The 57,671-nt window shown below is 44.5% G+C and carries 47 protein-coding genes and 1 pseudogene (1 of these 48 running past the window's edge); 25 read left to right on the forward strand and 23 right to left on the reverse strand.

Translation table 11 applies throughout. The features are described 5' to 3' along the window. Positions 1-906: 906 nt before the first annotated feature. From CIK93_RS06570 to CIK93_RS06580, 3 genes are all read right to left on the reverse strand, one after another. Positions 907-1,440, reverse strand: coding sequence for a very short patch repair endonuclease (locus CIK93_RS06570; RefSeq protein ID WP_094446944.1), 534 nt, complete (start codon positions 1,438-1,440; stop codon positions 907-909). A 500-nt stretch (positions 1,441-1,940) separates the two neighbouring features. Beyond that, entirely contained in the window at positions 1,941-3,686 is a 1,746-nt protein-coding gene (dcm, locus tag CIK93_RS06575) for a DNA (cytosine-5-)-methyltransferase (protein ID WP_094446945.1), read from the reverse strand. 2 nt (positions 3,687-3,688) lie between these two features. After that, positions 3,689-5,284 carry a MutH/Sau3AI family endonuclease gene (locus tag CIK93_RS06580; RefSeq protein ID WP_094446946.1) on the reverse strand — a complete coding sequence of 532 codons (1,596 nt, stop codon included), beginning with the start codon at positions 5,282-5,284 and terminating at the stop codon, positions 3,689-3,691. A 605-nt stretch (positions 5,285-5,889) separates the two neighbouring features. On the opposite strand from CIK93_RS06580, the gene CIK93_RS06585 reads away from it, so the two are divergent. The 9 genes from CIK93_RS06585 (at position 5,890) to CIK93_RS06615 (ending at position 12,671) form a co-directional block, all read left to right on the forward strand. Then, positions 5,890-6,318: a hypothetical protein gene (locus CIK93_RS06585; RefSeq protein ID WP_094446947.1), complete on the forward strand. Its 429-nt coding sequence runs from the start codon at positions 5,890-5,892 to the stop codon at positions 6,316-6,318. A 130-nt stretch (positions 6,319-6,448) separates the two neighbouring features. Continuing rightward, positions 6,449-7,672, forward strand: coding sequence for a hypothetical protein (locus CIK93_RS06590; RefSeq protein WP_094446948.1), 1,224 nt, complete (start codon positions 6,449-6,451; stop codon positions 7,670-7,672). Between the two features lie 44 nt (positions 7,673-7,716). Next, on the forward strand, positions 7,717-8,127 hold the full coding sequence (locus CIK93_RS06595) for a hypothetical protein (protein WP_094446949.1): 411 nt from the start codon (positions 7,717-7,719) through the stop codon (positions 8,125-8,127). A gap of 51 nt (positions 8,128-8,178) precedes the next feature. Continuing rightward, positions 8,179-8,343 (forward strand): hypothetical protein, encoded by a 165-nt coding sequence (locus tag CIK93_RS13640; RefSeq protein WP_158215485.1) that lies wholly within the window; start codon positions 8,179-8,181, stop codon positions 8,341-8,343. Positions 8,344-8,829: 486 nt separating this feature from the next. Then, positions 8,830-10,020, forward strand: a complete 1,191-nt coding sequence (locus CIK93_RS06600) for a hypothetical protein (RefSeq protein WP_094446950.1) — start codon at positions 8,830-8,832, stop codon at positions 10,018-10,020. A gap of 462 nt (positions 10,021-10,482) precedes the next feature. Further along, positions 10,483-11,028, forward strand: coding sequence for a hypothetical protein (locus CIK93_RS06605; RefSeq protein WP_216820890.1), 546 nt, complete (start codon positions 10,483-10,485; stop codon positions 11,026-11,028). Positions 11,029-11,192: 164 nt separating this feature from the next. Then, entirely contained in the window at positions 11,193-11,615 is a 423-nt protein-coding gene (locus CIK93_RS06610; RefSeq protein ID WP_094446951.1) for a hypothetical protein, read from the forward strand. A 254-nt stretch (positions 11,616-11,869) separates the two neighbouring features. Next, positions 11,870-11,980 (forward strand): smalltalk protein, encoded by a 111-nt coding sequence (locus CIK93_RS13645; protein WP_158214686.1) that lies wholly within the window; start codon positions 11,870-11,872, stop codon positions 11,978-11,980. 193 nt (positions 11,981-12,173) lie between these two features. After that, positions 12,174-12,671, forward strand: coding sequence for a hypothetical protein (locus CIK93_RS06615; protein ID WP_094446952.1), 498 nt, complete (start codon positions 12,174-12,176; stop codon positions 12,669-12,671). Between the two features lie 154 nt (positions 12,672-12,825). On the opposite strand, the gene CIK93_RS06620 is transcribed toward CIK93_RS06615, so the two are convergent. The 5 genes from CIK93_RS06620 to CIK93_RS06640 form a co-directional block, all read right to left on the reverse strand. Further along, positions 12,826-13,863, reverse strand: coding sequence for a low specificity L-threonine aldolase (locus CIK93_RS06620; protein ID WP_094446953.1), 1,038 nt, complete (start codon positions 13,861-13,863; stop codon positions 12,826-12,828). 318 nt (positions 13,864-14,181) lie between these two features. Further along, positions 14,182-14,652, reverse strand: coding sequence for a 23S rRNA (pseudouridine(1915)-N(3))-methyltransferase RlmH (rlmH, locus tag CIK93_RS06625; protein ID WP_094389939.1), 471 nt, complete (start codon positions 14,650-14,652; stop codon positions 14,182-14,184). 26 nt (positions 14,653-14,678) lie between these two features. After that, on the reverse strand, positions 14,679-16,175 hold the full coding sequence (locus CIK93_RS06630; protein ID WP_094446954.1) for a DUF5687 family protein: 1,497 nt from the start codon (positions 16,173-16,175) through the stop codon (positions 14,679-14,681). After that, positions 16,172-16,771, reverse strand: coding sequence for a LolA-like putative outer membrane lipoprotein chaperone (locus CIK93_RS06635; RefSeq protein WP_254046754.1), 600 nt, complete (start codon positions 16,769-16,771; stop codon positions 16,172-16,174). Before CIK93_RS06635 ends, CIK93_RS06630 begins: the two co-directional genes overlap by 4 nt. 58 nt (positions 16,772-16,829) lie before the next feature. Continuing rightward, positions 16,830-19,283: a DNA translocase FtsK gene (locus CIK93_RS06640; RefSeq protein WP_094446955.1), complete on the reverse strand. Its 2,454-nt coding sequence runs from the start codon at positions 19,281-19,283 to the stop codon at positions 16,830-16,832. 117 nt (positions 19,284-19,400) lie between these two features. On the opposite strand from CIK93_RS06640, the gene CIK93_RS06645 reads away from it, so the two are divergent. From CIK93_RS06645 to dinB, 6 genes are all read left to right on the forward strand, one after another. Then, a complete protein-coding gene (locus CIK93_RS06645) occupies positions 19,401-20,054 on the forward strand; it encodes a 3'-5' exonuclease (RefSeq protein ID WP_094389942.1) in 654 nt (217 codons plus the stop codon). Further along, a complete protein-coding gene (locus CIK93_RS06650) occupies positions 20,023-21,201 on the forward strand; it encodes a class I SAM-dependent rRNA methyltransferase (protein ID WP_094389943.1) in 1,179 nt (392 codons plus the stop codon). Before CIK93_RS06645 ends, CIK93_RS06650 begins: the two co-directional genes overlap by 32 nt. Before the next feature lie 29 nt (positions 21,202-21,230). Then, positions 21,231-22,544, forward strand: coding sequence for a tRNA lysidine(34) synthetase TilS (tilS, locus tag CIK93_RS06655; RefSeq protein ID WP_094446956.1), 1,314 nt, complete (start codon positions 21,231-21,233; stop codon positions 22,542-22,544). A gap of 71 nt (positions 22,545-22,615) precedes the next feature. Beyond that, complete coding sequence (locus CIK93_RS06660; protein WP_094439001.1) at positions 22,616-22,828, forward strand: DUF4250 domain-containing protein; 213 nt, start codon at positions 22,616-22,618, stop codon at positions 22,826-22,828. A gap of 17 nt (positions 22,829-22,845) precedes the next feature. Next, complete coding sequence (locus CIK93_RS06665; protein WP_254046755.1) at positions 22,846-23,100, forward strand: hypothetical protein; 255 nt, start codon at positions 22,846-22,848, stop codon at positions 23,098-23,100. Positions 23,101-23,164: 64 nt separating this feature from the next. Further along, positions 23,165-24,256 carry a DNA polymerase IV gene (dinB, locus tag CIK93_RS06670; protein ID WP_094389947.1) on the forward strand — a complete coding sequence of 364 codons (1,092 nt, stop codon included), beginning with the start codon at positions 23,165-23,167 and terminating at the stop codon, positions 24,254-24,256. A gap of 9 nt (positions 24,257-24,265) precedes the next feature. On the opposite strand, the gene CIK93_RS13895 is transcribed toward dinB, so the two are convergent. The 4 genes and pseudogenes from CIK93_RS13895 to kdsB all read right to left on the reverse strand — a co-directional run bounded on the left by CIK93_RS13895 (position 24,266) and on the right by kdsB (position 27,566). Next, a complete protein-coding gene (locus CIK93_RS13895) occupies positions 24,266-25,690 on the reverse strand; it encodes a GH25 family lysozyme (RefSeq protein WP_254046756.1) in 1,425 nt (474 codons plus the stop codon). A 30-nt stretch (positions 25,691-25,720) separates the two neighbouring features. Next, complete coding sequence (gene nudC, locus CIK93_RS06680; RefSeq protein WP_094446958.1) at positions 25,721-26,488, reverse strand: NAD(+) diphosphatase; 768 nt, start codon at positions 26,486-26,488, stop codon at positions 25,721-25,723. Positions 26,489-26,491: 3 nt separating this feature from the next. Continuing rightward, a pseudogene (locus CIK93_RS06685) lies at positions 26,492-26,743 on the reverse strand (bifunctional metallophosphatase/5'-nucleotidase); the annotation flags it as partial. A gap of 76 nt (positions 26,744-26,819) precedes the next feature. Next, positions 26,820-27,566, reverse strand: coding sequence for a 3-deoxy-manno-octulosonate cytidylyltransferase (kdsB, locus tag CIK93_RS06690; protein ID WP_094446959.1), 747 nt, complete (start codon positions 27,564-27,566; stop codon positions 26,820-26,822). A 142-nt stretch (positions 27,567-27,708) separates the two neighbouring features. Here kdsB and CIK93_RS06695 point away from each other — a divergent pair, with 142 nt between their 5' ends. The 4 genes from CIK93_RS06695 to CIK93_RS06710 are packed head-to-tail and all read left to right on the forward strand — an operon-like array spanning position 27,709 to position 32,067. Further along, positions 27,709-28,839, forward strand: coding sequence for a phosphatidylinositol-4-phosphate 5-kinase (locus CIK93_RS06695; protein WP_094389950.1), 1,131 nt, complete (start codon positions 27,709-27,711; stop codon positions 28,837-28,839). 27 nt (positions 28,840-28,866) lie between these two features. Beyond that, a complete protein-coding gene (locus tag CIK93_RS06700) occupies positions 28,867-29,313 on the forward strand; it encodes a YhcH/YjgK/YiaL family protein (RefSeq protein WP_094389951.1) in 447 nt (148 codons plus the stop codon). A 7-nt stretch (positions 29,314-29,320) separates the two neighbouring features. Further along, complete coding sequence (locus CIK93_RS06705; protein ID WP_094436748.1) at positions 29,321-31,414, forward strand: alpha amylase C-terminal domain-containing protein; 2,094 nt, start codon at positions 29,321-29,323, stop codon at positions 31,412-31,414. Between the two features lie 38 nt (positions 31,415-31,452). Beyond that, complete coding sequence (locus tag CIK93_RS06710; RefSeq protein ID WP_094446960.1) at positions 31,453-32,067, forward strand: DUF6057 family protein; 615 nt, start codon at positions 31,453-31,455, stop codon at positions 32,065-32,067. Between the two features lie 296 nt (positions 32,068-32,363). Here CIK93_RS06710 and CIK93_RS06715 read toward each other — a convergent pair whose 3' ends face one another. The 6 genes from CIK93_RS06715 to CIK93_RS06740 all read right to left on the reverse strand — a co-directional run bounded on the left by CIK93_RS06715 (position 32,364) and on the right by CIK93_RS06740 (position 43,628). After that, on the reverse strand, positions 32,364-33,701 hold the full coding sequence (locus tag CIK93_RS06715; protein ID WP_094389954.1) for an NADP-specific glutamate dehydrogenase: 1,338 nt from the start codon (positions 33,699-33,701) through the stop codon (positions 32,364-32,366). 264 nt (positions 33,702-33,965) lie between these two features. After that, the gene (locus CIK93_RS06720) at positions 33,966-36,485 is read right to left on the reverse strand and encodes an ATP-dependent Clp protease ATP-binding subunit (protein ID WP_094446961.1); all 2,520 of its coding nucleotides are present in this window, start codon (positions 36,483-36,485) and stop codon (positions 33,966-33,968) included. Between the two features lie 124 nt (positions 36,486-36,609). Further along, positions 36,610-37,308 carry an ABC transporter ATP-binding protein gene (locus tag CIK93_RS06725; protein WP_094389956.1) on the reverse strand — a complete coding sequence of 233 codons (699 nt, stop codon included), beginning with the start codon at positions 37,306-37,308 and terminating at the stop codon, positions 36,610-36,612. Positions 37,309-37,428: 120 nt separating this feature from the next. Further along, on the reverse strand, positions 37,429-40,821 hold the full coding sequence (secA, locus tag CIK93_RS06730) for a preprotein translocase subunit SecA (protein WP_094446962.1): 3,393 nt from the start codon (positions 40,819-40,821) through the stop codon (positions 37,429-37,431). 117 nt (positions 40,822-40,938) lie between these two features. Next, positions 40,939-42,318 carry an alkaline phosphatase family protein gene (locus CIK93_RS06735; protein ID WP_094446963.1) on the reverse strand — a complete coding sequence of 460 codons (1,380 nt, stop codon included), beginning with the start codon at positions 42,316-42,318 and terminating at the stop codon, positions 40,939-40,941. Beyond that, positions 42,315-43,628, reverse strand: coding sequence for a DUF4105 domain-containing protein (locus tag CIK93_RS06740; protein ID WP_094389959.1), 1,314 nt, complete (start codon positions 43,626-43,628; stop codon positions 42,315-42,317). Before CIK93_RS06740 ends, CIK93_RS06735 begins: the two co-directional genes overlap by 4 nt. Before the next feature lie 100 nt (positions 43,629-43,728). On the opposite strand from CIK93_RS06740, the gene CIK93_RS06745 reads away from it, so the two are divergent. The 4 genes from CIK93_RS06745 to CIK93_RS06760 all read left to right on the forward strand — a co-directional run bounded on the left by CIK93_RS06745 (position 43,729) and on the right by CIK93_RS06760 (position 49,386). Next, positions 43,729-45,024, forward strand: a complete 1,296-nt coding sequence (locus CIK93_RS06745) for a hypothetical protein (protein WP_094389960.1) — start codon at positions 43,729-43,731, stop codon at positions 45,022-45,024. Positions 45,025-45,113: 89 nt separating this feature from the next. Beyond that, positions 45,114-45,773 (forward strand): LPS export ABC transporter periplasmic protein LptC, encoded by a 660-nt coding sequence (lptC, locus tag CIK93_RS06750; protein ID WP_094389961.1) that lies wholly within the window; start codon positions 45,114-45,116, stop codon positions 45,771-45,773. Beyond that, positions 45,770-47,047, forward strand: a complete 1,278-nt coding sequence (locus tag CIK93_RS06755) for a hemolysin family protein (protein WP_094389962.1) — start codon at positions 45,770-45,772, stop codon at positions 47,045-47,047. The genes lptC and CIK93_RS06755 overlap by 4 nt, the downstream gene beginning before the upstream one ends. Positions 47,048-47,244: 197 nt before the next feature. Further along, positions 47,245-49,386 (forward strand): peptidylprolyl isomerase, encoded by a 2,142-nt coding sequence (locus tag CIK93_RS06760; protein ID WP_094446964.1) that lies wholly within the window; start codon positions 47,245-47,247, stop codon positions 49,384-49,386. A 126-nt stretch (positions 49,387-49,512) separates the two neighbouring features. Here the strand turns inward: CIK93_RS06760 and CIK93_RS06765 are convergent, their stop codons facing one another. Beyond that, positions 49,513-50,541, reverse strand: coding sequence for an asparaginase (locus CIK93_RS06765; RefSeq protein WP_094446965.1), 1,029 nt, complete (start codon positions 50,539-50,541; stop codon positions 49,513-49,515). A 204-nt stretch (positions 50,542-50,745) separates the two neighbouring features. On the opposite strand from CIK93_RS06765, the gene CIK93_RS06770 reads away from it, so the two are divergent. Further along, positions 50,746-51,786 carry an AraC family transcriptional regulator gene (locus CIK93_RS06770; RefSeq protein ID WP_094389965.1) on the forward strand — a complete coding sequence of 347 codons (1,041 nt, stop codon included), beginning with the start codon at positions 50,746-50,748 and terminating at the stop codon, positions 51,784-51,786. Between the two features lie 171 nt (positions 51,787-51,957). Continuing rightward, positions 51,958-53,121: a hypothetical protein gene (locus CIK93_RS06775; RefSeq protein WP_094446966.1), complete on the forward strand. Its 1,164-nt coding sequence runs from the start codon at positions 51,958-51,960 to the stop codon at positions 53,119-53,121. Positions 53,122-53,374: 253 nt separating this feature from the next. On the opposite strand, the gene CIK93_RS06780 is transcribed toward CIK93_RS06775, so the two are convergent. The 4 genes in view from CIK93_RS06780 to CIK93_RS06795 are tightly spaced (at most 48 nt apart) and all read right to left on the reverse strand, a layout consistent with a single transcriptional unit that may run on beyond the window. Beyond that, positions 53,375-54,046: a hypothetical protein gene (locus tag CIK93_RS06780; RefSeq protein WP_094436768.1), complete on the reverse strand. Its 672-nt coding sequence runs from the start codon at positions 54,044-54,046 to the stop codon at positions 53,375-53,377. Next, on the reverse strand, positions 54,021-54,866 hold the full coding sequence (locus tag CIK93_RS06785; RefSeq protein WP_094436770.1) for a metallophosphoesterase: 846 nt from the start codon (positions 54,864-54,866) through the stop codon (positions 54,021-54,023). Before CIK93_RS06785 ends, CIK93_RS06780 begins: the two co-directional genes overlap by 26 nt. A gap of 43 nt (positions 54,867-54,909) precedes the next feature. Then, positions 54,910-55,677, reverse strand: a complete 768-nt coding sequence (locus tag CIK93_RS06790) for a LytTR family DNA-binding domain-containing protein (protein WP_094439034.1) — start codon at positions 55,675-55,677, stop codon at positions 54,910-54,912. A gap of 48 nt (positions 55,678-55,725) precedes the next feature. Next, positions 55,726-57,671 carry the 3' portion of a tetratricopeptide repeat protein gene (locus CIK93_RS06795; RefSeq protein ID WP_094446967.1) on the reverse strand. Its footprint extends 70 nt past the window's final position, so only the last 1,946 of its 2,016 coding nucleotides appear in the window; its start codon lies beyond the right edge, outside the window; it ends in the stop codon at positions 55,726-55,728.

The following is a 57,671-nucleotide window of genomic DNA, read 5'->3' on the forward strand; positions in this document are numbered from 1 at the left end:
CAACTTCAATCCCGTTATCGCAAGATACTATATGCGACTCGTAGAACGTGGAAAGAAGAAGCAGGTTGCACTGAATAATGTAAAGAACAAACTCATACGTTTGGTCACTGCTATGGTCCGAAATCGCCAAATTTTCTCACCAGAATATAAAATATCAGCATAAATTAAAAATAATGGTCAAAATATTTGGATTTTAACATAGAAAGCGGATTTTTTTATCCACGGAACACACGGAGAACACGGAGGTTATAGGTTATGGGTTAGAGGTTAAAGGTTAAAGGTTATAGATTTTTTTTAAGATTTTCGTTAAGATGTCGAGCCGTAGGCGATCCCCAATTAAATCCTCCCCAGAAGCAACGTACTGTTGCGCATTTTCAGTTGAGATTTTTTGTTAAAGATTTTATTTGCTGCCTCCCTGAATTTCAGATTATTTCTTGCGAAGCAACATCTTAAACAAGATTTCCCCTAAAGATTTCTTGCGAAGCAACCCCCAAAAAATCCACGGAACACACGGAGAACACGGATTCTAGTTAAAGATTCTTGTAAAGATTCTAGTTAAGATTTACCATAGGTTATTTTTGTCGTGACTCAGCATAGTGAAAGCGCGCTCTCACTCTGTCTTCGCTACTCCAAAAATTCGAGCCGTAGGCGATCCCCAATTAAATCCTCCCCAGAAGCAACGTACTGTTGCGCATTTTCAGTTGAGATTTTCTTAAAGATTATTATTTCTGGCCATAGGCCATATTTCGTTAAAGATTTCCTCCAAAGATTTCTTGCCGTAGGCAACTAAAAAATCCACGGAACACACGGAGGACACGGAGAAAGATTATCGTAGGATGACAAACCTCAAACTTCAGCCTTCAGCCCTCAGACTTCAGACCTCACCCCCGTTTGACATTATTTGATTCATTTGGGAGATTCTTCTGCCGCCATAGGACATACCGTATCCTCTTCTTCCAGTATAGGATAATAGTGAGTTTTGGCACCATGGTCCTGCAACCAGATATGGTTGAGCGTAAAAGCGATGGAGTCAAGAGTCACTTCACGCTTTTGCGGCTTCAGTTCACATTCCCATACCGTTATGCAATGCCATCCCATTTTAGCCAACGTCTGCTGCTCCTCCTTGTCGCGCACCTTGTTCCTGCGAATCTTCTCCACCCAGAAGTCGCGGTTTGTCTTAGGAATCTTACAGCACTTAGAATTCTCCAGTTGTATCATATCCACGTCATGCCCATGCCAGAAGCAGCCATTCACGAAGATGCAGGTGCGGTATTTCCTCAATACCAAGTCAGGATGCCCAGGCAGCCTTTTGTAGTTCAGCCTATATCTGAATCCCCGTTTCCACAGCCCATGTCGCACGATCATTTCCGGCTTCGTGTCCTTCGAACGAATAGCCGCCATGTTTTTGTGCCGTTGTTCTTTAGTCAAATGGTCAGACATAGGATATGAGTCTCTTACGATGCAAAATTACTTTCTATATTCCTTCAGTATTTGGTGAAATGTCGCACAGGAATCACGGAAATCACAGATTTTTTTATCCACGGAACACACGGACTACACGGATTCTAGTTAAAGATTCTTGTAAAGATTCTAGTTAAGATTTACCATAGGTTATTTTTGTCGTGACTCAGCATAGTGAAAGCGAGCTTTCACTCTGTCTTCGCTACTCCAAAAATTCGAGCCGTAGGCGATCCATAATAAAACCCTTCCCAAAAGCGAGGAACTCGAGCGCATTTTGGTATGGGATTTACGTTAAAGATTCTCGTGGCGTGAGAAAGAATCTGTCCCCGTGTCATTTTGGACATATATAATGTTCTGTAACAGGGAAAGAATCTCCATCTTCCGTTTGAAACGGAAGTTCAGAAATTATCTTTTTGTATTCATCAACAAGACGCAATCTTTTTGATTTATTGCTCATTACAAGTTATGGTCATTATAGATTAAACAAAATCTCCCATTACACGACCTAACAATGTATCTCTGTAAGTTCGAAATATATTGAGGTCAATATGAACATACTGAGGAAGACTTTCAAGATATTCCAATTCAAAGACAAGACGAGGATACTTGTCGCCACCTTCAGGATGAATCTCAGCTTTATTCCCGATGCGAGCTATCTTGATAAGATAAAGGTCTCGGACTCCTTTCCCTTTTATATACGGCATGAAATAGTATAACTTGTTCAATGCCACAGTTGAAGGGAATGACTTGGTTTTACCTGTGTAATAGAGTTTTGTCTGTCCTCCATCAAGGAAATACTCTTGGTTGTCCTCCTTTACGAAACCAACTAGAAGGTGCTTGGTATAATCAAGCGAATAACTCTTCTTAGGCTTATTAACAACAAGAGTTGCTGTATCTTCGCCGAAAAGATCTAATTGCAGTTTTGGTTCTGCCTCACGCTTCATATCTATTGGACGAGTCGATACTGGTTCCTCATCATACATGAATCGGTAAAGAGATTTGCCAACAGCCTGTACTACACCGCAAACCAGTGCATTACCCATAAGGAATGCTCTACGTCCATCGGAAACTTCAGGATGGAACGTATGGTTGTCGGGGAACATATTTAAACGTTCTAGTTCAATTGGAATCAATCTACGATACCTTCCTGATGGAGTAAGTACAACGTGCTTGAATCGAGATGCAGAAGGACCACCTTCACCTGTAATTATCGTTCGTGAAGGACGGTCAAGGTAATCAGGGAATGCCATACCACCCTCTGAGAATGTGTATTTGAAACCTTCTTTTGAGGTACGTTCAATCTTCTTGGCACCCTTTTCGTATTCCCATCTCTTCAATTCTTCATCGGTGATAAAGAACTCCTCTGGAACGAGGTTTTCATCAACTAGATTACCCCCAAGTGTCATGCAGGTACCATCATAAATAGCATCAGTATCAACAGTATACACATGTCTGTCTCTCATGATACCAGCATCACCGAAGGGACTTGCAGCAGCACCAGTCTTGCTTTTATTGAAGTTGTCTGAAACGTCCTTGATAGTTCCTTCAATATCAAATTCAGAAACTGTTCCTTTCTTTGCTTCAAATGGGAAAGCTTTTGCCATTACACCATCAAACTGAACCCAGTTCTGTAATTCATCTACCTTGCGATAAATTGTTGAGTTCTTACGATAACCAACAATGTATGTTCGTCTTCTACGCTGTGGCATACCATAATCGGCTGCGTTGATAACTCGCCATTCAACTGTATAGCCAAGGTCTGCCAATGATGCAAGAATGATAGCGAAATCACGACCTCGTTGCTTAGCAGGAGAGCCAAGCAGTCGGTCAACATTCTCAAAGAATACATAGTCAGGACGATTCTCGCCCTTCTCATTCAATATGCGATAAATCTGCCACCAAAGCACACCTTTCTTTCCCTCAATTCCTCCTGATCGGCTAAGAGTTGAAGCAACGGAGTAATCTTGACAAGGGAAACCACCAACTAAAAGATCATGATTTGGAATATCTTCAGTTGCGATAGTGTTTATATCTTCATTACAATGTCCTTTGCTACCGAAGCGTGCTCGATATACCAAAGAGGCATCTTGGTGTTTTGTGGAAGGCTCCCACTGATTGTTCCATACTGTTTCGTATGCATTTGATGCACCTTCCAAGCCAATGCGAAACCCACCCACACCAGCGAATAACTCAACTACACGTATATTATGTTTGCTCTTTGCCATAATTAAAGATAAGATAAAGTTTGAAGTTTGTCTGCTATGTATGAACCCTTTAGCCAAAAGAATTGAGGAAGCATCTTAATGCCATTCACAACCTCAGTTCTGGTCGCATCCGTAGAAACGTTTGCACCGCCTCGGAAGAATACATCATACTCTGAACTCTTTGGGAAGTTAGGTGCTCCCATATATGATCCACTTTTATTTTTTCGTTTATTGCCTTGATCATCGTAGAGGTATTCCCATTCCAATTCGTTGCGGTGAATCAGTTTGCGGGAATCCTCCCATGTTCGTTTAACCTCGTTTTCAATAAAAGTTTCATCGAAGGCAAATCGTTTGAACCCTTCAAATGTAGTCTTTTGTATTTCACGTGTGAGTCTATTTTCATAAGCCACTTTACTCTCATGAGATTTGCGAGCTCCCATGTCACCTCTTTCACAAAAGACAGGACACAAGAAACTGTGTTCACAGAAATAAGCGTACAGTTCAGATTCTTCGAAGTCAAGATTTCTATCTGCCCACTCATCGAAGTCAATATGCTTAAGCTTCATGTCTTCGGTTCTACCGCCAGTTGGAGTGATTGTTATCGTTTTAGCGATAATACCAACCTTTGTAAAATCAGTAATCTGATTGAGACGATTACAGTCAGCATCAAACATTTTCAAAACGCATTTTGCTCCGAAATCCTTAGTTGACATTTCGGTGTCAATGCTAAACAACTTCTTCATTTGAAGGAATGTCATACCCTTATACTTCGCTGTAAGAGAGTGACATCGAGCATCCAACTGCGAGAAACTAGAGAATGATTCGCGCAATTTCACTTCTGTAGCCGCTCTGCTCTTATCAAAATGTCCTCGAACTATATAGTCAACAAAGGTTTGCTTCAATCGGTAGCGTGGCTTTTGGTATGTTCCTGTTGACTTCTTTTTGAAGCCTGGTACTAACTCTATCAGCAAGAGGTCAGGACGGAGAACATGCGTAAATCCTTGCAGGTTCTCATTACGTTCTTCTTGGGTGGTATATTTAGCATAGATAACTTGAAGATAGTCGCGCACTATCTCCCAGTCATTCTGCAACTTGCCACGTTCGTCATCGGAAAAACTATTGTAGCAATAGTCAACGATGGGAAATTTGGCATACTCTGAAGCTGGAACAACATCGTATGATTTGTATTCATAAAACACGATTAATAGATGTTCTGATTTCTCCCAAAAGTGAGATGTCATAAAATCTCGCTGAATGTCAGGTTCGAAAGTTACACCAGTAATGCTTATGCCTTCTTTTGCTCCGAGATATACGTTGTATGCGGCACCAGACTTACCCTTGACATTCTTTAAGTCTGATTTCGGTACACGTACACCTGTGGTCTTTAATTCAGTTAACACTCCATCAATCTCGATGTCGCACTCTTGTTTACTATCCCGTTCGTAACCAAAGACAGATTGTTCGATTACATCACCTGCTATTCCAGTTATTTTCTCACTGTTTTGGGTACGAGCAAACTGGTGAGACTTATCCACCTCACCCAAAGTCTTGCCCTTAACACCTTCTAGAAGGTTATAGACAAATGCTTTTGTATATTTTCTATCGTCTGATACAGCCATATTATGCAATACTTAGTTTTCACCATCTACAATGATGGGAGCTTGTTCTTCTACGATGTCACAGGGACTGGTCAACGACATCATGACGATGTTCAGTTTTTGCTTATAAGAATGGGGGAGTAATTCCCCTGTTTTACGAATTTAGTTGCAAATATATAAATAAATAATGAAAGAGGAGAAAATGTGGGATGAAAAGTTGTCATTCGACTTTATTTTTTTTGCTTTGTCCTTGTGGGATGCCATTTGTCAGTCACATGTGACATCAGAAAAGGCATGACTGACTCGAACTAATGAAACAGGCACCTGTCCCAAAAATATCTATCCCCATGAATCTTAGTTTGAGCTAAAAGAGCATCAAATTGCCCCATAATCAAAAAAAATCTACCAAAAGGAGTGTGCTATCAGAATTTATTTGTACTTTTGCCATGTCGTTCAGAATGTTTATTATGTTTTGTTTAATACTGAAATATTTGAAATTTCTGACATGGCACAATCCTGAGTAAATAGGAATTCCGCTCTCTAAAGCAAGAACTATTTTACGCAGAAAATATAAAAAAATATAATATTATAATGTTGTGGAATTTAAGTAAAACATAATTATAATTATGGCAAAAAAAATAACAAAAATGATTTCGGCTGCTGAAATCTTGAAAAAGAAAGGAATCGAACAGAAGAAAATGGATATGGACGCCTTCAATGAGGTTGTGGAGAATTTCTTCCTTACTCACGACGCGAAAGACACCATCCTTCTCGTTCCAAAGCGTTTTATAGAGATGAAAAACCCGCCAGAGGGAGATTTTCTCGATTTTCTCGATGTTTCAATTTGGGAAAGAAAGGCAGAAGATCCTAATGATGAGTTCAGTTACATTAACTATTCCCTGATGTTGAGGGAAAGAAGAATACGACCTATGCTGATAGTCAACGAACCGTTCATTGGAAACGCTGCTGGGTGGCTAAGGGATTTCTGCGGTTTCGTTGTCAAAAGCAGAATGTATGATAAGAAGAAGGAGTACATCGTGTCTCTGCCAGTATGAAGACAAAATGGACCTAACAGAAATCAGCCCTTTTGCATCTGTTAAAGTTTGGTTAATGTAATAACTTTAGAAACGCAGTCTCATAAATTTGGCTAATTTTGCAGATACAATAAAACAATACGACCGAATTATGCTGAATCAACGAAAAAAGAAGAGACGTCAATACTTGGTTGTGTGGATTCCTGAAATGGGATGGTTACCTAATACTTCAAACGAGTCCACATACCTCGACGTATTGAAGTGGATAGGAGGCGAGAGGATAAGTAAGGTTTATCTTAAAGTTTGTGGCCTTCCACTTGTAACAAAAGAGCTATTTAAATATGAGCAATACTCTGAGTACATGGTGCCTATTGGTCGTGGTTGGTACGTTAACCTCATGAGTACCCTTGACGACAAGTATAGACAACTATGCACGATGAATGACGTGCTGAACCTCCGTATGACAACATGTCTCTTAAACGAGAGCCAAATGAGTGATAGTGACAAAGAACAATGGAGTGAAGACTTGCATGATATAGACCGTGATACAGACAATGATACAGACCGTGATATAGAGCATAAAAGAAAAAAGCCCAAAAAAATATTTGATAAGCTTAATGTGAAGTTTAAGGGCTTTAAGATGATTTTTGACAAAAGTAACCACAACAGACAGCTATTTGCACACCTTATTGAGCTTATCGGCATTAATGATGTATGCAAGCTTGGCTTGCAGGCTGGTAGATATGAGCTAGTTACTCGAATGAAGCTATACGACACACAGCTCCCTTGTGGTGATTTCTGGGTAACCGTGCCGAATGGAATAAAGTACAAATACAAGATACTTCAGACTATAAAAGCCCTTCTAAAGATAGATATGGAGGTGTCTCTCTTAAACGAGAGCCAAGATAGTGGGAGTAATGATTTGCATGAAATAGGCCATGGGAAAGAATATGAAAGAAAAAAGACAAAGAATGAGGAAATTCTCTTAAACGAGAACAAAATTAGTGTTATTGAAAGAGAAGAGTGGAGTAATGATTTGCATGAAATAGGCCATGAGAAAGAACATGAAAGGAAAAAGGAAATCTCTGGTACGCTTTATGTGAAGTACAAGGACTTAGAGCTGCTTTTTAACAAAGGAGAACGCAACAGGCTGTTATTTGTACTCATTTTTGAACTTATCGGCATTAATGATGTATACAAGCTTGGCTTGCGGACTGGTGGACATGAGCTGGTTACGAGAATGAAGCTATACGACACACAGTTCCATTATGGCGATTTCTGGATAACCGTGCCGAGTGAAACAATCTACAAATACAATATACTTCGGACTATAAAAAAACTACTAAAGCTCGATATGAAGGTGTCTTTGGTATGAGCGAAACAGAAATATGAACCCTTTTTTTCATTAGTTTAATTAGTATGGATATAATAGATAACGTTATTAGTACAGAGGCAACAAGACGCAATGTTCGTTTAATGCTGCCTATTATGATACACTGGGCTAAGACTGGTCAGAAAGAGCATACCTATGACGATTTGATTCATGCCATAGGCAAGCAAAGATTCTCTGGTATTGGTCATGCTTTAGGTGGTGTGCAAGAGGTGATTGACGAATTAAATCGCAAGACAAATCTTGCTATACCACCGCTCAATTCCCTTTGTAAGAAAGCTGAGACAAAGGTTCCGGCAGAGGGCTTTGAGTGCGTTAGATCAAAATATAATAGTTTGAAAGATAATGAGAAGCGTGATTTGGTGGAAGGACTTGATAGCAATGCAATCAATTACCCTTATTGGGATTGGGAAAACAGGGGTCAGGTTCCTGTCCTATAAGATATATAAAAAAAGCAAGCATGACATACCACCTTGCACGGAGTGACAAACGTGAAAAGAAGCAGCCAGTATGTTGACCATCCCCTCTTGGCACTCATTTCGGAGGCAAAATTAAATAAAAAGTTTGATTTTAACGAAGGAAAAGAGAAAAATATACGGAAAAATTTGGATGGTATCGGTTTTATTCGTATATTTGCAACTGCAAAAGTAAATTAAATAAGGATTTTTTTAGGCTGAAGAGGTTGTATGTGAATACCGCCTCTTCTTTTTGTATAATCATCGGATTCATCGGATCATCGGAATTTAAACGGAATTTATACGGATGTTTTGGGGGTTGCCTACGGCAAGAAATCTTTGGAGGAAATCTTGTTTAAGATGTTGCTTCGCAAGAAATATTTTAGGGAGATAGCTATCTTAAATAGATTTCTGGGCCGTTTAGGTCCTCAGATTTTACATGAAGATTTCCTCCAAGATTTCTTGCGCAAGCAACACGAAACATAACCTATAACCTATAACCTATAACCTATAACCTATAACCCATAACCTAAACGCTCCGTGTGATCTGTGGTTTTTGGGGGAGCACCAACGTATTTTCTATTTATTTTTGACGGTTTTGTATGGGAATTAGAAAAAAAGTTGTAATTTTGTCAATCGATTACACGGCAAGTGTGTTTTTTAACCATATATATTAAAATAACAAGTATGACTGAAAACCAGAAAGAAGAAATATTGAGGTCTTATTACTATACGGACGTTGAACCTACGCTTGACAGGCTCATCGAGGTGAAAGACATCGTGACAAGCTTCGAAAAAGAAGGGGCTAACAGATTGCAGTATGCGCTCAATATGAAACATATCAACGAGGAAGAGGTGGAACGATTTGCCTCTTATATTTCCAACGCTCGCATCAAGATGGAAAAGGAACTTGATCGGTTGCGCGATTTCGAAGAGCATTTTAATGAAGATTTTGCTACCGACCATAATGACTATTACAACTCGGTTGAAGGAATACTTAGGCACATTCGTAGCCACATGTCGCCTCTGAAGAATGTGTTAAGGAAATTCTGTCCCAGAAGACATCCTACAGTCCCCCAATGTGTCAGATACGGCATCCAGCAGAAGTCGGTATTTGAAGGGTCTGTGTTGGCGAAAGGTGACTATGCGAATCCTATTTTTGATATCAGTTCGTATCCACCTGCCGTGAAGGGATTGTACACGGAACTGAGAAAGTTTTTCGATGCGGAAAAAACGTGCATGCAGATATGCATAGATATTATAGAGGAGGAGAGGGAGATTCGCCAAGATCCTGAACGGTGTAAGTATCTGTTGGATATATACAGGCAAAAGTCCTACCAGCGGTTTAAGAACGTGATGATAGCATTTTCAGAAGATCTTATCAATCAATTTAAGAGTTTGACCCCCGCATATAAGAATTATCAGAACTATGAGTCGGAGGCTACTTTTGCGCAGGGCGAGTATCATAAGCACAACCATGCGGACATGGAGCACTTCTTTATTATTGAAGGTTATATGGCGTCTAACGATTTGACCACGACCGAAAAGGCTTTATGGGGCTATGATAAGAAGATCAAGAGGGTGAGGTATGTGGTCAGCCATTTTGATGATCTCCTGCCTGCTGATTTCAACCATAAGGACATGGGACTTTACGAGTATATGTTCTGCCAATGGGCTTTGCCTTCTAATATCAAGCAGGCTGTTGAGTATTTCATCCAGCATTATCATGGCAGGCATAAGGTGGTGAAATATGCTGCTGCCAATAAGCGCAGTTCGCAGTATGATAAGAATTCTGAGAAGGCGAAAAACTTCTTCATCAACATCAACAGGCTCTTTCAGGATAGCAACGACGAGGATTTGATGGGGGATGTAAGCTGAAAAAGTAGATTTGTTGGTCGTTTTTGGGGTATGAAATATGCGAGAAGTGTATCGGTCGTTTGAGATTGATACACTTTTTTTGATGGATAATGCCTCAGGGCAATATCGTTTTTGACGAAAGTAGATTGATTATCGGTAAAAAGTAGATTGAAAAGGGGAGGGCAATCTACTTTTTTCTGCTTTTCAATCTACTTTCCGTGTTTTCAATCTACTTTTTGCCTTAAACACACGGCAACAAGGGGCTTGTTGGCAGACTTTTCCCACTTTTCGGAATCTACTTTGTTTCTTGGAGAATGGGGATAAAATGGCGAATTTTGCACCGTCTTGAACAAACCAGAGACTACCCGCCAGCGTGAGTTCGAAATCACAAGACGGGGAATGACGGTACTATAACAGGATGGCATGGATTCCTCTCCGACTGCCATCGTACCAGAGGGGATTATTTCAAAACCACAATGAATTATGGTTAAGATTACAAATCCACAAAACAACAAGGAGCAGAACAACTCAAATGCTCCACAACCAATCGGTAGCGTAGTCAACGACATGCTACAAGGTGATTCACCATTTGCTTGCGCTTACCGCGAGCATACGTCGGCCTATCCCCATACGGAATTGGGGATTGACCTCAAACTGATGACGCAACAGCCAGGGAGATTGCCTTTGGGCAGGTATCTCTGCGGTACGATCACGCGTGATGCAGAGGATCATTACCTCTTCGTGGAGCATGTGGCAAAGGCGTTATGGCCGGTAAAGCGTAACCCACACGTGTTTGTGGGACGGTATATCAACGTGAATAGAAAACCAGACGGAACTATCTATCCTACGTTCAATCGCCCAGACTACAACGAGAAACTCACTTTCGCTAAGTTCTGTATGGAAGCTGCCAAAGAACTGAGACAGGTTGCCAAACTGGTAGATAGTGCAACAGGCCTCGGAGAGGGAGAGGGGATTCTAGCCAAAATATCAGTTAATATCAGTTACAGTTGTTTTTTTGAGGGTATATAAAATTTCAACCCCCTTATATAATACTTATAACTAATTAATAATCAATAATATATATAATAATATATAGGTAGGGAGCGAAATGGGTACCCCTTAAAAAATAACTGATATAACTGATATTGATATTTTTAGGCTCATCCAATTTCAATCTAAAAAGCTGTAATATAATGACTTACGACATTACAACAAAGACTGCTCCAGCCATGCCAAAACTTGGAAAAGGCTTGGATTTTGTGAAATTAGTGCTCTCGCAGGTATCTCCAGACATGCGTGAACCTATCGCTCCGACACTTTTTGATGCCGCTGCAGCACATATCAGTGCAACTGAATTTTTGTATCCAGACCTATCTTGGAAGGAACTTTGTGGCATGATAGATGCACTTTCGGCAGGTTCTGCAGGCGGAAAAGGCCAACTGCAGGGATATGTTGAAGCGATGATGCGTTTCGCGCGAAAGCATGATGAAGTGGAGTTACAGAAGCTCGTGGAATGGCAAAGAAGCATGAAGTCGAAAGGTGCCAACAAGGAGAAACCTGTGCGCCCGGATGTGGCTTTTTGGTTTCCGCCTGCCGATTCGAACATCCGTGGTTGAGTGGCGAGGCGCAACAGTTTCTGTTTGGCGAACGGAAGATGTGTGTTTCGTGTATAATAAGATAATTTTGTAAGAAATTTGATAAAATATCCTCGAATCGCAGGAAACGTATAGAAACGTATGATTGATTTTTGGGGATGTTGTATCTTTGCTGTCAGAAACAAAAAGGCTGGCAGAAGCCGAATGCATCTCGGAGGCGCCCCGAATGTAGCAGGTGACAACAGCCAAGTAAGTAACTTTAATGATCTAATACCATGAGTAACACAAAAAACAAAGAAACGCTCAAGACTGTACTCCAGTTTATCGTAAGCGTGATCACAGCACTCCTCGCCACACTCGGCGTTCAGAGTTGCGTCGGCATCTGACAACCACATGCGCAACTGAGGGAATTGATTGAAGTTAAAGAAGTGATCACTTCCTACGGTCGTTCGGGAAGTTAAGAGACAATAGCCTTTTGCCGTAAGACGTAGGACATTAGTCCCTTAACTTCTCTCTAACTTCCCTTAACTTCCCCACATGCGAAAGTTCAGTTATTAACCTTAAAAAAACACAATTATTATGGCTACAATTCAAGCAATCGACATCATCAAGGGTATCAGTGGTAAGTATGGTAACAAGTCTAACGACTACTTCGCCACTAACAAGTCCAGTAACAAAATCCATCTCGCCAAACTCGCCAACCCATACAAGGGTCCTGCTACCGAGAAGCAGAAGCTGCAGCGCGAGAAGTTCGCCAAGCAGCAGGCTGCCAGCAGCGCATGGCTTAAGGCTAACCGCCCGAACGAGAAGAACGGCATCAAGGGTACTCCTATCTACCAGTATGCCCTGAAGCTGAAGTGTACCTTCGCCTTCTCTAACGTCAACCAGGTGTTGTTTAAGTACATGGACAAGGAGTTTAACATCAAGTTGCCTGACTCCATCGATGCACCTCAGGTGGACGGCGAGGATACCGGTTCTACTACCAATCCTGGCAGCGGTGACCAGGGTACTGAGCAGAAGCCCGGTGGAAGCGACCAGGGTACAGAACAGCCTGGTGGCGGAGGTCTGGAGGGTTAGTCTTCCGTTTTCTTCTTAACCATCATTCCTTCATCGTCACAGCGCTCCTTGTTGTCAAGGGGCGCTGTATTCTTTATCCACGGAGGACACGGATGACACAGATTTTATTTGGCCGTGTGTCCGTGGATAATTTCCGTGTGACATTAAACTTTACTTACTTTAGAGTTTGCAGAATATGGTCTAACTCATCGAGTTCTTCTTCTTTCGTTGCCCAACTCGTTACGAAACGGCAGATGATTTCGGTATCGCTCTTTCTTTCCCATATCTCGAAGGCTACTTTCTTGGAAAGGGCATCGTAGAGGGTAGGTGAGAGGATGACAAACTGCTGATTGGTGGGGGAATCGTAGGCTATGGCGATGCCATGCTTCTGGAAAATGCTGCGGAGGCGGGTTGCCATGGTCATGGCGTGGCGCGATACCTTGAAATAGAGTTGGTCGGTAAACAGCGTGTCAAACTGGATGCCTAACATTCTGCCTTTGGCAAGTAAGGCGCCGTGGCGCTTTACATTAGTGAAGAAGTATTTCGGTGCCTTCATTCCTGAGAAAACGACAGCTTCGCCCATCATGGCGCCCACTTTTGTTCCGCCGATATAGAAGACATCACAATGGCAGGCAAGGAATGGCAAGTCGTAGTCGCAGGCTTCTGATACCAGACCATATCCCAGTCGTGCTCCATCGATGAAGAGACGGAGGTCGTATTTCTGACAGGTTGCATAGATCGCAGTCAGTTCTTCCTTGGTATATACCATTCCAAACTCTGTTGGCATCGAGATATAAACCATGCCAGGCTGTACCATGTGAGGATGCGTTTCGTCTGCAAGAAATGTATCCATATAGGCTGACAGGGTATTGGCAGACATCTTACTATTCTCTCCTGGTAGCGTAATGACCTTATGGCCAAAGGCTTCTACTGCCCCCGACTCGTGTACCTCAATATGGGCTGTATCTACCCCTATCACTCCTTCGCATCCCATGAGGACGGAATCGATGACGGTGGTATTGGTCTGTGTACCGCCTACAAGAAAGAACACATCGGCATTCTTATTGTCAATGGCTTTACGTATCTTCTCTTTTGCTGCTGCTGAGTATGGATCAAAACCATATCCAGAGGTTTTCTCTTTGTTGGTAGTGCCTAAAGCGTCCAGTATCTCTGGCAACATACCATTGTTGTAATCACTTTCGAATGAAATCATAGTTTTTTATCTTTTTGCGTTTTACTATATTAATATTTTTTTATGTCGCACGGATTGCACGGAAAGATTTTTTGGGGGTTGCTTCGCAAGATGTTTTGGAGTAGCGAAGACAGAGTGAGAGCGCGCTTTCACTATGCTGAGTCACGACAAAACAAACCATAGGTAAATCTTTGGAGGAAATCTTTAATGAAATATGGCCTTTGGCCAGAAATAATAATCTTTAACTAGAATCTCTAAACCATAACCCATAACCCATAACCTGTAACCTATAACCTAAACGCTCTGTGTGTTCCGTGGATAATTTCGGTGCGACTTTATTCACTCATGATGGTAGGGTTCTCCCTTGATGATGGTACATGCACGATAAATCTGTTCGGTGAAGGTCATGCGTATCATCTGATGAGAGAAGGTCATCATCGACAGGCTGATCTGATGGTTGGCTCGCTGATAGACAGCGGGGGAGAAACCATAAGGGCCTCCGATGATGAAGACCAAGCGACGCGCTGTGGCACGCTTTTGTTCCAGCCATGCTGCAAATTCGATACTTCGCATCTGCTTGCCGTGTTCATCAAGCAAGACAACGGTGTCTGACGGTTGTAGCTGGCGGAGGATGAGTTCGCCTTCGGCCTGTTTCTGCTGCGCCTCACTCAACCCTTTCGTGTTTTTCAGTTCGGGGATGGTTACTATCTCAAAGGGCATGTAGTGGCCGATGCGTCCCACATAATCGTCTATAATGGTAACAAAATGCTTGTTGACGGTTTTGCCTACTTGCAGGAGTACAGTCTTCATGTGGTTCTATGATTTTCGGGGGTATATTATCTTGATGAATGGAAACCTTCAAGATTCGCATAGCGATGGTTCATCATTCTGCGATAGATGGCCTTCATCCATATTGGCATGGCGAGCGTGAAAGCCAGTCCGATGAGGGTGAGAATGGTGTATGCTGTGACATCTCCGAATAATGCGCTCAACAGGCTGACCAGAATGATGGGCACGAAGAACACGATGAGTTCTATGAATATCTGGAGCTTGTTTTCCATCTGATTGCGTCCTGTGATCTTCTCATTCAGCGGAAGTGTCTGTCTGTTCCATATTGCCATGTGAAACAGCAAGCAGTATTCCGGACCGATAGTGATGAAGATGTATGCCAATATCATCATCAAAGAGAATTTCCCTGAGATGATGGCAGGAAGCAGCAACAGAAACGGGATGAGAACGATGGCGCTATAGAAATAGTATTTCGCGCGTAAAAGTGTGAGGATGTTCTCCCGATAGACCATGAGCAGGTCGATATAGTTTCCTTCCGGTCCCATGACCTTGATGAGGTTTACTGCTCCGAAGAACACAAAGCAATACAGGCACCAGATGTTGAGCATAGTAGGTGAATCGTATATATCGGTATAGGCGATAAGCAGCGACAGCATGACGATGATGCAAATGCCCTGGATGAAACGTCCGCGAATGGCTTTATTGCGCATGGTGCTCTTAATCTCCAGTTTGAGATATTCTCCCATCTGTCCAAAGCGGTTGAGCAGGTTGAATTCTGACACGTGCTTGAGTTTGGTCTTCTCTTGTTTGGATATCTCATCATAGATAAAGTGCATCTGCAACCATCTGTTGAGTGAGAACAGCAAAACAAGCAATCCTGCCCACAACAATACCGACATCCAGGAAAATCCGTAGTCGCAGAGGAAGTCCATGATATGATCCACAGATTTATCTATCTCTTTGTCGCTCATCAGCAGGAAGGGGAGTATGCAACAGCCATAGAACAGGGCGGGTAATATCCAGTAGTACACCTTCTGATTGACGAGTGTACGTACCAGCAGATACCATTGGCTGTTGACCACCACCATCATCAGCAGCAACAGCGTCATGCCGACAGCGGCTATGAATGGTGTTCCTCCGCATATATTAATAAAGAAATAGGGGATGAAAAGTGTGAGATAGATAAGGGTGCTGCTGGAAAACAGCTGGTCAATAAGAAAACAGTCGATGGCACGGTAGCGACTGAAGGGCATGAGCAGGTAGGGCTTGACGAGCATGAGTGGTGTCTGCTGTGCCAGAAAGCGCGAACCGAAATCCAGTATTAAGAAAAGGGGCATGAGCAACAGGATGATCGCCGGCTCATGACTTTTTGCCGAAGCCCATCCGAGAAATGTTCCCATTCCTATCATATAGATTGCCATGAAACCCAAAAAGATATATCCGAAGAGTTTGCCATATTGGTTTGCTTCGAACATGACACTACGCTTCGCGCTTAACTTATTGTTTCTGCGTAGCAGCAGATAGAGTTTGAAAAAGGATATCATCGTAAATCTATAATTTCGGCATTAGGACAAACTTTCTTGTTGAAGCGAAACAGTCCATCGGAGAGGTTGGCACGCTTGAAACCGCTGATATTTACCGTGGTCCATTTTCTGTTTTGCATCATGCGCACCTGTGAGGGTACGTAGCTTTGGCGCGAGATGGTGACAATCATTTCTCGGATGGCATTACGTTGCGATTTCATGGTAACGATATAATGCTGTCCCTTGGTCTGCAGGGAGAGGGTGTAGCCCCGGCGATAGAGATAGATAAAGCCATAGGGGTTGATGGCTTGCAGTTCGCTGGCGGTAGGGGTGTTGATGTTTACCTCGTCGTTTTGAGGAACATAGGTCCATTGGGTCTTGCCGTCAAACCATACGATTCCTGCCGATGTCTTGGCATAAAACTTACGACCTTTTACCGAGATGGTACCGCTGGCACCGGTGTTCTGCGCTCCACGGATGGTAAAAGCGGCTGTTACGCCTCCTTTGTTAGACAATACCTGGGCAGTCTTGTCGAGAACACTCTTGGCGCTCTGTGCTGCCGCAGTAGTAAAGACGGTTGCCAAAAGGCCTATAATCCATAATCTGATTTTCATCATGATGATCTGTTTTTAGATATACTGTTTATGTTGTGATATGCGATTGGAGATTTGAATATCAATGGCGCAACTGGTTTAAAATGTTTTCCAGACTTACCTCATCCTGAATGAGCACCTCGCGTGGCTTACTGCCCTGGGCAGCACCGACCACTCCTGCACGTTCGAGCTGATCCATCAGTCTGCCTGCACGGTTGTAGCCAATGGCAAATTTACGCTGGATAAGACTGGTGCTTCCGCTTTGATTCATGACAATGAGTCGTGCAGCGTCCTCAAACATCGGGTCGAGGTGTGACATATCGACATCAGCTGCTTCACCAAGGTCACCGTCGGCAGTATCAGGCTCAGGCAGTTCGAAGGCCGACGTATAGCCCTGTTGCTGCGAGATGAAAGTGTTGATGCGCTCCACTTCCGGAGTATCAACAAAAGCACATTGTACGCGCACAGGTTCTCCGCCGTTGAGGTAAAGGAGGTCGCCTCGTCCTATGAGCTGTTGGGCTCCCGGACGATCGAGAATGGTGCGTGAGTCAATCATGGCACCGACACGGAATGCTATGCGGCTTGGGAAGTTGGCCTTGATGGTACCGGTGATGATATTCGTAGTAGGACGCTGGGTGGCGATAATCATGTGGATACCCACGGCACGTGCCAACTGAGCGATACGTGCGATGGGGAGTTCCACCTCCTTGCCTGCTGTCATGATGAGGTCGCCAAACTCGTCGATAACGACCACGACATAGGGCAGAAAGCGATGGCCGTTCTCTGGGTTCAACTGGCGACTGATGAATTTCTTATTATATTCCTTGATATTACGTGCCTGTGCTATTTTCAACAGGTCGTAACGGGTATCCATCTCTTTACACAGCGAGTTGAGCGTACGTACCACCTTGGTAACATCGGTAATGATGGGGTCGGCATTATCATCGGGAACCTTGGCAAGGAAGTGTTTCTCGATAGATGAATAGACGCTAAATTCCACCTTTTTCGGGTCAACAAGTACAATCTTTAATTCCGACGGGTGCTTCTTGTAGAGCAACGAGGTGATGATGGCATTAAGACCTACAGACTTACCTTGTCCTGTTGCACCAGCCACCAGAAGGTGAGGCGCCTTTGCCAGGTCGAACATAAAGACCTCGTTGGTGATAGTCTTACCCAACGCACAAGGCAGTTCCATGGTTGTTTCCTGGAACTTCTTGGAATTGAGAATAGACTCCATCGACACGATATTGGGTTTGGCATTAGGAACCTCAATACCGATGGTGCCCTTGCCAGGAATCGGTGCGATGATACGAATGCCGAGTGCTGACAAAGACAATGCAATATCATCTTCCAGATTGCGGATGCGCGAGATGCGCACACCAGGCGCAGGCGTAATTTCATAGAGGGTGATGGTAGGACCAACGGTAGCTTTGATGCTGCTAATCTCCACTCCGAAATTGCGGAGCACATCGACGATGCGTTTTTTATTGGCATTCTGTTCCACCATGTCAATATATGGTTTGCCGTCATCGTCGTATTTCTTCAACAGGTCGAGCGTGGGGTAGTGGTAGTTTTCCAAATCGAGCTTGGGGTCATAAGGCGTAGAAAGACTGCCATTCTCACCTGCCAAATTCTTACCTGTGGCTTTTTCCTCTTTTTCGCCAGTATCAACGGTCATTTCCACGGCACTATCGTCAGCAACAGGTTCTGTTGACAAGCCTTTATTGCCTGGTGTTTCAGACCGTTGTAACGTGGGAATAGGTTCCGTCTGTGGGTCGTCCACTTGGTCGAACTCCACAATCTGTGCATCGGGATCGTCAAACACTTCAGGGTCTTCCACCGTCTCCAAGGTAGATGTGTCCGCCTCCGGCTCACCTTTACCCACTTGAATCTCCATATGGATCTTCTTGGCATAGCGTAAAGGATTGAAAATCTTGCGGATAATAATAATGGTTTCGGCACTCAGATACGTCAGAAACGCAATAGCCAGGATGATGAGCAATAGCGTTAAGCCCGGTGTGCCAACCAGTCCTTCTACCACATCGCAAGCAGTCTGTCCGTAATCGCCTCCGGGATTGTAGTGCATATCGACGAACAGCGGCGATAGGAATTTAGCCAACGTGAGTGATGACCATAGCATGATGAGGGTCAGACACATGAACCATTTCAACAAGTTGACTTTATAGGTCAGCAACATGCGGATGCCCGCAAGGAGGAGAAAAAACGGAATGAGGAAGGCAGGGAGACCAAAACATTTCTTGATAAAGAACCAAGAAACCTTCGCGCCCAACGAACCGCAACTGTTGGTAAACTCACCATTGAGATTGAGAATCTCACCGGCACGTGGATTCTCCAATATGCTCTGGTCGGCAGCTCCCGTGCCGAAATAGGAAATGAAAGCGAAGGCCATAAATCCTGCAATGGCAATCAATAACAAGCCTAAAAAGGGGAGAATGCGATCGCTAAAGTGTATTTTATCGAGGCCAAAAGTCTCTCTTACTGATGGTGTCTTGGGTTCTTTCTTTTTTCTTGCCATAATATATGATGGTGGTATGTTTTAATGATTTAATATGCAAAAGTAATGGAAAATTGTCAGAAATCAACATTTTATCGTGTTTTTTTTGTATTTTTGCACACCGAAAACAAATGATAGATGAAAAAGACCATTTATAGTAAATACGACAAGAAGTTGATACCCAGCCTGCCACGTGTACTTTTCGAGGGAAAAATCGAGGTTGTAGTCAGCGAAACCGAGGCAGAAAAAGCGGTCGATTACCTGCTCAGCCAACCCATTATCGGACTGGACACAGAGACAAGACCCTCATTTAAGAAAGGACATACCTATACGGTATCGCTACTTCAAGTGGCAAGCCACGATATCTGCTTTCTCTTGCGTCTCAACTACCTCAAATTTTCTCCATCCATCAAGCGTTTGCTGGAAGATACTACAGTACCCAAGATAGGGTTGTCGCTCCACGACGACGTGAAGATGCTCCATAAGATTGGCGATTTTGAACCAGGACATTTCATCGACCTTCAGGATAGAGTCAAAGAAGTCGGCGTGGAAGACATGAGTCTGCAGAAGATCTATGCCAACTTCTTCGGCATGCGCATCAGCAAACGAGAAAGACTCACCAACTGGGAGGCTGACATCCTGACGGAAAAACAAAAACGCTACGCAGCAACAGATGCTTGGTCGTGCATCCTGCTCTATGAAGAACTCATCAGACTGGAGCAGACCGGCGATTATGAACTCATAAAAACAGACGACGAACATGTATCCACAGATCATACTGAAGAAAGGTAAGGAGGAGAGTCTGAAAAGATTCCACCCCTGGGTGTTTTCGGGAGCTATACAGGCTATCGAAGAAGGAATAGAGGAGGGCGATACCGTTTGCCTCGTAAATAGAAATGGCGACTTCATTGCCGTGGGCCACTACCAAGAGGGGTCTATCGCCGTTCGTGTGCTCACCTTCGAGGATCGGGAAATTGACGACGATTTCTGGCATTCACGAATCTCATCTGCGCTGAAAATGCGTCAATCCATCGGCATTGCCGACTCGCCATCCAACAATACCTACCGACTGGTACACGGAGAGGGCGACAATCTGCCCGGACTTATTATAGATGTGTATGGCGATACTGCCGTGATGCAAGCCCATTCCATCGGCATGCACAAGGTCAGAAAGGAGATTGCCAAGGCACTCGTCGATGTGATGGAATCGCGCATTTCCAATGTGTATTACAAGAGTGAAACAACCTTGCCGTTTATGGACGCAACAGACATGAACGGATTCATTTACGGAGGAAGCGACAATAACGTGGCGTTGGAAAACGGACTCAAATTCCGAGTTGACTGGCTGAAAGGACAGAAAACCGGATTCTTTGTGGATCAACGCGAAAACAGATCACTCCTGGAGAAATATGCAGCAGGGAAGCGTGTGCTCAATATGTTCTGCTACACCGGCGGATTCTCTTTCTATGCGATGCGCGGAGGTGCACAACTGGTACACTCTGTTGACAGTTCGGCAAAAGCCATCGACCTGACCAGAGAGAACGTATCGCTCAATTTCCCTGGCGACCAGCGCCATGAGGCCTTTTGTGAAGATGCCTTCAAATACCTGGAGAAAGCAGGCGACAACTATAATCTGATTATCCTCGACCCGCCAGCCTTTGCGAAGCACAGAGGGGCGCTGCATAATGCGCTGAAGGGCTACACCCGTCTGAATCAGAAAGCATTTGAAAAAATAGAAAGGGGAGGTATCCTCTTTACCTTCTCTTGTTCACAGGTGGTTACGAAAGACCATTTCAGAAATGCTGTGTTTACTGCTGCTGCATTAGCAAAAAGAAATGTGAGAATACTCCATCAGCTCCATCAGCCTGCCGATCATCCTATCAATATTTATCATCCGGAAGGAGAGTACCTCAAAGGACTCGTCCTTTACGTGGAATAAAATAACATGCAATAACAGGAGGACATCGAATGGTGGAGAAAGTCAAGGCCTTCATGAGTCAGCATCAGCTGCTTGACGACAGGGAAATGTATCTTGTTGCGTTAAGCGGTGGGGCTGATAGTGTGGCATTGCTACTCGTTCTTCACGAGATGAAGATCAAGGTCCATGCCGTCCATTGCAATTTCCACCTGAGAGGGGAAGAATCGGATAGGGACGAAGCGTTCTGCGAATCCCTTTGCCACAAGCTCGACATTCCCTTTCATCGCATCCATTTTGATACGCAGACCTACGCAGAACTGCATCACATGAGTATCGAACTGGCTGCGCGTGAGTTGCGATACGGCTATTTTGAACAGCTCAGAATGGATATCGGCGCGAAGGGGGTGTGCGTGGCTCATCATCGTGACGATTCGGTAGAAACCATTCTCATGAATCTGGCAAGAGGTACGGGCATACATGGCCTTACAGGTATCAGTCCACGACAAGGGAATGTGTTAAGACCCCTGTTGGGAGTGACAAGGGCAGAGATTGAACAGTTTTTGGCAGACCGTCAGCAGCCCTTTGTTACCGATTCCACCAATCTTGAGGATGACGCTACGCGCAATAAGGTGAGACATCATATCGTACCCCTGTTGAAGCAAATCAATCCGAAGGCTGCCGAAAACATTCTCCTCATGGCAGAAAGAATGGCAGGAGCAGAACAGGTGATGGAAAGACTGTTGAAGCCCTTGAGAAACCGGACGGAATATACCAAACAGGAAATTCTGGAGGATGTGGGAAATGACTACCTGTTGTATGAACTCTTGCGGGATAAAGGCTTTAATGCCCGACAATGTACGCAAATTTTCAATAGCATGATGGCGGATGGTACCGGTCGTGCTTTCATGTCGAAAGACTATGACTTGGTCATCGACCGAGATCGGATTGTTATGGAAAAGCAAAAGCCTGCTTTTCGGCAGATCACAATTCCAGAACCAGGAGTCTATGTCATGCAGCATAACGAAAAACTCCGAGTCGGGATGGCAGATAAACCCCGTGACTTCAAGGTTTCCAAAGCGTCACACAAGATTACCGTAGATGCCGACAAGATACGCTTTCCTCTTGTCGTCAGACTGGTACAACAAGGAGATGTGATGATTCCTTTTGGCATGAAGGGACATAAGTTGTTGAGTGATCTGATGACCGACTGCAAGATGACACTTTTGGACAAGCGCCGCCAGCGTGTGGTAGTGGATGCTTCGGGTGTCGTGGTTTGGCTCATGGGAAAACGTTGTGACAATCGTGTGGCTGTTGATGATACTACCCAACGGATACTCACCATTGAGATTGATTTGGAAGCATAACCTCCCATAGAAATCGCTATCAGAAAATCAAAAGAGATCATACAAATATTCAATTCATCAATCATTTCATTATGGACAAACTACCGAAAGACCCCGCAATTCTAGTATCAAGCATCAACATGTTTCTGCGTGATGAAGAGTTTGACTCTTTGGAAGCCCTTTGCTATTGTTACAATCAAGAGCCACAGGCGTTGAAAGACTATCTCTACGCCCATGGATTCGTCTATTCTGAGGAACAACATCAGTTTCGGCCCAAAGGCTTTGAAACCAATACCGACCTTTGACCGCTCTAACGAATACTATGACGATGAATATTCCTCATGATGCTATAGAAACAGCCTACAGCTTCTTTCACCAAAAGCAACGAATCTATCAATTTTCTACCCTGTCGTGGCAGAAAGACGATATTGAAATGGCTATTTCTGATTATGTAGAATCGATGAATGAAGATCTTTATGCCACCTTGGCAAAAGGTAAACCCGACTTCTTGCGCGACCATAGGCGTTTTGCCGAAGAACTCCTGGATGCGGTAGAACAGTTGGAACAACTGCTTTAACCGCTTGAAAAAGAATACGGAAAGAGACACGTTAACAATATAGGATGGTAATCCATCAATCGCCCTGATGAAGATTATTCATGTGGATATGGATCAGTTTTTTGCTGCTGTAGAACAGCAAGACAATCCAAAACTAAAAGGCAAACCTATTGCAGTAGGACATGATGCCGAACGTGGTGTGGTGTCAACAGCAAGCTACGAAGCCAGACGCTTTGGAGTACATTCGGCACAGTCTATTCAGTTGGCCAAACGGCTATGTCCAGAACTCATCATCGTAGAGCCCCATTTCCAACGATACAAAGAAGTATCGGCACATTTGCACGAGATATTCCACGAATATACCGACCTCATAGAACCCATATCCCTCGACGAAGCCTTTCTCGATGTAACAGAAAACAAGAAAGGCATTGAACTGGCGGTGGATATTGCAAAAGAAATCAAACAGCGCATCTATCAGACAACGGGACTTACCGCATCTGCAGGTGTGAGCTACTGTAAGTTTATAGCGAAGATAGCCTCTGACTGGCGCAAGCCCGACGGTCTGACGGTCATTCATCCCGACAGGGCATTAGACTTTATTTCCCGACTCAAAGTGGATAGGATATGGGGCGTGGGGCCAAAGACTGCAGAAAAAATGCACCACATGGGTATCTTCACCGGATTAGATCTGCGCAACACGCCCCTTAACCAACTCACGGAAGAATTTGGCAAGATGGGACAGGTGTTTTACGAATTCTCACGAGGCATAGACTCACGTCCCGTGATCAGCGAATGGGAGCGTAAGAGTGTGAGTTGTGAACAAACCTTTGACAATAACATCAGTGACAATTCCGCCGTTACCATTCAACTCTACCACATGGTACTGAATTTGGTTGGGCGGATAGAGAAAAACAATTTTGAGGGGCGTACGCTAACGCTGAAGGTCAAGTTTCAGGACTTTCAGCAAATCACCCGCAGCATTACCGTTGACCGTGTTCTCCGTTGCAAAGACGATATCCTTCCTTTAGCCAAACAGTTGATCCGTCAGGTTGAGTTTCATTCACATCCCATCCGACTGTTGGGCTTGGGTGTCTCTAACCATAAGCGTGTTAACCCGTCAGAGCCTGCTAAATATATAGAACTGGAACTGGAGTTTGAACCCTGGCCAGACGAATGACTCACAGAGTTACTTCATGGTATTATTGCGAAGAAACTCCTGATACTGCAGACCATAGCCATTGAAAACATTGATGTCAACAGGACCGTGGATGCCTGCAACACGGCCTTCAGGACTGAGTTGCCAGAATACCAGATGTACGTCAGGCTTGTACTCGCCATAACGGGCAATCCATACCTGATAACGCTGCTTGATATCAGGAGCCTTGGACAGATAGCGGTTGACGAACATCTGGCTGACGTAGAGTATGGGGCGGTGTCCTGTGGAACGCTCAACAATATTGCACCAGGTACGAATATGCTTGAATAACGGTTCTGCACCACCAATAGCGGCAATCTGAGCATGAGAGGGTTCGACATCGAGAACAGGCGGAAAGTCGCCTCGGCGAAATTGTGCATATCGCAGAAAATGGCGTGCTTGTCTTTCTGCTGAGGTTTTGAGTGACATGAAATGGTATGCTCCTACACGTATGCCCTGACGTCGTGCCTGTTGACAGTCAGCAGCATAATAGCGATTGCGGATGGAAATGCCTTCAGTAGCTTTGATATAAACAAAGGAAATGGGGAAATCAGGACGCCCCATGACATGTTTATTGTGTTTCGAACCGAGTGAAGTGATGCGAACTTGACGCCAGTTGATTGTAAACCGTTTACGTCCTTTCTCATGCTGGTGGCGAGAGATGTCGATGCCATAGATGCGTTCTGAGGTGTATTTGATTTTTTCCCCAAGGAATCTTCCCTTTTGCCATTCGCCAGCTTTTATGCCATGCGAAGAGGATTCAAATCCCCATCCTTCGGGACGGTCATTCACCCACATGCCGGTGTAACTGCTTCCATCTTTTCGTACGATACTTCCTTGTCCGGAAGCCAGTCCCAAAGTGTCCATCTGTCCATCATAACAGCCTTCGTCATCGTAACGTCGTGCTACCACGATGGTATCGTTATCCCACAGACCACAAACAATACGTCCCTGAGGATCCCGCCAGACAGCAGGACCGTTGAGCAGACCGAAATGGAATCTTCCTGCCTTCCAATAGCCACCATTGATGCGTACCGCTATCAAGGGGCGCTTTGTTTCAGGAATATAGCGTCTGCCTATGATACGACGTGTGGAATCAGTCTGCAGCAGACTCTTCAGTCGAATTTGTTCTTGTTGCAGTTGGTTGTCGTGTTGTGCTATCAAATCAAATCCCTCGTCGGTCACATTATGTACAGCAAAATAATCGTCCATAGCCTCTCTCTCTTTCCGAATCTGATCAAGCCTATGGTGAAGTGAGTCATCAGATGGTCTGCCGGCCATGATAATTTCCCATTTAGGCCCAATACCCATATTGCGGTTATTCAACCAATCGCGGTAATACCGCCAACCAATAGCAATAGCTGTTCCTACTACCAGTAGGCAGACGACAAGATCTATCCGACGTTTAGTACTCATTTTTAAACCTCCTGAACAATAATCTTTTGACTATTCTTTGTTAGAATCTTCTTTAGACTTCAGATCCAGCCAGTAGTCGATGATTTGGCGGGCAATGGAGAGCTTCTCTGGAATTTGTGGTAAGTGGTGACGATTGAACCACGCGCCACGTGAGAGTTCTGATCGCTGCAGATGAATGTCTCCGTTGTCATATTCTGCAAGAAACCCAACCATCAGTCCGCAAGGGTAGGGCCAAGGCTGTGAACCGTAATAGTGCAGGTTTTTGATGGTCAGTCCGGTCTCTTCCATGACCTCACGGCAAACAGCCTCTTCGAGCGTCTCACCGGTTTCCACGAATCCTGCTACAAGACCGTAGAAATCGCCACGGAAATTCTTGGCATGAACCAAAAGCACCTCATCGCCTCGGCTGACGAGTACGATGACAGCAGTAGCCAGTTGTGGCCACACCTCCTTACCACATTGTGTGCAGCGCTTGGAGATGTCTGTATGGAATTTCATAGGAGCGCCACAAACTCCACAGAATTTGGTATTACTATCCCAATAAAGCAGTTCGTGGCATTTTCCAGCGAGAAGATAGTCGTGACTTGAAAGGTGATAGTAACTCTGTCGAAGTCCACACATTTTATAGCGTGGATTGTCAGTCAGAGGTTGGTCGATACGGTAGGCTTTCGCACCAGCAACATGGAGAATGTTGGTCCAAGGCTTGAGTTCGACAGGAGGTTCGGTAGGAATGCGTAATACATCACCGTCTTTCTCCAAGACAAGGTCTGATTGACAAAATACGAAATATTGTTCCATGGCTTAATCCTCCTTGAAAATAAGACGACGGTCACGTTCGATAGCCGGTTTTGTCCATTCCTCCGGTACGAATCGCCAGTTGTTGAGTGGGAGAGCTTCTACCGTTCCCTGTTTTTCTATCATTTGTGTGAGATAATAGCGTTGGTCGTGCTTGCTCATATAAATTATACGCGAAGGAATATCCTTCTTGGCAATCCCTGCACCACGGGTAAGCAGTTCGCCTCCACCGTTGCCACGATAACTGTTAAAACCCATGAGGGCAAGCAATGTGAAAACTCTTATCATGTGTGAATTGTGGATAGATTGTGATTATAATAGAAAATCGTTATCTCTATTTCCCTTGATTGATAAGAAACTGTTCTGCGCGTTCAAGGTCGGCAGGGGTGTCAATACCAACGGTTTCAACATCAGTCAATCCGACACGAATGCGGTAGCCGTTTTCCAACCATCTTAACTGTTCGAGACTCTCTGCCTGTTCGAGGGGGGACTGAGGAAGTTGGGTGACTTCTCTGAGCACTTCGCGACGATAGGCATAAAGTCCAAGATGTTTGAGATATGGATAGTGGTTGAGCCACGATTTAGGTTCCTGTCCACGTACGAACGGAATGACAGAACGGCTAAAATACAAGGCGAAGCCCTGTTTGTCGCAAACAATCTTCGGAGAGTTAGGATTTTCCGTAGCTTCCATGGAGTCAAAGCGTTTTCCAAGTGTACCAATTTGCGTTTCCTCACAATCGAAAAGCGACTGTAAGGTTTTGAGCTGTGAAGCATCAACAAACGGTTCGTCGCCCTGAATGTTAATCACGACATCAGCATCTGTGCCTATCTTTTCTGCAGCTTCTTCAATACGGTCGGTACCACTTTTATGGTCAGCTCTTGTCATGATGGCGTGTCCGCCAAAACTTTCTACCACACGAGCGATGCGTTCGTCGTCGGTAGCTACATAAGCCTCGTCGAGCGCCTGTGCTGCCTTTTCATATACATGTTGTATGACTGGGCGTCCACCCAAAAGAGCCAACGGTTTGCCCGGAAACCTTGTAGATGCATATCGGGCTGGGATGATAGCGATGAATTTCATTTTTCTATAGGATTTTTTATTTGTTTTCATTGCAAAGGTACAAAAATATCCTTATGGTGCGTTAATATACGCTAACAAAAATGATAAATACCGATTTTTTTTCATACCTTTGTTCCGATTTATTGCTATTAAAATAGAATCAATGATTATTAGACTGAGATATTTCCTTACGATAACATTAGCGACGGCAGCATTGACACTACCGGCGCAGAAGATAAAAGTCGGTGCGTGTACAACGGCCGATGGTGGCGAATACCAAGGTGAGATGGTTGGCGGAAAGCCAGACGGACGTGGTCGGGCAACCTATAAAAACGGGGACTGGTATGAAGGTCTATACTCCAAAGGCAAACGTCAGGGAAAGGGTACTTATACTTTTTCCGATGGTGAAAAATATGAGGGAGAATGGTTCCAAGATCACCAGCATGGCGTTGGAACGTTCTATTTCCAAAACAATAATAAGTATGTAGGACTCTGGTATATTGACGAACAACAGGGTCATGGTAAGATGTACTACTATAATGGTGACGTCTATGATGGCATGTGGAAACAGGACAAACGCGAAGGAAAAGGTCGTTATACGTTCAAAGACGGCACTTGGTATGAAGGTCTGTGGAAAGACGACATGAAATCAGGAAAAGGTGTTTATCATTGGCCAGACGGCTCGTCTTATGACGGCATGTACGCAAATAATTTACGTGATGGCAAAGGAGTGTTCAGATACTCCAATGGTGACGTTTATGTAGGACAATGGAAAGAAGACACCCCACACGGAAAAGGTATTTATAAATTTCAGAGTGGCGACGTCTATGAAGGTGACTATGTACAGGGCGAACGTACCGGTATGGGCGTCTTCAAATTTGCCAATGGCGACAAATACACAGGAGCCTTTGTGGATGGCGACAAACAAGGCCAGGGCATACTTGTGTGGAAAAACGGGAACGTCTATCAAGGTGAATGGAAAGCCGACAAACCTAATGGATACGGAAAACTGACGATGAAGAACGGCGATGTCTTTGAAGGACAGTTCAAAAACGGAACCATACACGGACAAGGTGTAGCACGTTTTGCAGACGGGTCAAAATTCAAAGGACAGTTTATCAACGGACGAAGAAACGGACCTGCCGTAGAAGAGGATAAAAACGGCAAACGCTTTGAGGGATCCTATGTAGATGACAGACGTGACGGACGTTTTGTAGAAAAGGACGCCAACGGTAATGTTACAGCACAAGGTAACTATACAAGAGGACATCGTGAGGAAGACAAAACAAAATAAGCAACCCTTAAATAAATCAATAGAATTATGATTATCGACGAACTAAAACATCTGAAAGACTATGAGTCGTTGAACCCCTTGTTTTCAAAAGTTGTGGAGTTTATCAACCAGCACGACCTCAACACACTTGAGGAAGGCAAACATGAGATAGTGGGTAAAGACCTCTTTGTCAACATCCAGACAGCCAAAGGAAAGACACCCGACGAGGCTGTTATCGAAACCCACAATAAGATGATCGACATACAGATACCGCTCTCTGCTGCTGAAACATACGGATATACTCCCCGTGAAGCACTTCCGGAGGCTGCATATAACGAAGAGAAAGACATTACCAAAATACCCGGACTTGCTGCCGAGAGTTATGTGACAGCTCAGCCCGGATGTTTTGCCATCTTCTTCCCACAGGATGGTCATGCCCCGTGTATTGCAGGTGTAGATGAAATAAAGAAAGCCATTTTTAAAGTTAAAGCCTAATATCATCATGACAACAAATAAAACTACAAAATCCAAAGCCGGAGCAAAGACTGCGGCAAAGAGAACGACACGTAAAAGTGTGAAACAGGAAAACAAGCATATTGGTCTGGTAAAAAATGACTCTTGGCTTGAACCCTACGAGGATGCCATTCGTGGAAGACATGAGCATGCCCTATGGAAAATCGCCCAGTTGACGAGAAACGGGAAAAAGACTCTTTCTGATTTTGCATCAGGACACCTCTATTTCGGACTTCATAAGCTTGCAAAAGGCTGGGTGTTCCGTGAATGGGCACCTAATGCAACAGAAATATACCTCATCGGAGATTTCAACAACTGGCAGGAATCACCCAAATATAAATGCAAACGTATAGAAGGTACAGGAAACTGGGAACTCAAACTCTCGGAAAAGGCCATTAAACATGGAGACCTTTATAAAATGAAAGTTAAATGGAATGGTGGAGAGGGTGAACGCATACCAGCATGGTGTCAACGTGTGGTACAAGACGAACAGACCAAGATTTTCTCAGCACAGGTGTGGAACCCTGAACATCCTTATGTCTTTAAGAAAAAGACCTTTAAGCCTGACATTTCACCATTGCTTATCTATGAATGCCACATTGGAATGGGACAAGATGCCGAAAAGGTTGGCTCTTATCGTGAATTTCAGGAAAACGTATTGCCACGTGTTAAGAAAGATGGATATAATGCCATTCAGGTTATGGCCATCCAGGAACATCCCTACTATGGATCCTTTGGATACCATGTATCATCATTCTTTGCACCTTCAAGTCGTTTCGGAACTCCTGACGAATTAAAGGAAATGATTGATACTGCCCATAAAATGGGTATTGCGGTCATCATAGATGTTGTTCATTCGCACGCTGTGAAAAACGAAGTTGAAGGACTCGGAAATCTTGCAGGAGATCCCAATCAATACTTTTATCCTGGTGAACGTCATGAACATCCAGCATGGGACTCTTTGTGTTTTGACTACGGAAAGGATGACGTCTTACACTTCTTACTCTCCAATTGCAAATATTGGCTGGAAGAATACCATTTCGACGGCTTCCGCTTCGATGGAGTTACGTCTATGCTGTATTACTCTCACGGACTTGGGGAAGCATTTACAGGCTATGGAGATTACTTCAACGGACATGAGGATGACAATGCGATCTGCTATCTGACATTGGCCAACAAACTGATTCACGAAGTTAATCCCAAGGCAATAACGATTGCCGAAGAAGTATCGGGTATGCCAGGACTTGCCGCACGTTTTGAAGACGGTGGGTATGGTTTCGACTACAGAATGGCTATGAATATTCCTGACTATTGGATTAAGACCATTAAGGAAGTAAGGGATGAGGATGTCAACGTTTGTAGCATTTTCTGGGAAGTGAAGAACAGACGACCGGACGAGAAAACCATATCTTATTGTGAAAGCCATGATCAGGCTCTTGTGGGAGATAAAACCATCATCTTCAGACTCATAGATGCCGATATGTATTGGCATTTCAAGAAAGGCGACGAAAACGATATTGTTCGAAGGGGTATCGCGCTACATAAGATGATTCGACTGGTGACACTTGGAGCTATAAATGGCGGTTACCTCAATTTTATGGGTAACGAGTTCGGACATCCAGAATGGATTGACTTCCCGCGTGAAGGAAATGGATGGTCGTACAAATATGCAAGACGCCAATGGAATCTTGTAGATAACAAAGAACTCTGCTACCACTGGCTTGGTGATTTTGACCGCAGAATGTTGGAAGTGGTCAAGAGCCAACGAAATTTCCAGAACACACCCGTAACAGAAATTTGGCATAATGATGGAGATCAGGTGCTTTGCTTTATGAGAGGCGACCTTGTCTTTGTATTCAATTTCTCTCCAACACACTCCTATACTGACTATGGATTCCTTGTACCTACAGGTTCCTATGAAGTAGTGCTCAACACAGATGCCAAGGAGTTTGGTGGTAATGGATTCGCAGATGACACGATGACTCACATGACCAACTACGATGAACTCTATGTGAAAGACCGCAAAGAGTGGCTCAAGCTCTATCTACCAGCCAGATCAGCTGTGGTGCTCAGAAAACTGTAAGTGGAACAAAGGTAAAACAACCACACCTCTGCATACTTATGAAATACAATATCCGCCGTATTTGGCTGATTCTCTCACTTGTGACCATACTGATGCTTGTCATCGGTATGGTCGCAGGATCTTCTGACGTGAAGCAATATGCAAAACAGATGGAAAACCTGATGAATAAGGGAGATTATGATGCAGCACTTCAAATTGGATGCAAATCAGACAAGACTGATTCACTACTGACAGCCCTTAGAGTTGAAGCGCTTTATCAACAGCATCGATTAGGAGATGAACTGTTTACTTATCCCATTTCCGGGTCAGGTAGGGATATGAAACACTGCGGAGGCGATAAAATGTTATGTGGCTATTTGATAGATTGTCAACTTGACCAATTTGTCAAATTACTTCCAACATACTATCCAATTAACAGCAGTTTGCCCAAACACTACCAAGAAGCCCTCGTTCTATATAAACATCTGCGTGCACAACCGATCATCGTGTTCAATAATCTTGCTATGGAGGCAGATTTTGACGAGATGAAAAGTCTTCAGCAAAGATATCCTAAGCAACGCGAATGGCTTATCAATATGCAGACCAACTATAAAGATACCTATTGGTATTATTATTTCTGCGGAAAAGCAATCAATAAATTACAAAACAGATAATCAGACTTTGTAATTCGTCTGCTTCATGTATCATGATTCATTCGGGATGCCCTCGGTTTAATTTGTATTTTGCGTACCCCCAATACTTAACAATTGACTTATTTTACGCGTGTAAAACCTATTGAATCTGAGTTGTTATGAACTTGATGAGGTATTGAAACGTCTTACCTCTTCATTACAAATTAATGGTGTAGGGCGTGCTCACAAAAAAACAATTGGGAGAAACGCTTAACTCGTCTCTCCCAATTTACAGTGGCTAATCTATATATGTGTTTGTGAGATAGATTGCTGTGAACTTATACAATACCCTGACTCATCATAGCTGATGCAACCTTCATGAAGCCTGCAACATTGGCACCCTTCACATAGTTGATGTATCCGTCAGCACCAGTACCGTATTTCACGCAGTTTTCGTGAATATCGTTCATAATACGCTTCAGGTAGTTGTCAACCTCTTCAGCGGTCCAACTCAGACGCTCTGAGTTCTGAGACATTTCAAGACCAGATACTGATACACCACCAGCGTTTGAAGCTTTTCCCGGAGCATAAAGCAACTTGTTGTCTTGGAAAATCTTGATAGCCTCAGGAAGTGAAGGCATGTTTGCACCTTCTGCCACGGCAATTACGCCATTGTCAACAAGAGCCTGTGCCTGTTCGCCGTTAATCTCGTTTTGGGTAGCGCAAGGAAGGGCAATATCAGCCTTCTCATGCCAAGGACGCTCGCCAGCATGATAAACAGCATTGGGATATTCTTCTGCATACTCTTTGATACGACCACGCTCAACATTCTTCAGCTCTTTCACATAAGCCAGCTTTTCAGCGTCAATTCCATCGGGATCGAAGATGTAGCCATCTGAGTCTGACAAGGTGAGTACTGTGGCTCCCAACTGGATGCACTTCTCTGTAGCATACTGAGCCACATTACCAGAACCAGAAATCAGAACCTTCTTGCCTTTCAGCTCGATGCCGCGAGTAGCCAGCATAGAAGTCAGAAAATATACTGTACCGTAACCTGTTGCTTCAGGACGAATCAATGAACCTCCGAAGGGGATACCCTTACCGGTAAGTACACCTTGGAACTGATGGGTGAGCTTCTTGTACTGTCCAAAGAGGTAACCCACTTCACGACCACCAACACCGATGTCACCAGCAGGAACGTCTTCATCAGGACCGATTACTCGATACAGTTCGTTCATGAATGCTTGACAGAAACGCATAACCTCTGCATCGCTCTTGCCACGTGGAGAGAAATCGGAACCACCTTTGGCACCACCCATAGGAAGTGTTGTCAGCGAGTTCTTAAAAGTCTGTTCAAAAGCGAGAAACTTCAGAATTCCCAGATTTACACTCTTGTGGTAACGCAGACCGCCTTTGTACGGACCAATGGCGTTGTTGTGTTGGATGCGATATCCCATGTTGGTCTGAACATTTCCCTTATCGTCAACCCATGTGATGCGGAATTCGTAAACGCGATCGGGCACGCAAAGACGCTCAATCAGATTAGCTTTCTCAAATTCAGGGTGCTTGTTGTACTCTTCCTCAATAGTTGGAAGTACCTGACTTACGGCCTGAATGTACTCAGGCTCATTGGGAAATCTTTGTTTCAGATTTTCTACAACTTGTGCTGCATTCATAATTTTTTCTTTTTTGGTTAAATTATAACGTTTTTTCTACTTCTTTTTTGTTTTCGGTTGCAAAATTACATCAAAAATCTGAAATACCAAACAAATTATCAAAAAATATGCTATATTTCTTTCTTTTTGTAGCAAATATGTATAAAAACAGAAAAAACATTGCTTTTTCGCCTGTTTGGGAGCACAATAAGAAAAAAGCACCATCTTACCTTTGAAAGGTAGATGATGCCTTAGTATTCATATATTGGAGTAAGAAGGTGAAGATTATATCTTATGGATAGTCAATTCACTTTTTCCTTCCTCTTTGCTTATTGATATGGTACTGTTAGCCTCCAGTTCTCCATCGATGATAAGTTCTGCAATACCATCTTCTATATAGTTCTGAATCGCACGTTTCAATGGACGCGCACCAAATTGCACATCATAGCCGCGTTCTGCAACAAAAGCCTTGGCTTCGTCGGTTATCTGCACTTGATAGCCGAGTGCTTCCATACGTTTGAAAAGTCCGCGTAGTTCGATGTCGATGATTTTCTTAATAGCCTCTAAATCCAACTGCTCAAAGGTGATAATCTCGTCCATGCGGTTCAGAAACTCTGGTGAGAACTGTTTAGACAATGCTTTCTGCACAATACTGCGCGCATGTTCCTTATCCTGGTCATTGAGCATGAATGAACTGTTTCCTGCTGTGTTAAAGCCTACACCCCGACCGAAATCCTTCAGTTGGCGTGTACCTGCATTAGAGGTCATAATGATAACCGTATTGCGGAAATCCACAAAGCGTCCGTTACCATCAGTCAGACGACCTTCGTCGAGAACTTGAAGCAAGAGGTTGAAAACGTTACTATGTGCCTTTTCAATCTCATCAAGTAGTACGATGGAGTAGGGACGACGACGAACGCGTTCGGTCAACTGACCACCTTCCTCGTAACCAACGTAACCTGGAGGTGCACCAACCAGTCTGGACACGTTGAACGATTCGGTATATTCACTCATGTCAACACGAATGAGCGCATCACTACTGCCGAACATAAATTCTGCGAGTTTCTTCGCCAGATAGGTTTTACCTACTCCCGTAGGACCAATGAACATGAATACGCCGATAGGATGGTTAGGTTCTTTCAGTCCCACCCGGTTGCGCATGATTGCTTTTACCATCTTATCGATGGCTTTGTCTTGTGCCACAACCTCTTCCTGCAGTTTCAGGTTCATGCCTTTCAATCGGATACCTTCGGCTTGCGCTAAGCGTTGTACAGGAACACCAGTCATGATCGAAACAACGTCTTGTACATCCTTAAGACTGACATTCTGGCGGTCTATGTCTTCACCATTCTGCCAATTAGTATTAAGGGCATCCAGTTCCTGTTGGAGTTGCGCTTCTCGATCACGATGACTGGCAGCCAATTCGTAATTCTGGTTTTTCACCGCTTGGCGTTTCTTTTCGCTTGCCTCCTTGAGTTGTTTTTCCTTTTCGATGATTTCTGCCGGAACTTGTGTGTTTGTCAAGTGCAGACGTGCCCCGACTTCATCCATTACATCAATGGCTTTATCCGGTTGTTGTCTGTCGCTGATGTATCGCTCCGTGAGACTAACGCATGCAGCAAGAGCCTCATCGGTATAGTTCACGTGATGATGCTTCTCGTAGTGATGCTTGATATTGTGAAGTATCTGAAGCGTCTCTGCGGGAGTATTCTGCTCTACTATGACTTTTTGGAATCGGCGTTCCAAAGCTCCATCCTTTTCGATGGAATTTCTATATTCGTCAAGTGTGGTAGCTCCGATACATTGTATCACACCACGTGCCAATGCTGGTTTGAGAATATTGGCAGCATCCATAGAGCCTGGTGTTGAACCAGCGCCTATGAGGGTATGGATTTCATCAATGAAGATGATGACATCATCATTCTGTTCGAGTTCCTTAATGAGCTGCCGTATGCGTTCTTCAAACTGTCCACGATATTTCGTACCAGCAACAACCCCTGTAAGATCGAGCGTTAATACACGTTTACCAAACAATAAAGGAGGGCATTTCTTGTTGGCGATGGCTTGTGCCAATCCTTCCACAATAGCGCTCTTTCCTACGCCAGGTTCACCAATCAGAATAGGGTTATTCTTCTTTCTGCGTCCCAGAATTTCCATGACCCGCATCATCTCTTTCTCTCGTCCCACAACCTCATCAAGTTTGTTGTTTCGAGCCTGAAGAGTCAGATCGGTTGAGAAATTATCGAGCATGGGAGTTTTCGATTTCTGTTTGTCTTGTTGTGTAGTGGTAGTATTTCCATTGCTTTGGTTAGAAGAATTAGCTTTTTTCTGCTCTTCTTCGAATTCTTCCTCAGGAAGTCCTACACCATTTGTGACATGGAGTAAAGAACGTATTTCTTCGTAGTTCATGTTGTTGGATTCCAAAATTTGTTTTGCACCATTGTTTGCCGCATCGTGCATGATGGCAAGCAACAGATGTTCTTCTTCCACTTGTTGACTGTGACCGAAACGTGCTTCAAGAACGGCCAGTTTCAAAATATTGTTAGCTTGTGGAGTGAGAATGATGTCAGACTGTTCTTCACTTATGGCAACTTTCTCGTTACGGGCAAGTTCCTCAAGTTTTTCCTTGACCGATTGACTGTCGATGCCGAGGCGATGAAACAGACTGTTGGTAGTGCTTTCGCGTAGGCGCATCATTCCCAGCAACAGGTGTTCTGGAGCCACACAACGGTTTGCGAGCCGTATGGCTTCTTCTCGCGAGTATGCGAGTATTTCTGATATCTTTTCTGAAAACTGATTTGTCATAACTGAAAACATGATTGCAAATAACGTGCCAACGATAACCTACACACAGTTTGTGGCAAATTCAGACATCCCTTTCTTATTATTAAAATTTATATAGTTTGGAGAGATGTTTTTTGTCCATGTGTTAACTGCCGAAATACAAATCCAGCTCGTGTATGGCTTGTTGGTTTTTATTGTCTAAGTCACGGATAATGCATCCGTGTTCGAGTAGAGCTATTCGTGTAGAAATATCTACTGTGTGCTGAAGATTGTGGCTTGAGATCAGTAGGGTTGCCTTGGTCTGTGCCACATAGTCAGTCAGTAAGTGTTTGAGTAGTGTCTGACTGCTCGGATCAAGGAAATTGAAGGGTTCGTCGAGGATGACGATGCTGGGACGTCTATATAGGGCAGATATAATACCCACCTTCTGCTTGTTACCAGCCGATAGGTTTCGGATTAGTTTCTTCTGTCCAAAAATCTCTCCTGCAGCAAAGTCAGTAAAATCTTCCATACGCTTCTCAGATTGTTCTTTGGTCATTCCTGACACTTTTCCCAAAAAGGCGAAATATTCTTCTGGCGTAAGAAAGTCTATCAGGAATCCCTCATCGATATAAGCGCCAACATGTTGTTTCCAATCTTCATTCTCACTGGGGTTAATGCCATCAATAGTAACAAAGCCGGAATCCGCTTTGAGCAAATCGAGCATGAGTCGGAATAGGGTAGTCTTACCTGCACCATTGTTGCCAACGAGGCCGAGAATCTCTCCATCTGTTATTTCAAAGTATTCGATGGAAGAAGCTACTGTAGTTCCGAAATTCTTCTGAAGATTGTTTATGGTAATCATTGTTGATTTCTATTGGTTTTATCCTTGACTGTTATTTGTATTTTCGCTGCGCACAGCGTGTGCAACTTATTGAGAATGCAACACACCGCATGATAACGTGTGGTGTGCTGCATGATTTGTTTATACTAATCCGCGTCCGTGGCAGTTTTTGAATTTCTTACCCGAACCGCAAGGACATGGGTCGTTACGTCCTGGCATTTTTTCCTTGACGATAGGAGTACGTGGCTGTTGTGCACGTGTGTCGTGAGCGGCTGCCGCACGCATGTTAGGATCCCTCATCTGCTCCTGCTCAACGGTTGGTTTGTTTTCCGTGTATTGCTGGTGTGGACGTTGAGCTGGTTCTGGACCAGCCTCTTCCACTTGCTGCATTTCCGGAATAGTGGTGCGCATGAGTACAGAGACGATGCGATTGTTCATATCGTTAATCATGTTATCCCATACCTTTGCACTTTCCAACTTGAAGATGAGCAAGGGGTCTTTCTGTTCGTATGAAGCATTCTGTACCGAGTGACGAAGTTCGTCGAGTGCGCGGAGGTTTTCTTTCCATGCCTCATCGATGACGTGGAGCAACATTTGTTTTTCAAACTGCTTGACAATAGACTTCGATTTTGTTTCGTATGCTTCCTTTAGGTTGCAAGGAATCTGATAGAGTCGTCGTCCGTCAGTCAAAGGAACTGCTATTCTGTCAAAACGGTCACCTTGTTCGGTATAGACTTTCTCTATGACGGGTTGAGCAATCTCACAGATGTGTTCTGTCTTACGCTCAAAGGCTTCCATCACTTTCTTGTAGGAGTTTTCTTCCAGTTCTTCAAGATGTCCAGACTGCAGTTGTTCTTCGGTGAAAGGCACTTCCATGGCAAACAAACGAATGAAAGCTTCACGGCATCCTTCATAGTCGTTTTGCTCGATAGTAGTAGCAACACGGTCCCAAAGCATATTGGCAATATCCATTCCGATACGTTCTCCCATCAAGGCATGGCGACGTTTCTCATAGATAACGGTACGTTGACGGTTCATGACGTCATCATATTCCAAAAGACGTTTACGGATACCAAAGTTGTTTTCCTCTACCTTACGCTGTGCACGTTCAATCTGCTTGCTCATCATCGGACTCTCGATGCGTTCGCCTTCCTTGAAACCTAAGCGGTCCATAACAGAGGCAATACGTTCAGAACCAAACAGACGCATGAGCTTATCTTCAAGAGATACATAGAATACTGATGAACCTGGGTCTCCCTGACGTCCAGCACGTCCACGCAACTGACGGTCAACCCGTCGGCTTTCATGACGCTCAGTACCAATGATTGCCAGACCTCCTGCAGCTTTCACTTCTGCAGTCAGTTTGATGTCGGTACCACGTCCAGCCATGTTGGTTGCAATAGTCACGGCACCAAGCATACGTTCTTCTACGTGTTTATTACCTTCTTCATCAACAATCTCTACACGTCCCAAATTACTGCGTCCTGCCTCTGCCACAATGTCAGCCTCCTTATGGTGGAGCTTGGCATTCAGGACTTGATGAGGAATCTTTCGCATATTGAGCATTTTAGAGAGCAATTCAGAGATTTCAACGGAGGTTGTACCTACAAGTACAGGGCGTCCGCTATTGCGCATTTCCTCAATTTCCTCAATGACAGCATTGTATTTCTCGCGTGCGGTTTTATAGATTCTGTCGTCCATATCCTTACGGATAACAGGACGGTTTGTTGGAATTTCAACAACATCGAGTTTGTAGATGTCCCAAAACTCACCTGCCTCGGTAGAAGCAGTACCTGTCATACCTGCGAGTTTATGGTACATACGAAAATAGTTTTGGAGTGTAATGGTGGCGAAGGTCTGTGTTGCAGCTTCCACTTTCACATGTTCCTTGGCTTCCACAGCCTGATGCAATCCATCGCTCCAACGGCGTCCTTCCATGATACGTCCGGTTTGCTCATCGACAATCTTCACTTCACCGTCAATCACAACATACTCATCATCTTTATTAAACATGGTGTATGCTTTGAGCAACTGCTGCAAGGTGTGTACGCGTTCGCTTTGGATAGCGTAATGGCTGAGCAACTCATCTTTCTTGGTCACGCGCTCTTCCTCAGAAAGGCTGCTATCTGCTTCAAGAGCCGACAGCTGTCCGGCGATATCGGGCAATACAAAGAGTTCTGAGTCATTCACCTGTTGGGCTAACCATGCCGTTCCTTTGTCGGTTAAGTCACATGAGTTCAGCTTTTCATCAACTACAAAGTACAGAGGTTCAACTGCTTCTGGCATGCGTCGGTTGTTGTTCTCCATGTAGGTATTCTCAGTATTCTGAAGTCCGGTTTTAATACCCTCTTCAGAGAGGAATTTGATGAGCGGTTTGTTTTTAGGGAGCGACTTGAACGAACGGAACAAGGCAAGGAAACCCTCTTCTGTGAGCTTCTTGTCACCTTTTGCTTGTCCTTCGCTGATTTTCTGCTTAGCCTCTGCCAAGTATTGTGTAGCAAGTTGACGCTGTACAGCCACGATTTTTTCTACGAGAGGCTGATATTCCTCAAACATCTGGTCGTCACCTTTAGGAACAGGACCAGAGATGATCAGAGGAGTACGTGCATCATCAATCAACACGCTATCTACCTCATCGACGATGGCATAGTTGTGTGCGCGCTGGACGAGGTCCTGTGGTGAGGTGGCCATATTATCACGCAGATAGTCGAAACCAAATTCGTTGTTGGTACCGAAAGTAATGTCACACTGGTAAGCACGACGTCTTGCATCTGAGTTAGGCTGATGCTTGTCGATACAATCTACAGAAAGACCATGGAACATGTAAAGCGGTCCCATCCATTCAGAGTCACGCTTAGCTAGATAATCGTTGACAGTTACCACATGGACACCGTTTCCTGTCAGGGCATTAAGGAATACAGGAAGAGTGGCTACGAGGGTTTTACCTTCACCAGTTGCCATTTCGGCAATTTTTCCCTGATGGAGCACAGTACCACCAAACAGCTGTACATCATAGTGTACCATTTCCCATTTAAGGTCGTTTCCTCCTGCGGTCCAATGGTTGTGATAAATAGCTTTATCTCCGTCAATGGTAATAAAGTCTTTTCTTGGATCTGATGCCAGTTCGCGGTCGAAATCGGTTGCAGTAACAATTGTTTCTTCGTTTTCGGCAAATCGGCGTGCAGTTTCCTTGACGATGCTGAAAGCCTCAGGCATCGCTTCGTCAAGCTGTTTTTCAAAGATGTCGAGAACTTCTTTCTCCAGTTTGTCGATTTTGGCAAAGATGTCGGCACGTTCATCAATAGGTGTTTCTTCGATGGTATCTTTAAGTCTCTTGATTTCTGCTTTTTGTTCTTTGGCAGATTCCCGTATGCGTTTTTGTATGTCGCGAGTGCGTTGACGTAACTGGTCGTTGTCCAATTTCTGTATTTCTGGATATACGGCTTTAACCTTTTCCACCAACGGCTGGATGAGTTTCATATCTCTCGTCGATTTATTACCGAAGAGTGATGTCAATATTTTCGTTAAGTTCATATTTGTTTTGTTTCTTTTTCTTTGATTACTATTATCATTTTACGTAAAAACGCTTGCAAAGTTACTAATAATATTCCGTAAAGTTGCAAGTTAACTGATATTTATTGTCCGTCGTCTTTAGAAAAGAGGGACTGCCGAACAGGCATTAGGAGCCCTGATGCGTATGGAACGGGCTATTGTTGGAGCAATTCTGTCGGCTGTGACAGGTGTCTGTACGCGTTCGCTCCGGACACCGTCTCCGTAAATAATAATAGGGAAAGGAATGTTGTAAGCGCGTGATGTTGACTTTTCCAAGGTTTCCTCGTTAACGAGTTGCCAACCTGGAGTGATGTCAATAATCAAGTCACCGCATTTTTCTATATTAAATCCGTTGCGAATAGGTTCAAGCAGATGATTATCGCTTATTAGCAACTGATTAGCAGTATAGACGTTACGTATTCCGGAAATTTGAAGGAGAAATTCCTGCGAACGCTCCATCAAGTCTCCGAGATTGATATTCTTTTGTCTTAAAGTCTGACGATTGAAGAATAGCTGATTATGGTAGCAATATTCTATGTATTGTGCTTGTCCGAAGATTGCACCAAGATACATGTTAAGAAGATTTGCCGTTCGGTTGATATAGAAATTTCCTGTTGGGATTCGGAAGCGTGCATTAGTAGCATGATCATCTTCTGTTTCCTCCCGATAGGCTGTTCCTGAAATCACAAATAGGATGCGGTTTCTATTGAGATGTCCTTCTATTCCTTGAATGAGGGTTGAAATATTCTCATCGAGTTTTACATACGACTCCATCGTGCGACCAGCCTCATAGGTGAGGTTGATCAGGTCGGGTTTATCATCAATACCGATTCCTGCCTGTTTGACACATTCCAACGCTGCAGTTGTAATTCCTGCATTGACGTCTGTTCCTGGCGCATATAGTCTGGAATAACCGGAAATCCATTTGTCGTAAGGCTGATAATACGTGGTGGATGTCCATTGGTTGTTATTGACCCACAATACTCCATCAGCTGCATGTCCGGCAGAAAGGATGGCTGCATCGGCAGTTGCTGCAAACGAATAGACCTTTCCGATACCATTGGTTGCAATCTTTAATTCATCTCCCAAAGTAGAAGTCCCTAGATGGTTAGGTGAATATCCAACCTTAGTATCGCGCACACATTGTTGTGGACGTAGGGTTTCTTTGTCGAGCCATTCAAAAGCTGTTATTCCGTGATAGTAGGGTGATGTTCCGGTCTGGACAGAGGCAATGGCTGATGCGCGGTCAACAGGTGAGAAATTGTACGCTCCATTCGTAAACACCATTCCGTGCTTCAACAATCTGTTGAATCCGTCTGGCCCATAAAGAGGAGCGTATGTTTCCAGAAAGTCAGTACGCAGTTGGTCTATTTGAATATTGACCACCAGTCTAGGAGCCTGTGCTATAAGTTGTGCTTGTGCTTCTGCTGTAAGCCCAAGCAAACTCATGAGTGTGATGTAGATATATCTATTCTTCATTTTGCAGGTTTCTGCTGCCTTTGTTCTGGCACTTTATTATTATTTTTTATATGTACGATACTTTGTAACAGCAAACATAATGCCAAACTCCAGATGCCTTCTGCATAATCCTGCCAAATTCCTCCAATAAGGAAGAATATAACAAGGACTAAGGCTATGTTCCAATAGATTGTTTTCTTTCCTCGAACAACCTTATAAAGAAAAAAAAGTGGGATAGGGTTGAAGAGTAGGATCTGCAGATTCAGGGTGGTCGTAGGATGCTCAGAGAAAAGCATCACAAAGAGCAACAGTCCGATGATTGACTGTATGGCGACCAACAGTATGTCCCAAGCTAACAGAATCTTATGTACTCGGCATTGAACAACAAATAGAGCTAACGCCAATAAGCTGATGATGATAGCGCAAGCTGTTGGCGATAATGGAAACTCAGACTTTAACAGCTGAACACCAGCCGGAACAGCCACTCTTCGTTCTTTCACCAACGGACGATATTCGCCATTAGCGAAGATGCGTGCATGGTCAAAATCATACATGAGATTATTAGGCAAAAATTCTTGTTGCCTTTGGTCTGTCTTTATGTCAGAACGGATTCCCAACAGCATGTCATTGCCAAAAGCAGCCCATGGGTGACGTTTTGTCATCTCATGAATCATTTCACGATAGGTTGGCTGATAATTATCCCGTGGCTCATATATGAGCTTCCCGGAAATACATTGTTCTATAATATCGCGTGCCTTCGTAGTACAGTTGCTATAAAAGTAATTATAACGATAGATACGGTTTCCGTCCTGAAGATTATCTGCAAGTGCATTTTTCAAGCATAGCTTCTCTTCGGTAGTAAGATTGAGAACCTGTTCGGTAACCATGCTTCCAAAGCGTCGGTATTCCTCTTTAAATAAAGTATAGGGGTAAGCTCCTAATTCGTAGTCGGTCCATCCTAATACAAATCTTCCTATAAAGAAAGGCTTTCTGAAGTCAAAGACACCGTAATTGAAAGCGACATCAATGCCTTTAGGCCACAATTCATGATAGCGAATTGCAGTATGTCCGTAAAGACTGTATATTTCGTCGTGAGGCTGACAAGTTAGGAGACTGATTTCTACAGAATCCATTCGCTGGGCAAACAAGTCGGGCTGGCCTGTTGCGTTCGTATCCGACGCTTTTTCTTTGTTTTCATCTTCCACAGCAACAGTTCCGCTATTGCTTCCAACGGGGGCATAAGGTTGTGCCCATACTGCTTGCGACAATACCAGCGAGAGTGTTAAAAGTCCCCCTTTAAGAGCATTAAAAATGTTTTCTAAATGTTTCACGATGCAAAATTAACCTATATTTTCCACTTATCGTGCTTTTATTTCGTTTTTTTTCGATAATTTTGCAAGCCGTAATCGAAAAGATAAACAAAACAAATAGATGAAGAAGCTTTTTATAAATGGCATACTCCTTTTTGCCAGTGCCCTGACTGTTAGCGCTCAGAGTGGCACCAACTCGCCTTACAGCCAATATGGCCTCGGTATTTTGTCAGAACAGTCACAAGGGTTTAATCGTGGCATGAATGGTCTTGGCCTTGGCTTCCGCTACGGAAATCAGGTGAATACGCTCAACCCTGCATCGTATTCTGCAGCCGACTCCCTAACTATGATTTTTGACGTGGGGCTTTCCGGACAAATTACAAATTTTAAGGAAGGTAACACAAAGGTGAATGCCAAGAATGCTGATTTTGAATATGCAGTGGCTATGTTCCGTGCAATGCCCAGTTTGGGTATTAGTTTCGGTATCGTACCATTCACCAATGTAGGTTATTCCTATTCGCGCACCGATGTTGCCAGTTCTTCACTCTATAGTATAGAGACCCATAGCGGTAACGGCGGATTGCGTGAAGTATATGTCGGTGCCGGTTGGGAACCTGTTAAAGGATTTTCTGTCGGTGTCAACGCTGGCTATCTCTGGGGAAATACAGAGCGCAGCATTACCAACACCACCAACCAGTCTGCAGCCAATACCCTGAGCCGTATTTATTCAACAAGCGTCAATACCTACAAACTCGATTTTGGAGCGCAGTACCAACAGGCTTTAGGTAAGAAAGATGTATTGACCATTGGTGCAACATTCGGATTAGGTCATAAAATGGGAGGCGAGGCACAGCTGATCAATACCAATACCGATACCCAGAATAGTGTAATGACGTCAGACACGGCGACTATAGACGATGCTTTCAAGCTCCCAATGACATTGGGTCTTGGTTTTGCATGGTGTCACAACAAAACGCTCACAGTTGGTGCGGATTATTCTTTCCAGCGTTGGTCAAACATCGATTATCCTAAATACGAAAACAACAAATATCAACTTGTAAGCGGATTGCTCAACAACCGCCACAAGATGACTGTTGGACTTGATTGGATTCCAAGTGCATCCAACTGGACTTCCTTGAGTCTTAAGAATCTTCTTACGCACACCCACTATCGTTTTGGCGCATCTTACGCCACACCTTATTATAAAGTAAACGGACAAGATGGACCGAAAGAACTCAGCGTGAGTGCAGGTATGGGCATCCCATTGGTCAACAAATGGGGTAACCGTTCTGTTCTCAACATTAGTGTCCAATGGGCAAGACAGTCAGCCACCAATCTGATAACAGAAAATACCTTCCGCATCAATCTTGGCATTACCTTCAATGAGAAATGGTTTGCTAAGTGGAAAGTAGAATAAGTCTGTCTCAGAACATATAATAAACAAACAACACTTGTAAATTGATACTTAAGCGAAAATACCATTCTTCCAACATCTGGGCGGGCACTATGCTTGCCCTGCTGTTGTCTGTGGGGGCAGGGTCCTGCCAAAAGCCAAAAGACCATACTGCACCTGCTGTGCGTGACCGTGACTCTGTCTCGATGATGACAAGTTATGGTATCAACACCCTCATCAGCGACTCTGGTGTCATCAAATACCGCATCGTTACTGAACGGTGGGATGTCAATACCGTGAAGAACCCCAGTCGTTGGACTTTTGAAAAGGGCATTTTCCTTGAACAGTTTGATGAGAAGTTTCATGTAGAAGGTTATATACAGGCCGATACTGCGTGGTATTATGATCAAAAGAAATTGTGGGAACTGCGTGGAAGAGTGCGCATACGTAATGTAAACGGACTTATATTCAGAAGCGAAGAACTGTTCTGGGACGGTATTGCCCATGAATTCTATTCCCATAAATTTTCCAAGGTTATCACGCCCGAACGCGAAATGCAAGGCACGTATTTTCGGAGTGACGAACGCATGCAACGTTATGAAGTCACCAATAGTGTCGGTTCCTTCCTGGAGTCGGATATGAGTGGTGAAAGCGAGAACACTGCTCCCGACAAGCAGAAGACTGCCACACTTTCCGATACTGCCACTACACAACAGTCACAACGCCAACCGGCTGTCAGGCGTGCCGCAACGACCAAAACATCACAACCATGACAAATCTTATAGTAGGTATCATCATTACCATGATATTTTCAGCCTTCTTTTCAGGCATGGAAATAGCTTTCGTCTCCAGTAACAGACTTAGAGCGGAGATGGAACGGGAGAAAAACGGACTGGCAGACAAGGCCATTTCCTTCTTTTACCGCCACCCCAACGACTTTGTGAGCACCATGCTAGTGGGCAACAATATCGCTCTGGTAGTATATGGCATTCTCTTTGCAGCAATATTCGACAACACCTTGTTTGCCTCACTTAATGACGGAAGTCGTGTCACGGCCGATACGCTGTTATCCACAGTCATTGTGCTCTTTACAGGAGAATTCCTGCCCAAGACGATATTCAAGGCGAGTCCCAATACGATGCTGCGATTCTTTGCTGTTCCTACCATGGCGTGCTACGTCACACTCTTTCCCATCTCGCGTTTTGCCACAGTACTATCAAAAGGTCTGCTGCGGTTGTCAGGACAGAAGATCGACAACGATAGTGCCGACAAGGCATTTACAAAAGTAGATTTGGACTATCTCGTACAGGCCAGCATAGACAATGCTCCTGACGAACAACAGATTGAAGAGGTCAAGATCTTCCATAATGCACTCGACTTCTCTGATACCAAGGTACGCGACTGTATGGTTCCCCGCACAGAGATAGAATCGGTGGATATAGAGAAGGCATCGATGGACCAGCTGAAAAGCAGATTCATAGAAAGTGGTCACTCCAAGATTGTGGTCTATCGTGAAGATATTGACCACGTCATCGGTTATGTCCATTCATCAGATCTTTTCAGAATAGGCGCTAAAATCGTGGGCGAAGACCCGATTCCAAGTAGCATGATCCGCGAAATGCCTTATGTTCCGGAAACGATGGCAGCAAGCAAACTGATGCACACATTCCTTCAAGAAAAGAAATCATTGGCAGTGGTCATCGATGAATTCGGTGGCACCAGTGGCCTTGTGTCGCTTGAAGACATTGTTGAGGAAATCTTCGGTGATATTGAAGACGAGCATGACAACATGCACTATGTGGCAAAACAGTTGGGTGAAGGCGAATATATGCTTTCTGCCCGACTGGAAATAGAAAAGGTCAACGAGATGTTCTCCCTCGACCTGCCCGAAAGCGACGACTATATGACAGTCGGAGGCCTCATTCTTCATGAATATCAAAGTTTTCCGAAACTCAATGAAGTGGTCAAAATCGGGCATTTTGAATTCAAGATAGTAAAAAATACCATGACAAAGATAGAACTTGTAAGGTTGAAAGTAGAAGAATAACGATTCTAAACTACACTTTTTTGTGATTATCTTTCGTTTAATGACTATTTTTTACTAACTTTGTACGCTAAAAGCGGAAACATGACCCACAAGTTGCACATCTTTGCCTATACTGACAGCATGGCAGAAAAAGACAAGTGGAACATGTCAATGAAAAACTTAGAGCAATAACAAAAAAATAAAATAATTAAAAAACAATGGCAGTAATTGGAAAAATCAGAAGCTGGGGACCTGTCCTCGCCACCGTGATTGGATTGGCCCTCTTTGCTTTTATCGCCGAAGAAATGTTTCGCTCTTGCGAAGCAACAAACAACGAGAAACGTCAACAAGTCGGCGAAGTGTTAGGTAAGAAAGTGTCCGTTCAGGACTTTCAGGCAATGGTCGACGAGTATCAGGAAGTAATCAAGATGACCCAAGGTCGCGAAAGCCTTTCTGACGATGAACTCAATCAGCTGAAAGACCAGATCTGGCAGGAAGTGGTCAATACCACCATCCTGGAGAAAGAGGCCAACGAATTAGGTCTGACCGTTACCGATGCAGAACTTCAGAATATCCTGAAGGCCGGTACCAACCCCATGTTGACTCAGACTCCTTTCATCAACCAGCAGACAGGACGTTTCGACGTAACCCAGCTCACCAAATTCCTAGATGAGTATAAGAAAATGCAGTCACAGCCACAACAGCAACAGGTTGCAGAGCAGTACAAGAAGATCTACGACTATTGGAAATTCATCGAGAAGCAGCTGCGTCAGCAGACGCTGATGATGAAATACCAGAGCCTCCTGGGTCATTGCCTGCTGTCTAACCCTGTTTCAGCAAAGATGGCTTTCGATGATAACAATATTGAAAGCAACATCACCTTGGCTGCTATCCCATACACCTCTATCAAAGACAACGAGGTGAAGATTGCCGACAGCGATCTGAAGGCTAAGTATGACGAGATGAAGGAAATGTTCAAACAGACCGTTGAAAGCCGCGACATCAAGTATGTTGACTTCCAGGTTCTCCCTTCAAAGACTGACCGTGCTGCGCTGAACAAGACCATGAGCGAAGCCAAGCTGAAACTTGAAAGCGGAATGACTCCTTCTGAAGTTGTTCGCAAAGCTCGGTCACAGGTTGCCTACACAGGCATTGCAGCCACCAAGCGTGCATTCCCAGCTGATGTAGCTGCCAAACTTGACTCTATGGCTGTAGGTCAGACCTCTGCTGTTTTCGAAACAAGCTATGACAACACCTTGAACGTCATCAAGCTCATCGCTAAAGTAGAACAGCCAGACTCTATCGAGTTCCGCATGATTCAGGTAGGCGACGAAACAGCTGAAGCTGCAAAGAGTGCAGACAGCGTTTATACAGCCTTGAAGGGTAATGCTGATTTTGAAGCCCTCGCTAAGAAGTATGGTCAGACTGGTCAGAAGACATGGATGACTTCTGCCATGTACGAAAGTGCACAGACGCTCGATGCTGATACGAAGGCATACATCGCAGCCCTCAACAACACTGCTGTTGGCGAGGTAGTGAAGCTCAGTCTCTCACAGGCTAATATGGTACTTCAAGTGACCAACCGCAAGGCGATGACCACCAAATATGATGTTGCCATCATCAAGCACACTATTGATTTCTCTAAGGAAACCTACAACCAGGCATACAACAAGTTCAGCCAGTTTGTCAGTGAAAACAAAACACTGGAGGGACTGGAGAAGAATGCTCAGAAATTTGGTTTCAAAGTGATGGAGCGTCAGGATATGGTCAATTCAGAGCACTATGTGGCAGGCGTACGCTCAACACGTGAAGCTATGAAATGGGTATTTGATGCTAAGCCAGGCGATGTTTCACCACTCTACGAATGTGGAAACAACGACCACATGATGGTTATTGCGCTGACCAAGATTCACCGTGTAGGCTATCGTAGCCTTGACGACGTGAAAGACATGGTACGTCAGGAAGTCATCCGCGATAAGAAGTTTGAAGTTGCCGCTGCTAAGTTGAATGGTGTTAAATCCATTGCCGCTGCCAAGCAGAAGGGTGCTGTCATCAGCAATGTTGACCAGATCACATTCTCTGCTCCTGCATTCGTACAGAGCACAGGTGCCAGCGAGCCCGCTTTGAGTGGTGCAGTTTCAGCTGTTAAGCAGGGACAGATGTGTCAGGCTCCTGTCAAGGGCAATGGTGGTGCTTACATCTTCCAAGTGACTAAGCGCAGTCTGCAGGCAGGTGCTAAGTTTGACGTGAAGCAGCAGATGGCGATGCTTCAGCAGATGGCAATGCGTGCAGCAGGACGTTACATGCAGGAACTCAACCAGAAGGCTGAAGTAGTTGACAACCGCTACCTCTTCTTCTAAAAGTAGAAACTGGAAGATAATATTTAAGCCCCATACCTTGAAGGTGTGGGGCTTATTTTTTTGTAATCGATGTGTGGCAGGATCAAGCGAAATGTTTGTGTGGCATATCCCGAAACACTACCGATGTCAGACGGTTATTTCTCCACGGATGCTTTGCCGCATGTAATATCTTACCGTTTCCGGATCATCAAAAATCGATTGCAGATACATCAGTTTGGTCACCGCATTTTCCACTGTTGAATCGTAGCCGCTGATGACCCCCGCTTCTTGTAACTGATACCCCGTGTCGTATCGGCCCATTTCTACTGCACCTTGAATACACTGGCTGATGTTGATCACCACCTTGCCGTTGTGCGTAGCCTCTTTCAGCGCGTGCATCACCCAAGGTCGTTGTGGGGCATTGCCCGAACCGAAGGTACGCATGACGATACTCTTCAGATTTGGTGTGGCAATCACGTGGCGCACCAAGTCTTCGCGTATGCCGGGAAAGAGCGAGAATATAATCACATTATTGTCGAGCTTGAAATGCGGGATCATCGGTTTGTCCCAATCCGGTTTGAGCATCCTTTCCGTATGGTAGGTGATATTGATTCCTGCATCCACAAGATGAGGATAGTTGAACGACTCGAAAGCATTAAACTCCTCAGCACTTTGCTTCGTTGTCCTGTTGCCTCGTAGCAGGCGTCCATTGAAATAAATGCCAACCTCAGGGACGAGCGCATGACCCTCATGGTCTTTCGCTGCAGCAATCTCTATCGAGGTGATGAGATTCTCCTTTCCGTCCGTTCTCAACATCCCGATGGGCAGCTGCGACCCTGTGATGATGACCGCCTTGGTGAGGTTTTCCAGCAGATAGGATAGGACAGAGGCAGTATATGCCATGGTGTCAGTACCGTGAAGCACGATAAATCCATCGTATGCGTCATAGTGACTGGCGATGATGTGACTCAGTTCAGTCCATCGGGCAGGCGTCATGTCGCTGGAGTCGATAGGAGGCTCAAACTGTATGGTATCAATCTTCGTGTCAAACTGTTTGAGTTCTGGCACATTGTAGAGCAGGTGCTCAAAATCGAAAGGTTCCAAAGCGCCTGTGTGTGGATTTCGGTTCATACCGATTGTTCCACCTGTGTAAATGAGTAGGATTTTGCTTTGCATCTTGCTGAAAATGTTTATAGACCGCTGCGAAGTTACAAATAAAAAGTGAAACTCCAAAGAAATTAGCCGATATTAGGGTTAGGAAGTTACACTTTGTTTAAAATCGAAGAAAAAACGGCGTTAAGTTTTCTTTTTTCCATTATTATTTCGTAATTTTGCATTTACTAAAAACATAACGCTACTTACAAAAAAAGGACGACACCGATGATTGATTCGCTCACCTATTATATATATGGTCTGTGTACTATGTTTTATTCTATGATGGCATGGATGTTTTGGCGCAAAGGAAGCGATATGCTCTCACGGCTGTTTTCCATCCTCATGATTATCACCTGTGCAGAGAGTTTCAAGGACCTTTTCCTCTACATAGAAAACCAGAACATAGTGAACGATGGTCTGTGGAACGAACTCACAGCCATGGACATGGTGGTGATACCGATCTATAATTTCATCCTCAAGGAACTTGTTAAGCCCGGATGGCTTACTTGGAAGAAAGTCATACTCCATGAGACCGTTTTTATTGTCCTCATCGCAGTACTGTTTATAACCAATGCACCTATTTGGTTTCACTGCCTTGTAGGGTGGGGCGCCATCTATGGTATCGGCACACTTGTCGTAACCTTGATGCTCATTTCCGACTACCATCGCCAGTTGAAAGACCGCTTCTCCTATCAGGAAAATATCAATCTCAACTGGTTGCAAGGCGTATTGTTCAGCTTCTTCTTTATCCTCATCGTATGGACCATAGCCTCTTTACGGCGCACAGCGTATGCTGACGACCTATACATGATATGCTCGCTGGCATTATGGATGGTATTGAGCTATTTTCTGTATCGCCACGAATCTGTCATAGACGAACTCGTCAATACTGAAACCATCGACGAACCGCAAGATGAAAGCGATATGGAGCAGAGTACAATAGCCACTATCGTGCAACGGTTGTTCTATCAGGAACAAATCTACCTCAACCCCAAACTTAAACTTTCAGATGTTGCCACGCTGGTTGGTACCAACCGTACCTATCTCAGCAGATATTTCAACCAGGAAAACGGTCAGACCTTCTATGATTATGTCAACAAACTACGCATCAGTCATGCCGAACATCTGCTCCGCACCACATCTGATTCGCTGGCAATCGTGGCAGAAAAATCAGGTTTCAACTCCCAATCTACGTTCCGCCGTGTATTTGCATGCTATCATGACTGTTCACCCATAGAATATCGTAAAATCCACACATCGTCCTGATACTAAGCTGTTTTTACCCGATGAACATCAGCGTTTACCAAATGGTAGATGCTGATTTTGTTTTAATGAGCATGTTTTTTTACCCAATGAAACACGATTTATTAATAAAAGCATTACCTTTGCGACATCGTAGTCGACAAGACAATTATTACTTAACCCAATAAAACAATTATGGACGAACAGCAACAAAAAAACTATGACGCTTGGGGTTACCTTGACCAAGCTCTTTTCACCTCATCGCATGTGAAAGCAAAAGACATCAAGATGGGAAGTACCGACTGGGACAACGTCTATCCGACCTCACCAGAAGAAATCGACCGCATGGAGGATCTCATCCAGCAGGCACAGGCTTCGGCAGATGATCCTAACGACGAACAGTTCAATGAGCGCATACGCGACCTAAAAGAGGTGGTGCACTATTCTCGCAAGCGTCACCGTACTTGGAAATTGGCACTTATCGCTGGAAGTATTCTCGGTGCCTGCATCTTTTGGTATTTCAGCAACCTAGATCAGGAATCAGTCCAAAACCGCCAGAAAGACGTGAAGATAGTAGAGTTGTGGCAGAAAGCCGACACCACTATTGCTTATCAGAAGATGGATACCGTCCTTTGGGAAAGGAATTTAAACTACAACGAGCGCCTCAATGGTGCCAATGCATATAAAGCCTACTATCTCACCGATTATAACCAGAGGGCAGAGAGTTCACGCCTCAATTCTGCAAAATACAAGCAGCAGGCAGACACCGCCTCTACCGACGAAAGGAAGAAAGCCTATTTGAAGTCTTCCGAAAAGGAACAGGAAGACTACGAGAAATACAAGAAGCGCTTTGAGGAACTCGCAGCAAAAGATTTCAAGGCTGTGAAAGAACTGGCGCTGAAAGATACCCAGGGAGCTGTTGACTCTATGAAGAGCAGCAGCAATACCAAACGTGCGTGGATGATCTACCTCATCATTCTCATCCCGCTATATATCATATCAGGCTACCCCAGAGGCTATATATTATCACGTCACCGTCGCCAGGCAAGTCTCATGCGAGGCTTGCAGAAGTGGGGATTCCGTTTGGCAGCATTCTTCTTCGGAGTAGGTCTTGCCATGCAGTTACTCCCCGACGATATTGTGAAATATCGCTATTCCAACGGCTATACAGAGACCCGTAGAGAGGTCAACCCCGCCAACTTCATCTATATCGTGATGAAGATCGGACTGATGGTTGTGGGCGTATTTATCTTCTGTTTCATCTCAGTTTTCATTATGACATTCGAAACCGTCACAGGTCTGATTCGTAATTTCAACTGGCAAGAGATTTTAAGCAAGAAAACTCAGCCACAGAGCTGAAACATTTAGAATTACTTAGTTTGCGTAGGTCCGTTCCCACAGGACCAAAAGAAATGAAGGGTGCATCTTTGGGTGCACCCTTTCCATTTTCTGCCAATGAAACTTACCCGCTTCTTGTTCGTCATTTCGTTTTAGGAAACAGTTATCTGTTATTTGTAACGCAAAAAATTCGTTTTAGGAAACTTAGAGTGTAATCCGTGTAAAGTATGACCTTAAATAATTCCGTTATTTCTGACCTTAAAAATTTCTGCGGTTACAAAATGCAGGCTCTTACTCCGAGTGATAAGCCGATGATGTCATTCAGACTGACGGCATGATCGAGGATCATCGAGCGGATATATAGGTCGCACGAACTGATTTCATAAAAGAACGAAATGTTTTTAGCAAACAATTTCGTGCGGTGGTTGGGAATGGTCATGGTGACACGCTGACCTAACGCGATATTGAGTCTGAATTTTGTTGACATGAAATTGTAGTAGGCATCGGGATAGCGCCTGGGCTGTGATTTCCAGAACTCATGACCATAGACGGTATTGATGTAAATGCTGGCGGTCAGCGGTTCGATACTCCACCCGTTTTTCATGCTATGACTCCACGGAACGAAGTTCTGCTTGAGCGTCATGGTGAGTTTGCCACGTGTGCTCTGGTGGGCAGGAATATAACCGAAGAGAAGGTCGGTTTCCCATTGTCGGCGGTTACCATAATCCCATCCCAATCCAGCAGAGACCACACCCATGTTGCCTGCGTTCTGAATGATGAATTGTGTGGGAATCAGCGCGGCCCAATGCTTACGGTAACGGTGCACGCGCTTGTCATAGTAACTCTCTTTTGCCTTTTCCACGTATGTGGTGTCTGGTGGGAGTGCTTGGGCACGGAACACCACGAGCAGCATGATCAGACTAAAAATGAACCTCTTCTTCATCATATCCCTCCTTTCTGATTGTGATGATGCGATAGATGCGGTGGTCGGAACAGTCGATGCCGTAGAACAGCAGTCCGTCGCTGTAAATATTGTTCACTACGCTATTGTGGTTGTGACCATAGACGCAAAACATGAGATGGGGCAGAAAGTCTATATATCTTCGAAATGCCTTTGCCACATTATTGTTGAACTGGTCGCTATAGGGTGGGGCGTGCATGATGATGACGGTACGGTCAAACTCATCGGCACGCGCGGTAATCTCCTGTTCAATATAGTCGAAATTGGGTACTGCCGCCATATAATCATATTCTGTGGCATTGGTGTTGAGACAGAGAAATTTGACGCGTCCTGCGATGAATGAGAAATCCAAGGATCCGTAGAGTACTTGGTATGACTGATCGCCCGTGCCTAAGAAATCGTGGTTGCCTATCAATGCCACATAGGGTACATCCAGCTTCTGAAGGATCTTCCGTGTCCGTTCATACTCCTTTTTCGTGCCCGTGTCGGTGAGGTCTCCACAATGCACCACGAAATCGATGTCGTTACGCTTGTTGATGTCGTCAATCTCTGCCTTGGTATTGGTGTACCAGCCATGGGTGTCGCTGATGAAAGCGATGCGCAGGGAGTCTCTTGATGCAAACCGTTGTTCTATTTCGGCGATGGCCTGCTTGTTATGATGGGTCTCGCCTTTGTAGTTGACATCGTAGGGATGAACATCAAAAACGTCGTTGCACGCCGTCAGGAGACAGATCATGGCCATGCACAGAAAGAGGATGGTCTGCTTGGAACGCTTGTTGATATCGTTGTTGCTTTCAGTTTTCATGATGGTGATGGATATATTATTTCTTTTTGTCGGCAACAGCGGTTCAAATGGTATTAAACCGACTGATGAGTTTCTTGCGATAGAGCCGTGCCACCTTGACATGCTGAATTTGTTCGAAGGGCGGATAGAGGCGACAGACATTGTCGCACACTTCCATCAAACAGTTGATATTGATGACAAAGCGCTGGCTCACCTGTACAAAACAAGGGTCGAGGGCGAGCAATGTTTCACAGTTGACGTTACGTTTCAGGCGTATGGGTTCTTCACATCCCGACACAACGACTTCCCAGATTCGCTGGTCACTATTGTAGTAAAAGAGTCCGATGTCGGCAATGGAAACCACTCGAAAGTCAGAGAAGTTGGTATTGAAAATCAGTTTTTCGCGGTCGCGCCGTACAGTACTGTTGATGTCGGCAGGATTGTTGTCAGGCGCCTTCTGGTTGGAGGATTCGATATGGAGGCGTAAGCGCTGAATCATCGCCGAGAGTTCGTCGCGGTCAACAGGTTTGAGTAGAAAGTCGAATGCCTCGTTACGAAACGAAGAAAGCATCGAGTCCTTATGTCCGGTGTACATCACCACCCGGCAACGTCCTTGCGTCAGACGTTTCACCTCGCGGATGAAATCCACTCCCGACATGCCCGGCAGTTCTACATCAAGAAAGACGAGGTCAGGAGAAGCAGCCTTGATCTGACCTTCTGCCACCGTGGTGTTGCAGGCGCTTCCCACCACTTCAATATCGTCGTATTCCAAGAGCATGCGGCTCAGAGTTTCGATGGATAGAATCTCGTCGTCTATTATGATTGTTTTCATAAGTATTTAATTTATAGTGTAACAGTTTAAATTCGTAAAATATTTACTTTATAGTGCTTTCAGGTGTCTCGGTACCGTAAGTATGGCGCTGCATCCATGGTCATTATGGATGTCGAAACGGATCTTCGAACTTTTGTTTTCTTCGTTGATAATCGCCATGGTGTGGCGGATGATATTCAGTCCGATACGTGCCTTGGCATTGTTGTAGGCACGGATGTCAAAACCAGGACCATTGTCTTTCACGCAGATACATGCCTGCTGATCGTCAATGGCAACGCTGATCATAAGATGTTTCTCGCCTTCCTTATGTTTCAGTCCATGAATGATGGCATTCTCGGTCAGTATCTGCACAAACATCGACGGAATGAGAATGGCGTTCATCTTGTCTGTTGGAGGAAAGTCATAAGACACGATAAAGTCTTGTCCCATAAGTGATTTCTCCATTTCAACAAACTGTTTCACGAAGTCTATTTCCTGGTCCAGCGTTACGAAAGTCTTGCTGGAGATGTCGAGACTCGACCGAATGAGACGCGCCAGCAGCGTCAGCCGATTGGCCTCATTGGGACCATAAGAACCGACGCACGAATTGAGCACATTAAAGATGAAGTGGGGAGAGATGCGCTGGCGCACGATGGTCAGACGGAGGTTCAGCATATCGATGTGACGCTGTAAGGTGCGCTTGCGGTTATAGAACAGTTTTGCCAACAATACGGACACCACCACGATCAGGAAAGCAACGATTCCCCCCATGATATGGAGATTGACTTGATAGTTGGCACGCTCCTCCTGCACCCGGAGCTGGTTGTGGAGTCGCAACGTATCTTCACTCAAACGCACCATGATATCGTTCGCTCGCGCGATATTCTGTCGGTTCATGATACTGTCGTGGGTCTCATAAACACTCTTCTGCAAGCGGTAGGCACGTGAATAGTCACCCGTACGCGCGTAATACTCACTCAGATACTCGTAGCGTATGTCTTTTAGCATCGGATTGACCGGAGCGGAAAGGCGTTCCTGTCTCAAGGTGTGCTCAATGTCTGCATAGTGTCCTGCATGGAGTGCAAGACCGATACGTATGGTGTTGCAATAGAACACGCCAGCCTCTATGTTTCGTTGGTGGAAGAAAGGTTCAACCTGTTCGAGATAAACACGTGATGAATCAGACTGATGGAGTCGGAGAAAGACGTCTGCCATATTGAGCTTGCAAATCTTCATGTCGAGCACATCAGGGGTTCCCTTTTGCTCCAAATGGCGTTGCAGTCTGCGAAAGGCTTTCAGCGATTGCCTGTATTGTTTTTGGTAATAATAGGTATTACCATAGTTGTTAAGAAACACGATCTGCATGGCAGGAGTGAGGTCGTCAAAACGCTGATCTACGATTTTGTAACTCCTGAGTGCAGAGGGGAAGTCGCCAAGAGCAGTATAAACCCGACCGAGTCCCATACGATAGGAGAGTGTCTGCGTATCGTTTCTACCCAATGAGTCGGCAAGCACGAGGGCTTTTCTATACCAATGTGAAGCCTTCGTTAGATCATGTTTCTCGGCATAGGCATCCGCCATATTAGCCGCCAAGTCGGGCAAGTAGCTTGTCTGGTCGCTAACAGACAATAACTGGTATGCGCTATGGTAAAGTCTCACTACGCTGTCGGGATTGCCATGGAGCAGATAGAGATGAGAACCGCGTGCTGCCAACGTCCTGGCGCGCATACCGTTGATGCGGGGCGAGACAGGAAACGCCTTGAGAAAATGTTCAGCCTTATCCACATAAAACAAAGAGGAGTCTGGTGTGACGGTCATCAGGAAATGCGAAGCGTAAAGCAGGGCATAGTCGTAATATTCGAGCGAATCATCGGCAGTCGCCATGGCGTGACGGATGGAATCTACAGAACCCGGCTGTTGCCGCTTGAGCGAATCTCCCAAAGCCATCAGACGCTGCGTCTTGGCGGCCGAACGACAGTTGGAAGAATCAGAATTAAACTGGCAGGCAGAAAAAG

Source organism: Prevotella sp. P3-92 (assembly GCF_002251205.1).
GTDB lineage: Bacteria > Bacteroidota > Bacteroidia > Bacteroidales > Bacteroidaceae > Prevotella.

Bases quoted from the DNA above. Each gene is read 5' to 3' on its own strand.
- CIK93_RS06570 (WP_094446944.1), bottom strand. From the start codon at position 1,440: ATGTCTGACCATTTGACTAAAGAACAACGGCACAAAAACATGGCGGCT.
- dcm (WP_094446945.1), bottom strand. From the start codon at position 3,686: ATGGCAAAGAGCAAACATAATATACGTGTAGTTGAGTTATTCGCTGGT.
- CIK93_RS06580 (WP_094446946.1), bottom strand. From the start codon at position 5,284: ATGGCTGTATCAGACGATAGAAAATATACAAAAGCATTTGTCTATAAC.
- CIK93_RS06585 (WP_094446947.1), top strand. From the start codon at position 5,890: ATGGCAAAAAAAATAACAAAAATGATTTCGGCTGCTGAAATCTTGAAA.
- CIK93_RS06590 (WP_094446948.1), top strand. From the start codon at position 6,449: ATGCTGAATCAACGAAAAAAGAAGAGACGTCAATACTTGGTTGTGTGG.
- CIK93_RS06595 (WP_094446949.1), top strand. From the start codon at position 7,717: ATGGATATAATAGATAACGTTATTAGTACAGAGGCAACAAGACGCAAT.
- CIK93_RS06600 (WP_094446950.1), top strand. From the start codon at position 8,830: ATGACTGAAAACCAGAAAGAAGAAATATTGAGGTCTTATTACTATACG.
- CIK93_RS06605 (WP_216820890.1), top strand. From the start codon at position 10,483: ATGGTTAAGATTACAAATCCACAAAACAACAAGGAGCAGAACAACTCA.
- CIK93_RS06610 (WP_094446951.1), top strand. From the start codon at position 11,193: ATGACTTACGACATTACAACAAAGACTGCTCCAGCCATGCCAAAACTT.
- CIK93_RS13645 (WP_158214686.1), top strand. From the start codon at position 11,870: ATGAGTAACACAAAAAACAAAGAAACGCTCAAGACTGTACTCCAGTTT.
- CIK93_RS06615 (WP_094446952.1), top strand. From the start codon at position 12,174: ATGGCTACAATTCAAGCAATCGACATCATCAAGGGTATCAGTGGTAAG.
- CIK93_RS06620 (WP_094446953.1), bottom strand. From the start codon at position 13,863: ATGATTTCATTCGAAAGTGATTACAACAATGGTATGTTGCCAGAGATA.
- rlmH (WP_094389939.1), bottom strand. From the start codon at position 14,652: ATGAAGACTGTACTCCTGCAAGTAGGCAAAACCGTCAACAAGCATTTT.
- CIK93_RS06630 (WP_094446954.1), bottom strand. From the start codon at position 16,175: ATGATATCCTTTTTCAAACTCTATCTGCTGCTACGCAGAAACAATAAG.
- CIK93_RS06635 (WP_254046754.1), bottom strand. From the start codon at position 16,771: ATGATGAAAATCAGATTATGGATTATAGGCCTTTTGGCAACCGTCTTT.
- CIK93_RS06640 (WP_094446955.1), bottom strand. From the start codon at position 19,283: ATGGCAAGAAAAAAGAAAGAACCCAAGACACCATCAGTAAGAGAGACT.
- CIK93_RS06645 (WP_094389942.1), top strand. From the start codon at position 19,401: ATGAAAAAGACCATTTATAGTAAATACGACAAGAAGTTGATACCCAGC.
- CIK93_RS06650 (WP_094389943.1), top strand. From the start codon at position 20,023: ATGTATCCACAGATCATACTGAAGAAAGGTAAGGAGGAGAGTCTGAAA.
- tilS (WP_094446956.1), top strand. From the start codon at position 21,231: ATGGTGGAGAAAGTCAAGGCCTTCATGAGTCAGCATCAGCTGCTTGAC.
- CIK93_RS06660 (WP_094439001.1), top strand. From the start codon at position 22,616: ATGGACAAACTACCGAAAGACCCCGCAATTCTAGTATCAAGCATCAAC.
- CIK93_RS06665 (WP_254046755.1), top strand. From the start codon at position 22,846: ATGACGATGAATATTCCTCATGATGCTATAGAAACAGCCTACAGCTTC.
- CIK93_RS13895 (WP_254046756.1), bottom strand. From the start codon at position 25,690: ATGAGTACTAAACGTCGGATAGATCTTGTCGTCTGCCTACTGGTAGTA.
- nudC (WP_094446958.1), bottom strand. From the start codon at position 26,488: ATGGAACAATATTTCGTATTTTGTCAATCAGACCTTGTCTTGGAGAAA.
- kdsB (WP_094446959.1), bottom strand. From the start codon at position 27,566: ATGAAATTCATCGCTATCATCCCAGCCCGATATGCATCTACAAGGTTT.
- CIK93_RS06695 (WP_094389950.1), top strand. From the start codon at position 27,709: ATGATTATTAGACTGAGATATTTCCTTACGATAACATTAGCGACGGCA.
- CIK93_RS06700 (WP_094389951.1), top strand. From the start codon at position 28,867: ATGATTATCGACGAACTAAAACATCTGAAAGACTATGAGTCGTTGAAC.
- CIK93_RS06705 (WP_094436748.1), top strand. From the start codon at position 29,321: ATGACAACAAATAAAACTACAAAATCCAAAGCCGGAGCAAAGACTGCG.
- CIK93_RS06710 (WP_094446960.1), top strand. From the start codon at position 31,453: ATGAAATACAATATCCGCCGTATTTGGCTGATTCTCTCACTTGTGACC.
- CIK93_RS06715 (WP_094389954.1), bottom strand. From the start codon at position 33,701: ATGAATGCAGCACAAGTTGTAGAAAATCTGAAACAAAGATTTCCCAAT.
- CIK93_RS06720 (WP_094446961.1), bottom strand. From the start codon at position 36,485: ATGACAAATCAGTTTTCAGAAAAGATATCAGAAATACTCGCATACTCG.
- CIK93_RS06725 (WP_094389956.1), bottom strand. From the start codon at position 37,308: ATGATTACCATAAACAATCTTCAGAAGAATTTCGGAACTACAGTAGCT.
- secA (WP_094446962.1), bottom strand. From the start codon at position 40,821: ATGAACTTAACGAAAATATTGACATCACTCTTCGGTAATAAATCGACG.
- CIK93_RS06735 (WP_094446963.1), bottom strand. From the start codon at position 42,318: ATGAAGAATAGATATATCTACATCACACTCATGAGTTTGCTTGGGCTT.
- CIK93_RS06745 (WP_094389960.1), top strand. From the start codon at position 43,729: ATGAAGAAGCTTTTTATAAATGGCATACTCCTTTTTGCCAGTGCCCTG.
- lptC (WP_094389961.1), top strand. From the start codon at position 45,114: ATGCTTGCCCTGCTGTTGTCTGTGGGGGCAGGGTCCTGCCAAAAGCCA.
- CIK93_RS06755 (WP_094389962.1), top strand. From the start codon at position 45,770: ATGACAAATCTTATAGTAGGTATCATCATTACCATGATATTTTCAGCC.
- CIK93_RS06760 (WP_094446964.1), top strand. From the start codon at position 47,245: ATGGCAGTAATTGGAAAAATCAGAAGCTGGGGACCTGTCCTCGCCACC.
- CIK93_RS06765 (WP_094446965.1), bottom strand. From the start codon at position 50,541: ATGCAAAGCAAAATCCTACTCATTTACACAGGTGGAACAATCGGTATG.
- CIK93_RS06770 (WP_094389965.1), top strand. From the start codon at position 50,746: ATGATTGATTCGCTCACCTATTATATATATGGTCTGTGTACTATGTTT.
- CIK93_RS06775 (WP_094446966.1), top strand. From the start codon at position 51,958: ATGGACGAACAGCAACAAAAAAACTATGACGCTTGGGGTTACCTTGAC.
- CIK93_RS06780 (WP_094436768.1), bottom strand. From the start codon at position 54,046: ATGATGAAGAAGAGGTTCATTTTTAGTCTGATCATGCTGCTCGTGGTG.
- CIK93_RS06785 (WP_094436770.1), bottom strand. From the start codon at position 54,866: ATGAAAACTGAAAGCAACAACGATATCAACAAGCGTTCCAAGCAGACC.
- CIK93_RS06790 (WP_094439034.1), bottom strand. From the start codon at position 55,677: ATGAAAACAATCATAATAGACGACGAGATTCTATCCATCGAAACTCTG.